General features: G+C 69.7%; 54 protein-coding genes and 1 tRNA gene (1 of these 55 cut by a window edge). 28 read left to right on the forward strand and 27 right to left on the reverse strand.

Features of this window, described 5'->3' with window-relative positions; translation table 11 throughout:
• Window positions 1–79 precede the first annotated feature (79 nt).
• The gene (locus IF188_RS13185; protein ID WP_191172256.1) at window positions 80–418 is read right to left on the reverse strand and encodes a helix-turn-helix domain-containing protein; all 339 of its coding nucleotides are present in this window, start codon (window positions 416–418) and stop codon (window positions 80–82) included.
• 120 nt (window positions 419–538) lie between these two features.
• Window positions 539–1,462, reverse strand: coding sequence for a Bax inhibitor-1/YccA family protein (locus IF188_RS13190; protein ID WP_191172257.1), 924 nt, complete (start codon window positions 1,460–1,462; stop codon window positions 539–541).
• A gap of 155 nt (window positions 1,463–1,617) precedes the next feature.
• Here IF188_RS13190 and IF188_RS13195 point away from each other — a divergent pair, with 155 nt between their 5' ends.
• The gene (locus IF188_RS13195; protein ID WP_191172258.1) at window positions 1,618–2,628 is read left to right on the forward strand and encodes a glycerophosphodiester phosphodiesterase family protein; all 1,011 of its coding nucleotides are present in this window, start codon (window positions 1,618–1,620) and stop codon (window positions 2,626–2,628) included.
• A gap of 17 nt (window positions 2,629–2,645) precedes the next feature.
• Here IF188_RS13195 and IF188_RS13200 read toward each other — a convergent pair whose 3' ends face one another.
• From IF188_RS13200 to IF188_RS13215, 4 genes are read right to left on the reverse strand one after another with little or no spacing between them, the layout of a single operon-like run.
• Window positions 2,646–4,115: a sodium/solute symporter gene (locus tag IF188_RS13200; protein ID WP_191172260.1), complete on the reverse strand. Its 1,470-nt coding sequence runs from the start codon at window positions 4,113–4,115 to the stop codon at window positions 2,646–2,648.
• On the reverse strand, window positions 4,112–4,516 hold the full coding sequence (locus IF188_RS13205; protein WP_191172261.1) for a DUF485 domain-containing protein: 405 nt from the start codon (window positions 4,514–4,516) through the stop codon (window positions 4,112–4,114). Before IF188_RS13205 ends, IF188_RS13200 begins: the two co-directional genes overlap by 4 nt.
• Window positions 4,513–5,247 carry a LytR/AlgR family response regulator transcription factor gene (locus IF188_RS13210; protein ID WP_191172263.1) on the reverse strand — a complete coding sequence of 245 codons (735 nt, stop codon included), beginning with the start codon at window positions 5,245–5,247 and terminating at the stop codon, window positions 4,513–4,515. The genes IF188_RS13205 and IF188_RS13210 overlap by 4 nt, the downstream gene beginning before the upstream one ends.
• Window positions 5,244–6,476, reverse strand: a complete 1,233-nt coding sequence (locus IF188_RS13215; RefSeq protein WP_191172264.1) for a sensor histidine kinase — start codon at window positions 6,474–6,476, stop codon at window positions 5,244–5,246. Before IF188_RS13215 ends, IF188_RS13210 begins: the two co-directional genes overlap by 4 nt.
• A 169-nt stretch (window positions 6,477–6,645) precedes the next feature.
• Between IF188_RS13215 and IF188_RS13220 the strand changes: the two genes are divergently transcribed.
• Window positions 6,646–7,014, forward strand: coding sequence for a DUF485 domain-containing protein (locus IF188_RS13220; protein ID WP_191172266.1), 369 nt, complete (start codon window positions 6,646–6,648; stop codon window positions 7,012–7,014).
• Window positions 7,011–8,636 carry a solute symporter family protein gene (locus IF188_RS13225; protein WP_191172268.1) on the forward strand — a complete coding sequence of 542 codons (1,626 nt, stop codon included), beginning with the start codon at window positions 7,011–7,013 and terminating at the stop codon, window positions 8,634–8,636. The genes IF188_RS13220 and IF188_RS13225 overlap by 4 nt, the downstream gene beginning before the upstream one ends.
• Window positions 8,637–8,903: 267 nt before the next feature.
• On the opposite strand, the gene IF188_RS13230 is transcribed toward IF188_RS13225, so the two are convergent.
• Both IF188_RS13230 and IF188_RS20670 read right to left on the reverse strand, forming a co-directional pair.
• On the reverse strand, window positions 8,904–9,680 hold the full coding sequence (locus IF188_RS13230) for an alpha/beta fold hydrolase (protein WP_191172270.1): 777 nt from the start codon (window positions 9,678–9,680) through the stop codon (window positions 8,904–8,906).
• Window positions 9,681–9,712: 32 nt separating this feature from the next.
• Window positions 9,713–9,856: a hypothetical protein gene (locus tag IF188_RS20670; RefSeq protein WP_396652786.1), complete on the reverse strand. Its 144-nt coding sequence runs from the start codon at window positions 9,854–9,856 to the stop codon at window positions 9,713–9,715.
• 157 nt (window positions 9,857–10,013) lie between these two features.
• Between IF188_RS20670 and IF188_RS20675 the strand changes: the two genes are divergently transcribed.
• Window positions 10,014–10,289: an alpha/beta fold hydrolase gene (locus IF188_RS20675; RefSeq protein ID WP_396652789.1), complete on the forward strand. Its 276-nt coding sequence runs from the start codon at window positions 10,014–10,016 to the stop codon at window positions 10,287–10,289.
• Window positions 10,290–10,368: 79 nt separating this feature from the next.
• Here IF188_RS20675 and IF188_RS13245 read toward each other — a convergent pair whose 3' ends face one another.
• Window positions 10,369–11,010 (reverse strand): hypothetical protein, encoded by a 642-nt coding sequence (locus IF188_RS13245; protein ID WP_191172272.1) that lies wholly within the window; start codon window positions 11,008–11,010, stop codon window positions 10,369–10,371.
• Window positions 11,011–11,190: 180 nt separating this feature from the next.
• Between IF188_RS13245 and IF188_RS13250 the strand changes: the two genes are divergently transcribed.
• From IF188_RS13250 to IF188_RS13265, 4 genes are all read left to right on the forward strand, one after another.
• Window positions 11,191–13,815: a S8 family peptidase gene (locus IF188_RS13250; RefSeq protein ID WP_191172273.1), complete on the forward strand. Its 2,625-nt coding sequence runs from the start codon at window positions 11,191–11,193 to the stop codon at window positions 13,813–13,815.
• 328 nt (window positions 13,816–14,143) lie between these two features.
• Entirely contained in the window at window positions 14,144–14,308 is a 165-nt protein-coding gene (locus IF188_RS13255; protein WP_191172339.1) for a hypothetical protein, read from the forward strand.
• 82 nt (window positions 14,309–14,390) lie between these two features.
• Complete coding sequence (locus tag IF188_RS13260) at window positions 14,391–14,705, forward strand: TraR/DksA family transcriptional regulator (protein ID WP_191172275.1); 315 nt, start codon at window positions 14,391–14,393, stop codon at window positions 14,703–14,705.
• Between the two features lie 83 nt (window positions 14,706–14,788).
• On the forward strand, window positions 14,789–15,814 hold the full coding sequence (locus tag IF188_RS13265; protein WP_191172277.1) for an NADPH:quinone reductase: 1,026 nt from the start codon (window positions 14,789–14,791) through the stop codon (window positions 15,812–15,814).
• A gap of 17 nt (window positions 15,815–15,831) precedes the next feature.
• On the opposite strand, the gene IF188_RS13270 is transcribed toward IF188_RS13265, so the two are convergent.
• From IF188_RS13270 to IF188_RS13280, 3 genes are all read right to left on the reverse strand, one after another.
• Window positions 15,832–16,038 (reverse strand): hypothetical protein, encoded by a 207-nt coding sequence (locus IF188_RS13270; RefSeq protein WP_396652787.1) that lies wholly within the window; start codon window positions 16,036–16,038, stop codon window positions 15,832–15,834.
• Window positions 16,039–16,107: 69 nt separating this feature from the next.
• Window positions 16,108–17,391 (reverse strand): MFS transporter, encoded by a 1,284-nt coding sequence (locus IF188_RS13275; RefSeq protein ID WP_396652788.1) that lies wholly within the window; start codon window positions 17,389–17,391, stop codon window positions 16,108–16,110.
• Window positions 17,392–17,477: 86 nt separating this feature from the next.
• The gene (locus IF188_RS13280) at window positions 17,478–18,908 is read right to left on the reverse strand and encodes an MDR family MFS transporter (RefSeq protein WP_191172278.1); all 1,431 of its coding nucleotides are present in this window, start codon (window positions 18,906–18,908) and stop codon (window positions 17,478–17,480) included.
• Between the two features lie 73 nt (window positions 18,909–18,981).
• Here IF188_RS13280 and IF188_RS13285 point away from each other — a divergent pair, with 73 nt between their 5' ends.
• A complete protein-coding gene (locus IF188_RS13285) occupies window positions 18,982–19,581 on the forward strand; it encodes a TetR/AcrR family transcriptional regulator (RefSeq protein WP_191172279.1) in 600 nt (199 codons plus the stop codon).
• A 464-nt stretch (window positions 19,582–20,045) separates the two neighbouring features.
• On the opposite strand, the gene IF188_RS13290 is transcribed toward IF188_RS13285, so the two are convergent.
• The 6 genes from IF188_RS13290 to IF188_RS13315 form a co-directional block, all read right to left on the reverse strand.
• Window positions 20,046–20,843: an SDR family NAD(P)-dependent oxidoreductase gene (locus tag IF188_RS13290; RefSeq protein ID WP_191172280.1), complete on the reverse strand. Its 798-nt coding sequence runs from the start codon at window positions 20,841–20,843 to the stop codon at window positions 20,046–20,048.
• Entirely contained in the window at window positions 20,840–21,790 is a 951-nt protein-coding gene (locus IF188_RS13295; protein ID WP_191172281.1) for an aldo/keto reductase, read from the reverse strand. Before IF188_RS13295 ends, IF188_RS13290 begins: the two co-directional genes overlap by 4 nt.
• 70 nt (window positions 21,791–21,860) lie before the next feature.
• Complete coding sequence (locus tag IF188_RS13300; RefSeq protein WP_191172282.1) at window positions 21,861–24,449, reverse strand: exo-alpha-sialidase; 2,589 nt, start codon at window positions 24,447–24,449, stop codon at window positions 21,861–21,863.
• Window positions 24,450–24,564: 115 nt separating this feature from the next.
• Entirely contained in the window at window positions 24,565–25,416 is an 852-nt protein-coding gene (locus IF188_RS13305) for a PIG-L deacetylase family protein (protein ID WP_191172283.1), read from the reverse strand.
• Window positions 25,413–26,543, reverse strand: coding sequence for an alcohol dehydrogenase catalytic domain-containing protein (locus tag IF188_RS13310; RefSeq protein WP_191172284.1), 1,131 nt, complete (start codon window positions 26,541–26,543; stop codon window positions 25,413–25,415). The genes IF188_RS13305 and IF188_RS13310 overlap by 4 nt, the downstream gene beginning before the upstream one ends.
• Before the next feature lie 37 nt (window positions 26,544–26,580).
• A complete protein-coding gene (locus IF188_RS13315; RefSeq protein WP_191172285.1) occupies window positions 26,581–29,763 on the reverse strand; it encodes a sialidase family protein in 3,183 nt (1,060 codons plus the stop codon).
• A 180-nt stretch (window positions 29,764–29,943) separates the two neighbouring features.
• Here IF188_RS13315 and IF188_RS13320 point away from each other — a divergent pair, with 180 nt between their 5' ends.
• From IF188_RS13320 to IF188_RS13385, 14 genes are read left to right on the forward strand one after another with little or no spacing between them, the layout of a single operon-like run.
• A complete protein-coding gene (locus IF188_RS13320; protein ID WP_191172286.1) occupies window positions 29,944–30,750 on the forward strand; it encodes an IclR family transcriptional regulator in 807 nt (268 codons plus the stop codon).
• Entirely contained in the window at window positions 30,747–31,598 is an 852-nt protein-coding gene (locus tag IF188_RS13325) for an amidohydrolase family protein (protein WP_191172287.1), read from the forward strand. Before IF188_RS13320 ends, IF188_RS13325 begins: the two co-directional genes overlap by 4 nt.
• Before the next feature lie 43 nt (window positions 31,599–31,641).
• The gene (locus IF188_RS13330; protein WP_318152878.1) at window positions 31,642–32,967 is read left to right on the forward strand and encodes an aspartate aminotransferase family protein; all 1,326 of its coding nucleotides are present in this window, start codon (window positions 31,642–31,644) and stop codon (window positions 32,965–32,967) included.
• Window positions 32,968–32,969: 2 nt separating this feature from the next.
• Window positions 32,970–34,538 (forward strand): N-acyl-D-amino-acid deacylase family protein, encoded by a 1,569-nt coding sequence (locus tag IF188_RS13335; protein WP_191172289.1) that lies wholly within the window; start codon window positions 32,970–32,972, stop codon window positions 34,536–34,538.
• On the forward strand, window positions 34,531–35,547 hold the full coding sequence (locus IF188_RS13340; protein ID WP_191172290.1) for a Gfo/Idh/MocA family protein: 1,017 nt from the start codon (window positions 34,531–34,533) through the stop codon (window positions 35,545–35,547). The genes IF188_RS13335 and IF188_RS13340 overlap by 8 nt, the downstream gene beginning before the upstream one ends.
• On the forward strand, window positions 35,544–36,503 hold the full coding sequence (locus IF188_RS13345) for a Gfo/Idh/MocA family oxidoreductase (protein WP_191172291.1): 960 nt from the start codon (window positions 35,544–35,546) through the stop codon (window positions 36,501–36,503). Before IF188_RS13340 ends, IF188_RS13345 begins: the two co-directional genes overlap by 4 nt.
• Window positions 36,504–36,522: 19 nt before the next feature.
• Window positions 36,523–37,368: a fumarylacetoacetate hydrolase family protein gene (locus IF188_RS13350; RefSeq protein WP_191172292.1), complete on the forward strand. Its 846-nt coding sequence runs from the start codon at window positions 36,523–36,525 to the stop codon at window positions 37,366–37,368.
• Between the two features lie 50 nt (window positions 37,369–37,418).
• Complete coding sequence (locus tag IF188_RS13355; protein ID WP_191172293.1) at window positions 37,419–39,017, forward strand: ABC transporter substrate-binding protein; 1,599 nt, start codon at window positions 37,419–37,421, stop codon at window positions 39,015–39,017.
• 3 nt (window positions 39,018–39,020) lie between these two features.
• Entirely contained in the window at window positions 39,021–39,980 is a 960-nt protein-coding gene (locus IF188_RS13360; RefSeq protein ID WP_191172294.1) for an ABC transporter permease, read from the forward strand.
• On the forward strand, window positions 39,977–40,888 hold the full coding sequence (gene opp4C / locus IF188_RS13365) for an oligopeptide ABC transporter permease (protein WP_191172295.1): 912 nt from the start codon (window positions 39,977–39,979) through the stop codon (window positions 40,886–40,888). The genes IF188_RS13360 and opp4C overlap by 4 nt, the downstream gene beginning before the upstream one ends.
• A 5-nt stretch (window positions 40,889–40,893) precedes the next feature.
• Entirely contained in the window at window positions 40,894–41,904 is a 1,011-nt protein-coding gene (locus IF188_RS13370; protein WP_191172296.1) for an ABC transporter ATP-binding protein, read from the forward strand.
• Window positions 41,901–42,944, forward strand: a complete 1,044-nt coding sequence (locus tag IF188_RS13375) for an ABC transporter ATP-binding protein (protein WP_191172297.1) — start codon at window positions 41,901–41,903, stop codon at window positions 42,942–42,944. Before IF188_RS13370 ends, IF188_RS13375 begins: the two co-directional genes overlap by 4 nt.
• Window positions 42,941–44,068: an alanine racemase gene (locus IF188_RS13380; RefSeq protein WP_191172298.1), complete on the forward strand. Its 1,128-nt coding sequence runs from the start codon at window positions 42,941–42,943 to the stop codon at window positions 44,066–44,068. Before IF188_RS13375 ends, IF188_RS13380 begins: the two co-directional genes overlap by 4 nt.
• A gap of 14 nt (window positions 44,069–44,082) precedes the next feature.
• Window positions 44,083–44,463, forward strand: coding sequence for a RidA family protein (locus tag IF188_RS13385; RefSeq protein ID WP_191172299.1), 381 nt, complete (start codon window positions 44,083–44,085; stop codon window positions 44,461–44,463).
• 192 nt (window positions 44,464–44,655) lie between these two features.
• On the opposite strand, the gene IF188_RS13390 is transcribed toward IF188_RS13385, so the two are convergent.
• Window positions 44,656–44,728, reverse strand: a tRNA-Met gene (locus IF188_RS13390).
• Window positions 44,729–44,834: 106 nt separating this feature from the next.
• On the opposite strand from IF188_RS13390, the gene IF188_RS13395 reads away from it, so the two are divergent.
• Both IF188_RS13395 and IF188_RS13400 read left to right on the forward strand, forming a co-directional pair.
• Window positions 44,835–45,341, forward strand: a complete 507-nt coding sequence (locus IF188_RS13395; RefSeq protein ID WP_191172300.1) for a DinB family protein — start codon at window positions 44,835–44,837, stop codon at window positions 45,339–45,341.
• A gap of 97 nt (window positions 45,342–45,438) precedes the next feature.
• On the forward strand, window positions 45,439–46,332 hold the full coding sequence (locus IF188_RS13400; protein WP_191172301.1) for an aldo/keto reductase: 894 nt from the start codon (window positions 45,439–45,441) through the stop codon (window positions 46,330–46,332).
• Window positions 46,333–46,406: 74 nt separating this feature from the next.
• Here IF188_RS13400 and IF188_RS13405 read toward each other — a convergent pair whose 3' ends face one another.
• From IF188_RS13405 to IF188_RS13430, 6 genes are all read right to left on the reverse strand, one after another.
• Window positions 46,407–47,165, reverse strand: a complete 759-nt coding sequence (locus IF188_RS13405; RefSeq protein ID WP_191172302.1) for a patatin-like phospholipase family protein — start codon at window positions 47,163–47,165, stop codon at window positions 46,407–46,409.
• An 83-nt stretch (window positions 47,166–47,248) separates the two neighbouring features.
• Window positions 47,249–47,626: a nuclear transport factor 2 family protein gene (locus IF188_RS13410; protein ID WP_191172303.1), complete on the reverse strand. Its 378-nt coding sequence runs from the start codon at window positions 47,624–47,626 to the stop codon at window positions 47,249–47,251.
• Between the two features lie 69 nt (window positions 47,627–47,695).
• Window positions 47,696–48,538, reverse strand: coding sequence for an O-acetyl-ADP-ribose deacetylase (locus IF188_RS13415; RefSeq protein ID WP_191172304.1), 843 nt, complete (start codon window positions 48,536–48,538; stop codon window positions 47,696–47,698).
• A gap of 180 nt (window positions 48,539–48,718) precedes the next feature.
• Window positions 48,719–49,159 (reverse strand): MarR family winged helix-turn-helix transcriptional regulator, encoded by a 441-nt coding sequence (locus tag IF188_RS13420; protein ID WP_191172305.1) that lies wholly within the window; start codon window positions 49,157–49,159, stop codon window positions 48,719–48,721.
• Between the two features lie 10 nt (window positions 49,160–49,169).
• Window positions 49,170–50,894, reverse strand: a complete 1,725-nt coding sequence (locus tag IF188_RS13425) for an MDR family MFS transporter (protein WP_191172306.1) — start codon at window positions 50,892–50,894, stop codon at window positions 49,170–49,172.
• Between the two features lie 115 nt (window positions 50,895–51,009).
• Window positions 51,010–51,972 carry a helix-turn-helix transcriptional regulator gene (locus IF188_RS13430; RefSeq protein ID WP_191172307.1) on the reverse strand — a complete coding sequence of 321 codons (963 nt, stop codon included), beginning with the start codon at window positions 51,970–51,972 and terminating at the stop codon, window positions 51,010–51,012.
• 61 nt (window positions 51,973–52,033) lie between these two features.
• Here IF188_RS13430 and IF188_RS13435 point away from each other — a divergent pair, with 61 nt between their 5' ends.
• Window positions 52,034–53,092, forward strand: coding sequence for an ATP-binding cassette domain-containing protein (locus tag IF188_RS13435; RefSeq protein ID WP_191172308.1), 1,059 nt, complete (start codon window positions 52,034–52,036; stop codon window positions 53,090–53,092).
• Window positions 53,089–53,883: an ABC transporter permease gene (locus IF188_RS13440; protein WP_191172309.1), complete on the forward strand. Its 795-nt coding sequence runs from the start codon at window positions 53,089–53,091 to the stop codon at window positions 53,881–53,883. The genes IF188_RS13435 and IF188_RS13440 overlap by 4 nt, the downstream gene beginning before the upstream one ends.
• 129 nt (window positions 53,884–54,012) lie before the next feature.
• Here IF188_RS13440 and IF188_RS13445 read toward each other — a convergent pair whose 3' ends face one another.
• Entirely contained in the window at window positions 54,013–55,392 is a 1,380-nt protein-coding gene (locus IF188_RS13445; RefSeq protein WP_191172310.1) for a sensor domain-containing diguanylate cyclase, read from the reverse strand.
• A 194-nt stretch (window positions 55,393–55,586) separates the two neighbouring features.
• On the opposite strand from IF188_RS13445, the gene IF188_RS13450 reads away from it, so the two are divergent.
• Window positions 55,587–56,027 carry a MarR family winged helix-turn-helix transcriptional regulator gene (locus tag IF188_RS13450; RefSeq protein WP_191172311.1) on the forward strand — a complete coding sequence of 147 codons (441 nt, stop codon included), beginning with the start codon at window positions 55,587–55,589 and terminating at the stop codon, window positions 56,025–56,027.
• Between the two features lie 5 nt (window positions 56,028–56,032).
• Here the strand turns inward: IF188_RS13450 and IF188_RS13455 are convergent, their stop codons facing one another.
• Window positions 56,033–56,269, reverse strand: partial view of a protein-L-isoaspartate carboxylmethyltransferase gene (locus IF188_RS13455; RefSeq protein WP_191172312.1) — the 3' portion only. 108 nt of this gene lie beyond the right edge of the window; the window shows 237 of its 345 coding nt (coding positions 109–345); its start codon lies off the right edge, out of view; the stop codon is at window positions 56,033–56,035.

Consider the following 56,269-nt stretch of genomic DNA (forward strand, 5'->3'; position numbering starts at 1 on the left):
CATAAAGTGACTGCGGAACAGATGAGGACTCCGGATGCAGCGGCAGCGGCGTCCGTCGGCCCGATGCAGGCTGCGCAGATCAGGCGGCGAGGGCGAATGCAGCCCGGCAGCCGACGGCGGCGCGCTCGGTCTCGCGAGACCGCAGGTCGTCGGCGACAGCGGCCGTGAGCTCGATGAGCGTCACGTCCAGCGCGCCGGCGACGGCGGCGATCATCTCGCTCGAGGGCTCTTTGAGGCCTCGCTCCATCTCAGAGAGGTACTGCGGCGAGACGCCCGCCCGGTCTGCGGTGTCGGCGAGCCGTTCGCCGCGCTCGTGCCGCAGGCGTCGCAGCTGCTCGCCGAGGGCGTCGCGCCAGAGCGGCTCGACATCATGCGGGGTGGGGCGGGGCGAACGCGGCAGCGGGATGATCTCGGCCATGGCGTCACGATAGAACGGGATGCCGCCGCCCGGCGAGCCGTTCCGCCCACAGCAGAACGGCCACAGCCCAACGCGAAGAGGCCGCCCGGATGACCGGGCGGCCTCTTCAGGAACGAGGCGTCAGTTGTTGCCGCGAGCGATCGCGAGGATGCGCAGGATCTCGACGTACAGCCACACGACGGTGACCATGATGCCGAAGCCGCCGAGCCAGCCGTACTGGCGCGGGGCGCCGTTGCGCACACCCTGCTGGATGTTGTCGAAGTCGAGCACCAGCGAGTACGCGGCCATGATGACGACGAAGATGCCGATCAGGACGCCCCACGGAATGCCGAACAGCGGGCTCTGGTTGCTCAGCATGCCGAAGGCGCCGCCGGCGATCGGCACGTTGAAGATCATGAGGCCGATGTTGATGAGCGAGAACACCAGGTAGCCGAGCATCGCGATCAGGAAGATCTTGGTGGCGCGCTTGGACGCGCGCACCTTGCCGCTGGCGAACAGGGCGAGGGTCACACCGACGACCGCGAGCGTCGCGAGCGTCGCCTGCAGGACGATGCCGTGGTAGATGAACTCGAAGAACGCCGAGATGCCGCCGACGAACAGGCCCTCGAACGCGGCATACGCGAAGATCAGGGCGGGGCGGATCTTCTTGCGCGACGTGAAGATGACGACCATCGACAGGACGAAGCCGCCGAGTGCGCCGATGATCCACGGCAGCGCGTTGATCTGCGGGTTCGCCGCGGTCACGCCCGCCATCGTCCAGATCCAGCCGGCGACCGCACCGATCAGAAGGACGGCGAACAGACCGACCGTCTTCCAGATGGTGTCTTCGTACGACATGCGGCCGGTCTCGACAGCACCGGCCGACGGGGCGGCGTACATGCCCTCGAGCTGCGCCTGGCTTGCGGCATCCACACCCGCATGCTGCGCGGTGGCGTACTGCGTGGGCGCGCCCAGGTTCGCTGCCTGCGCACCCCCCGGGTAGGTCTTGACGGCCTTCGGGTCCTGGAAGGCCGGGTTGTTGAACGCGGGGTTGTTGAGGGCCACTGCTCTCACACTCCAATGTCAAGGGAATCCCAGCACGGTGCTGTTGATCAACACTAACCGAACAGGGGCGTCCGGGGTCGGGCGGGCCCTGTGAGAGGACTATGAACGGATGCCGGCGGCCGCGGTCCCGCCGGCCCTCGGGCTAGCCTGGTGCGATGCCGCGCCGGACCCCGCTCGTCATCGGTCATCGCGGAGCGCCCGGGTATCGCCCCGAGCACTCCCGCTCGTCGTACGCCCTCGCGTTCGAGCTGGGGGTGGACGCGGTCGAGCCGGATGTCGTGGTCTCGCGCGACGGCGTGCTGATCGTGCGCCACGAGAACGAGATCTCGGGCACCACCGACGTCGCCGAGCGCCCCGAGTTCGCCGATCGGCGCACCACGAAGACCGTGGACGGCAACGCGCTGACCGGCTGGTTCACCGAGGACTTCACCTGGGACGAGCTGTCGACGCTGCACTGCCGCGAGCGGATCGCCGACCTGCGGCCTTCGAGTGCGACCTTCGACGGCGAGCAGACCGTGCTGCGCCTGCGCGACGTGCTCGATGCCGCACGGACCGCGTCGCTGGCGCAGGGCCGCGAGATCGGCGTCGTGCTCGAGATCAAGCACGCCACGTACTTCGCCTCGCTCGGCTGGGACGTCGCCGCCCTCGTCGAGGCCGAACTGCGCGAGGCGGGCTGGGGTGCGGGGCAGTGGCCGCTCGTCGTCGAGTCCTTCGAGTCGACGGTGCTGCTCGCGCTCAAGGAGCGCGGCGTCCCCGCCTCGTACGTGTACCTGCTCGAGGCGGCGGGGCGTCCGTTCGATCTCGTGACCGCGCAGGGCAAGGGGGCGCCGACCTACCCCTCGCTCGCGACGCCCGCGGGCTTGGACGCGCTGGTCGGCAAGGTCGACGGCATCAGCGTCGACAAGCGCATGATCCTCGCTCCTGACCGGCTGGGGCGCACCGGCGGACCGTCGGCGATCGTCGCCGACGCCCACGAGCGCGGCCTGCGGGTCTTCACGTGGACGTGCCGGCCCGAGAACCGCTTCCTGATCGCGCAGTTCCGCGGCTCGGGCGGCCCGTCGGCGTTCGGCGACTGGGAGGGCGAGTGGGGCGTCATCCGGGATGCCGGCATCGACGGCGTCTTCGTCGACCACCCGGATCTCGGGGTCGGGTTCTTCCGCCGCTGAGCCCGCGGCCGGAGCCGTCACGCCTCGGGGGTGTGCAGGCGCGCCAGGAAGGCGTCGGCTCCCCGCGGGGTGCCGCGACGATCGGTGCGCGAGACGACGACGATCACGGCGACCGCGATCGGGACGGTCCAGGCGGCCGGCTGTTCGAGCAGCGGACGGATGCCGGGCGCCCAGGCCGCCGGCATCCCTCCGCCGAAGATCGCCGCCGCAGACAGCGAGCCGCCGACGAGCATGCCGGCAACCGCACCCCGTGCCGTGAGACCGCGCCACCAGATGCCCAGCAGCAGCACGGGGCACAGCGTCGAGGCCGTGAACGCGAAGACGAGGCCGACGCTGCCGGCGAGCCCCGACGACTCCGTGGCGAGCGCGACGACGAGCGGCACGATCGTCGCCAGCACGGCGGCGATGCGGAAGCCGCGCACGCTGCCCCCGAGCATGTCCTGGCTGATGACGCCCGCGAGCGAGACGACGAGGCCCGACGTCGTCGACAGGAACGCCGCGAACGCCCCGGCGATGACGAGCGCCGTCAGCAGCACGCCGGCGGGGCCGGGCACGAGCCGCCCCGGCAGCATCAGGACGAGTGCGTCGGCCTGCCCGCTCTCGGCGAGGTCGGGCGCGAACACGCGGCCGAGCAGCCCGAACACCGTCGGGAAGCAGTAGAACGCCGACAGCAGCGCCAGCACGATGACCGTCGTGCGCCGGGCGGCGACACCGTCGGGGCTCGTGTAGAAGCGCACCAGCACGTGCGGCAGACCGAGGGTCCCGAGCAGCAGGGCGACCATGAGCGACACGGTGCGATAGACGTCGAGTCCCGCCGGTCCCGCCTCGACGGGGAAGGGATCGATGGATGCCGCGTGCGCGACGATCCCAGGCACGCCTCCTGCCACGACGATCAGGATGACCACGGCGGGCACCGCGAGCGCGGTGAGCTTCAGCCAGAACTGGAAGGCCTGCACGAACGTGATCGACCGCATGCCGCCGGCCATCACGACCGCCGCGACGATGACCGCGACGGCGAGCGAGCCCGCCCAGGCCGGCATGCCGGTCGTGATCCGCACCGTGAGCGCCGCGCCCTGCAGCTGCGGCACGATGTAGAACCAGCCGATGACGATCACGAGGACGCTCGTGACGCGGCGCACGCCGGTCGATTCGAGACGCGCCTGCGTGAAATCGGGGATCGTGTACGCGCCCGAGCGGCGCAGCGGCGCGGCGACGAACAGCAGCAGCATCAGGTAGCCCGCGGTGTAGCCGATCGGGAACCACAGGCCCGGCGACCCCGTGAGCAGAACGAGCCCGGCGACCCCGAGGAACGACGCCGCCGACAGGTATTCGCCGCCGATGGCGGACGCGTTCCACCATGGCCGCACCGTGCGGCTTGCGACGTAGAAGTCGCTCGTGGTGCGCGAGACGCGCAGACCGTAGAAGCCGATCAGCGTGGATGCCGCCGCGACCGCGGCGATGCTCACATAGCCGACCCACGGGTTCATTCGTCCACCGTCAGCGCGCGGTAGCGGGCCTCGTTGCGTGCCGCCGCGCGCACGTAGAGCACGGCGACGGTGATGGCGAGCGGATAGAGCCCGAACCCGAGCAGGAGCCAGGACGCCGGCACTCCGAACACGACGGCGGCGCTGAGATCCGGCACCAGCGCCAGGATCAGCACGAAGGCGACAGTCGCGACGACGAAGCCCGTCGCTGCGACGATGCCCAGGCGCAGCTGCGAGCGGATGAGCGAGCGCACGTACACGGCGGCGGGCTCGGTCGCCCGTTCGCCCGGCGCCGGGGAGCGCAGGTCGAACGCGGGGCGCGCCGGCGTCCCGAGGCCCGCGGCCGTGATGCGCACGCGCTGCGGGCGGTCGGGCGCGGCCTGTTCGCTGCGGTCGTCGGTCACGACTCGGCCCGCACCGTCGACTGCGCGAGCCGGTCGCGCAGGCCGGGCAGCATCCGCCGGCTGACGGGCAGCGCCGCATCGCCGACGAGCACCGTGGGGTGCTCCGAGCCGAGGCGGATCTGCGCGACGTGCGCCAGGGCGACGAGGTACGAGCGGTGCACGCGGACGAAGCCCGCGTCCGCCCATTGGCGCTCCAGGTCCGAGATCGGCACGCGCACCAGGAACCCGCCCTCGGCGGTGCACAGCCGTGTGTAGTCGCCCTGCGCCTGCACGTAGCGGACGTCGTCGCGGCGGATCATCCGCGTCGTGCCGCCGAGCGTCACGGCGATGAGCTCGGGCGCCGGCGGAGCGGAGGCCTCCGGCGTCTGGCGGAGGGACTCCACCACGCGCGCGATGGATCGCTCCAGCCGTACGCCCCGAACGGGCTTGAGCAGGTAGTCGACCGCTTCGAGGTCGAACGCCTCGAGGGCGCCGTCCTCGTCGGCGGTGACGAAGACGAGGGCGGGACGGTGCTCGAACCGCTGCAGCGCCCGCGCGAGATCGAACCCCGACAGCCCCGGCATGTGGATGTCGAGGAACACCGCGTCGATGCGCTCGCGGGTGAGCAGGCGGATCGCGTCGGCCCCCGTCGAGACCTGGTGCACCCGGCCGATCCGCGCGTCCTGCTCGAGCAGGTACGCGAGAGCGGCGAGGGCCGGCTCTTCGTCGTCGGCGATGAGGACGTCGATCATGCGTCGGCGCTCGCAGGGATGGGGCCCGTCGTCGAGGCGGCCTTGGGCAGGGCCTTGGGGATCCGCATGCGCACCAGGGTTCCGGCGCCGATCTGCGTCTCGACGACCAGGCCGTTCTCGTCGCCGTACACCTGACGCAGCCGCGCGTCGACGTTGCGCAGGCCGACGTTGTCGCGCGGCCGCGCAGCGCCGGCGCCTGCGCCGAGCGGTCCCGGTGCGAGCACCTCGCGTATCTGCTCCGGGTCGAAGCCGACGCCGTCGTCCTCGACCGTGATCTCGGCGAACGCGCCGGAGTCGGACGCCTCGATCGTGATGCGGCCGCCGCCCTCCTTCGCCTCCAGCCCGTGTCGCACCGCGTTCTCGACGAGCGGCTGGATCGACAGGAACGGGATGACGGTGCCGAGCACCTCGGGCGCGATCTGCAGGGTCACCTGCAGCCGGTCGCCGAAGCGTGCGCGCTCCAGGCGCAGGTAGCTGTCGATCGAGTGCAGCTCTTCGGCGATCGTCGTGAACTCGCCGTGCCGGCGGAACGAGTACCGCGTGAAGTCGGCGAACTCCAGGACGAGCTCCCGCGCACGCTGCGGGTCGGTGAGGATGAACGACGCGATCGCGTTCAGAGCGTTGTAGATGAAGTGCGGGCTGATCTGGGCGCGCAGCGCCCTCACCTCGGCCTCCGCGAGTGCCGTGCGGGAGGCATCCAGTTCTCCGAGCTCGATCTGGGCGGCGACCCAGTCCGCGACCTCGGCCGTCGCGCGCACCAGGCCCGCACGCACGGGGCTGGAGAACGCGACGATCGCCCCAGCCGGGCGCTTGCCGATGACGATCGGAGCGGCCACGGCGTCGACGTCGGCGGCGAGCCCGACGCCGCGGCGCACCTGCGCCTTGCCCGCGGCCTGCACGGCGGCGGCGAGCTCGGCGGCGACCTCGCGCAGTCGCTCGTCGCCGTCGAGCGCGACGACGCCGTGCGGATCCACGATGGCGAACGTGTCGCAGCCGAGGAGCGACTTCAGATGCCTGCCGGCCTTCAGCGCGTCCTGCTCGCTGACGCCGCCTCGCAGGTGCTTCGCCGCGCGGGCGGCCAAATGCAGCGTCTGGTATGTCGCCTGCTCGGCGTCGGTGCCGAGCTCGCGCGACGACACCAGCACGCGCCGCAGAAGGACGACGAGACCCACCGCGGCGGCCCCGGCGACGGCGCCGGCGCCCGCGAACAGCAGCAGCGGATCGGGCATTCTCAGGCCAGCGTAATCCGTCGCCCGTCGCGGTCGGGCTCCGTTCGTCGCACGATCGGCGCCGTTCGGCGACGACGAGTGGCGCCGCCCGCCCGCGGGGTCCCGGACGCGGGAGCATCGTCACGCGCAGCGCGTGCTGCGAGTTCCATCCCCCTTCGAAGGAGAAGCCATGGGCAACGACGCCCCGGGCGCGGCGACGACACCTGACGTCGACTACCGCGCGGTACAGCAATCCGAACCGTTCGTGCAGCTGAAGAAGCGCCATCGCAGCTTCGTGTTCCCCGTGCTGGCAGCCTGCCTCGTCTGGTATTTCGCGTACGTGCTGCTGGCCATGTACGCACACGACTTCATGTCGACGCCGGTGTTCGGGCACGTCAACGTGGCGATGCTGCTGGGCTTCGCGCAGATCGTCACCACGTTCGCCGTCACGACCTGGTACGTGAGCTTCGCCAACCGCCGTCTCGACCCGATCGCGAGCGAGATCCGCGAATCCGTCTCCGTCGACCCCGCTTCGACCCCTGAGGAGGTCTCGCGATGAGCATCGTCATCGCGGCGGAAGCCGCCCCCGTCTCGTCGCCGGGAAACCCCTGGCTCAACATCGGCATCTTCGCGCTGTTCGTCGCGATCACGATGGTGATCGTCTTCCGCGCGAGCCGCAACAACAAGACCGCCTCCGACTACTACGCGGCGGGCCGCTCGTTCACCGGCGGACAGAACGGCTCTGCGATCGCGGGCGACTACCTGTCGGCGGCGTCGTTCCTCGGCATCGTCGGCGCGATCGCGATCACGGGCTACGACGGCTTCATGTACTCGATCGGCTTCCTGGTGGCGTGGCTGGTCGCCCTGCTGCTCGTTGCCGAGCTGCTGCGCAACACCGGCCGGTTCACGATGGCCGACGTGCTGTCGTTCCGCCTCAAGCAGACGCCGGTGCGGGTCGCCGCGGCCATCACGACGCTCGTCGTGTGCTTCTTCTACCTGCTCGCGCAGATGGCCGGCGCGGGAGGCCTCGTCTCACTGCTGCTGGGCATCGGCGACACCCTCGGACAGTCGCTCGTCATCACGGTGGTCGGTGCGCTCATGATCCTCTATGTGCTCATCGGAGGCATGAAGGGCACCACGTGGGTGCAGATCATCAAGGCCGTGCTGCTCATCGCGGGCGCCGCCGTCATGACCGTGTGGGTGCTGGCGCTGAACGGCTTCGACCTGTCGGCGCTGCTCGACAAGGCCGCCGCCGTCGCCGAGAACCCCGCGATCCTCGACCCGGGCCTGAAGTACGGCGCCAGCGACATCACCAAGGTGGACTTCATCTCGCTGGGGCTGGCCCTCGTGCTCGGCACCGCGGCGCTGCCGCACGTGCTGATGCGCTTCTACACCGTTCCCACGGCCAAAGAGGCACGCAAGTCCGTCGTCTGGGCGATCTGGCTGATCGGCATCTTCTACGTCTTCACCCTGGTGCTCGGCTACGGCGCGGCTGCCCTCGTCGGCCCGGCCGTCATCGCCGCGGCGCCGGGCGGCGCGAATTCCGCGGCACCGCTGCTGGCGAACGCCCTCGGCGGGCCGCTGCTGCTCGGCCTGATCTCGGCGATCGCGTTCGCCACGATCCTCGCGGTGGTCGCCGGTCTCACCATCACCGCCGCGGCGTCGTTCGCGCACGACATCTACGCCTCGGTGGTCAAGAAGGGCAAGCCGGCCGCCGGCGCCGAGGTCAAGGTGGCACGTCGCACCGTCGTCGTGATCGGCGTCATCGCGATCATCGGCGGCATCGGGGCGAACGGTCAGAACGTCGCGTTCCTCGTGGCACTCGCGTTCGCGGTGGCGGCCTCGGCCAACCTGCCGACCATCGTGTACTCGCTGTACTGGAAGCGGTTCACGACCAAGGGTGCGCTGTGGAGCATGTACGGCGGGCTCGCCTCGGCGATCATCCTCATCGCGTTCTCGCCGGTGGTGTCGGGATCCGAGACGTCGATGCTCAAGACCGAGGCGATCGACTTCGCCTGGTTCCCGCTGTCGAACCCGGGCATCGTGTCGATCCCGCTCGCGTTCTTCCTCGGCTGGCTCGGCACGGTGCTCGACAAGGGCACCGAGGATCCGGCGAAGGAGGCCGAGATGGAGGTGCGGGCGCTCACGGGCATCGGAGCCGAGGGAGCCACCCAGCACTAGCGGAACGAGCGGCGCCGCCCCCGGGGGGAGGCGCGCCGCCGGCCACGCGGAGGACCGTCCGGCACGTCCGGGCGGTCCTCCACCGTGTGTCGCCGGAGTCTGGCGGAGCACCGCATGGGCGTCCCCGTCAGGCGTAGAAGCCGTCGCGCAGGTTGATCCCGTGCTCGACCCACGCCTTGAGCGCGGCAAGCATTCCCGTCCAGCCCTCGCAGTCGCCGCACGCGCGCTTGGCGCCCGCGGGCGAGGCCTGCCATGCGGACAGAGCCGCTAGCCGAGGCGCTCCGAGACGACACGGACCGTCGCCACCGGGTCGGGGCGGTGCATGACCGACTCGGGCACGATGACGAGCTCGGCGCCGGCCATCTCGTCGGCCAGACGGTCTGCGGCGGTGATGAGCATGGGGAACGTCTGTTCGCCGCGCAGGATGGTGACCGGAACAGGCACCGACAGCATCTCGGCGCTCGGCACCGACGAGGCGTTCACGAGGTTGGTGTCGTACACGGTCGACTGCGCCAGCGGCAGCACCGCGGCGAACTGATTGCTCTGGCGGAACGCCTCGACCATCTGTTCGGGCAGTCCCACGCCTTCGAGCTGGAAAGTCACGATCGCGTCGTCGGGCCGGCCCTCGTCCACGAAGCGCTGCAGACGCTCGGCGAGATCGGACGGCGGCTCATCGATGCCGAACCGCAGCGGTGGCTCGGAGAGGAACAGGGCGCCCGTGTCGACGCCGCGCGCGGCCGCGTACAGCGCGAGCACGGCGCCGGAGGAATGACCCAGCACCGCGGTCGTGCCGCCCACCGCGTCGATCACCGCGGCGAGGTCTTCGGCCTCGCGTTCCGGAGTGGACCCGGGCGCGTCGCCGCTGGAGCCGCGGGCGCGGCGATCATAGGCGACGCCGCGGAAGCCGGCGTCCGCGAGCGCCTGGGCGAGACCTGTGGCGTCGGAGGCCTGAGAGAGCGCGCCGTTCACGATGACGACGGCAGGCCCGTCGCCGAAGACCTCATAGGCGATGGGAGTGCCGTCCGCAGAGTCGGTGGTGTGCATGCCGTCAGCAAACCACGGGCCACCGACACGCGCTATCGGCGGACGGCTGTGACGAACCCTCCGCGCTGCTCGGGCGCGGAGTCGGTGCGGTCGCCCGTCACGAGCGGGCGGTCGTAGCGACGCTCGAGCTCGGCGACCGACACCTGGTCGACGGTCCAGCCGGCCGCGACGAGCACCGCGGCCGGGTCGGGCGGATCGGTGCGGGCGAGCAGTTCGTCGAAGGGGATGCCGGTGGCCTGGGCGAACGTGCGCAGACGCTCGCGGGTCTCGGGGGTGTCGGTCAGCGCCGGGGCGCGCTCGATGACGGCGCGCGAACCTGTCGCCGAGAGGTCGATGACGTCGTCGAGGAGCGCCGCCTGGATCGCGACGCAGCGCCCGGCATCCTTCGTCGCGAACGTGACGCCGTCCGGCCCGCCGGCGTGGAAGACGATCCCGAGCTGGGCGGTGCTCGGCACGGATGACCTGGTGATCCCGATCGACGTGCAGCGCCGCATGGCCGAACGCGCCGGCGCGACGATCACCGAGGTCGACGCGTCGCACGTGTCGATGGTGTCGCAGCCCGAGCCGACGCTCGCGGCGATCCGCGCGGCCGCGGCCACGATCGGCTGACGCGAACGTGAGCGGATCCCCGGGGATCGCGGTCGAGGCGCCGCGGACCCGGGGATCCGTCGTGTCAGGCGAAGGCGCGTCAGGCGAAGGCCTGCAGGGCGCGTCGGTAAGCGGCGCTGTCGGCGCGTGTCGTCGCGGTCATGAGCATCGCCGTGGGCGAGAGGCGCCGTTGGAACTCGCCGACGCACGGGATCGTCACGATCTTCGTGAGGCCTGCCTGCCATGCGGCGATGAGGTCGGCGAGGTCGCGGTGCTCGGGGCTGTCTACCAGGCGATGCCCGATACCGGACCGGTGCCGCTCGTCGCCGTGATCCCTCCACTCCCGGTACGAGTCGTCGTCGAACGCGTCATCTCCGAACTCGTCCCGCCACGACGGGCCGACGAGCTCCTGCAGCAGAGCCAGCCGCTCCGGCGAGCCGTTCGCGGTCGTCTGCAGCCGCCCCATCAGTTCTGCCGTATCGTCGCGCCCCGCGTGCGCGGCCGCGGCGCGCCACACGCGCGGCCACGTCTCTTGCCACCTCGCTCGGGTCGCCTCGTCGACGGGCGCGGCCGGCCCCGGTGTGTCCGTGAGCATCGGGGGAAGGTCGTCGTCGCCCTCGATGCGCAGCCCGTGCGCCTCCCGCACCCACAGCAGCTCCAGCAGGGTGTGCGGCCGATCCTCCACGGTGATGGCCATGTCGTGCGGCCACGGATTGCCGGGGATGGGGCTCGTCGATCGCATGCGCTCATCATGGCCGGTCAGACCGACATCGTGGATGCCGTCACGCCGGCGTGACGGCATCCACTCGTCTTTGCGTCCGGGGTATCACCTCGGGCTGACGACTCTCTTTGCGGGTGGTGGAAGTACCACCGGGTGCGGGGCCCGGAGTGCGCCGCACCGAGTGATGGGGGGAGAACCATCATGAAGTCCAGAGTCGTCTCGGTGCTCGCCGCCTGTGCGGTGGCGCTGGGGATGGTGGCCGTCGCGCCGCCTGCGTACGCGGCCCCGCCGGAGAGGGTGCGGGTCATCGTGCAGCTCGACCACAAGGCGTCGGGCGCCGACGTCGTGAAGGCCGTGGCCGGGGGAGCGACCAAGGTGAAGAAGACCTCGACCATGCCGTACGTGATCATGGAGGTGCCCGAGCCCGCGGTGAAGGGGCTGAAGCACAATCCGCACGTCGTCGGGGTCGTCGAGGACTTCGCCGACCCGCCCGCGCTGTCGAACGCGGTGCCGGTCGTGAACGGCGACGACGTGCAGGCGCTCGGCTTCACGGGCAGCGGTGCGACGGTCGCGATCCTTGACACGGGCATCGACGCCGATCACCCGTTCTTCGGCTCGCGCATTGTCGCGCAGCACTGCTTCTCGGATCCGACCGACGACGACGGCGACGGCGACGAGGCGAGCCTCTGCCCCGACGGCACGACCGAAGACACGTCGGCCGACATCGACAGCGACAACAACGCGAGCTGTGTCGATTCGGGCAGCAACATCTGCGACCACGGCACCCATGTCGCGGGCATCGCGGCGGGCCGTGCGGCCGACGACACCGCCGGGTCGCCTCCGGGCAACGGCATGGCACCGGGTGCGCAGATCATCGCCGTGCAGGTGTTCACGCGGGTCAACACGACCGCGGGATGCTCGCCGAACCCTGCCCCGTGCGTGCTGTCGTACGCGTCCGATCAGATCGAGGCGCTCGACTGGGTGCGCGGCCAGGCCGCGGCCAACCCGGGGTGGAACGTCGTGGCCAGCAACATGAGCCTCGGCGGCGGCAACAACGCCTCGGCGTGCGACGGCGACACCCGCAAGGCCGCGATCGACAGCAACCTCGCTGCCGGGATCGCCACGGTGATCGCGTCGGGCAACAGCTCGTTCCTCAACGCCGTGGGCGCGCCGGGCTGCATCTCGACCGCGTTCACCGTCGGCCGCACGAACAACGACGACACCACGACGAACTCGGGCAACCGCGGTCCACTGCTGGACGTCATGGCGCCGGGATCGTCGATCGTCTCGTCGATCGACGACGACGTGTACGGCTCCAAGAGCGGCACCTCGATGTCGACGCCGATGGTCACCGGCGCGCTCGCCGTGCTGCGGTCGGCGTATCCGGCGCGATCCGTCGCGAACCTGATGAGCGACATCACCTCGACCGGTGTGCCGATCACCTACACGACCAACGCGGCCGGGACGACGACGAACACCACGCCGCGCCTCGACCTGCTGGCGGCCCTGCAGGCGGCGAACGACCCGCCCGTGGTGACCGTCGACGACGCGTCGGTGACGGTCGACGAGGGTTCGCTCGCGACGAACACCGGTTCGGCGACGGATGCCGACGGCACGGTCACCTCGGTGACCGCGAGCATCGGCACCGTGACGCCGTCGGGAACGTCGTGGACGTGGTCGTACACGCCGCCGGACGGTCCTGCCGACACCACGGTCACGATCACCGCGACCGACGACAAGGGCGAGACGGCTCAGTCGACCTTCGACCTGCACGTCTCGAACGTGGCGCCCGCCGTGGTGGTGGATGCCGTCACGCCGGCGAACGAGAACAGCTCGGTGACCCTCACCGCGCACTTCTCCGACCCGGGTCTGGTCGACACGCACACTGCGAGCGTGGACTGGGGTGACGGAGTCGTGACCGCTGCCGCGGTGGTGGGGACGACGGTCTCGGCATCGCACGTGTACGGTGACGACGGCGCCTTCACCGCGACCCTGACCGTCACCGACAAGGACGGCGGTGCGGGCTCCGACACCGGTTCGGCGGTCGTGGCGAACGTCGCCCCGACGGCCGAGATCACCGGTCCGCCCACGACCTCGTGGAACGGGCAGGACATCGTGTTCGGCACCGAGGGCGTCCCGGTGGCGTTCGAAGCGCGGGGCACCGACCCGGGCAGCGACGACCTCGCCTTCGCCTGGGACTACGGCGACGGCGCGACCGCCGGTCACACCAGCCTGGTGAACCCGCCGGTGACCGATCCGGACCCGAGTCCCAGCATCCAGCCGAGGGATGTGGTGGATGCTGCACCCCACGCCTACGCGATGGCCTGTGCCGCGACGACCGGGGTGACCGTGTCGGACGACGACGCAGGTTCGGCGTCCGATGCCGTGCAGGTCGTGATCCTCGGCACCAGCACGGATGCCGGAACCCTCGGCGTCTGGCAGACCGACTACCGCGACAAGCGCTCGAACGTCCACACGACGGACGAGAAGCTGTGCCTGCTGTCGGTCGTGCGGGTGCTGAGCGCGGTGTTCGACGAGAAGGTGCCGCTGACGACGATCCCGCAGGGAGTGTCGGCGCTGTGGCCGAAGAACACCAAGAACCCGGCCGACCAGTTCGACGCGCACCTGCTGTCGCTGTGGCTGAACGTCGCCGACGGATCGATCGCCCTGGGCGACCCCGTCGACACGAACGGCGACGGTGTGGCGGACTCGACGGTCGGGGCTGTCATCCAGGCCGGTGAGGCGGCTCGGGTCGCTCCGGGCACGCCGGCGAGCGTGCTCACCTCGTTCAAGAACCTCTACGAGGCGATCAACGCCGCGGCGTGACCGTCGTTGCGAGGTGCGGAGGGTCCGGCCTGTGAGCCGGGCCCTCCGTCGTTCATCAACCGGACGCGCCCTTGCGTGGTTTGATGAACGCTCGTGTCTCCTGGCTCGCGCGCTTCTCGGCGCGCTTCTCCTTCAGTGACGATTGAGCGACCTTCTTGGCGCCCTTGGCTCGCGGTGATCTGTCCGACATGGATGACTCGCTTCCCCTGGTCGGCTGGCGGGTGAACCATCGACCATAGCCGGTTCCCCAGCGAAGTCAACTCCGCTCAGGTTTGGTGAAAATTTCCGCTGACTTGCCTTTTTCTAGAACCGGGCTATGGTGATGGCCATGATCACCCTGGCCCATCCGCACCGCGCAGAGCGTCTGTCCGACGCCTCCGTGGTGCCCGGTGCGGCCGAGCTCGCCGGTGCGCGCCACGAGGTGCTCCCGCCGCGGCGAGCCACCGCAGACGGAGCATTCCCGTGGGGTTCTTTCCGCGCCGAGCCTCCGTGAACCGGCGTCTCCCCGACCCGGTCCAACCGGACACACCTGGCGCGCCGCAGCTGCGGCGCGTTCTCGTATCCAAGGAGCAGATATGCCCAGCCCAACTGTTGACACCGTCGCCCTCGCCGACGCGCAGCGCGAACTCGAAAGGCAGCTCGAAGAGCGTCTGGCCGTGATCCAGGAGCTTGCGCCCTTCGCGCTGCCGAGCGTGGATCCGGTCACCTGCCAGACGGCGGCATCCCATCGCCTTGCGGTCGAGCAGATCACCGCGGCGCTGAACAGGATCGCTCAGGGCACCTACGGCCGCTGCAGCCGGTGCGGACGCCAGATCCCGCCCGCGCGGCTCGAGGTGCTGCCGCACGCCGACACCTGCATCGAATGTCAGAGCCATGCTGAAGCCGCGTAGTCGCAAGCCCGTCGAGATCCCTTCCTTGCCGCCCGTCGGGCGAGGTGGGAAGACTCGACCCGTTTCGGGCGTTGCCCTTTCGCATGCGCTCGATCGTGTACTCCCGCACCGGTACCTCGTCCGTCCTCTCGCTCGCGGAGCGTGAGCCCGCCGCTCCCGGTCCGGGGGAGGTGCGCGTGAGAGTCGCCGTGTCGGGGGTGAACCCGACCGACTGGAAGTCTCGTGCGGGCACCGCGAAGCCGGCATTCGACGAGGTCGTGCCCAACCAGGACGGCGCCGGTGTGATCGACGCCGTGGGTGAGGGGGTCACGCAGCTCGAAGTCGGAGACCGCGTGTGGCTGTATCTCGCGCAGCACCAGCGCCCGACCGGCACGGCGCAGGAGTACACGGTGGTCCCCGCCGAGCGGGCGGTGAAGCTGCCGGACGGCATCGGCTTCGATGTCGCGGCGAGCCTCGGGGTGCCGGCCATGACCGCTCATCGCGCGCTCACCGTGCACGAGTCCGGACCCGCGCGGCTCTCGCCGGGATCGCTCGACGGCCGCGTCGTGCTGGTGGCCGGGGGAGCGGGCGCTGTCGGCCACGCCGCGATCCAGCTCGCGGTCTGGGCGGGGGCGACCGTGATCGCCACGATCTCGAGCGACGAGAAGGCTGCGCTCGCGACCGCGGCAGGCGCGCACCATGTCGTGAACTACCGCGACGGTGACGCCGCCGCGCAGATCGCCGCGTTCGCGCCCGACGGAGTCGACCACATCGTCGAGGTGTCGCTCGTGCAGAACGCAGGCCTCGACGCGCAGGTGATCGCCAACCACGGTTCGATCGCGTACTACGCCGACAACGGCGACGACCAGGCATTGCTTCCGGTGCGGTCGACCTTCGCGAAGAACGTGCGCATCCAGGGGCTGCTGCTGTACACGGTGGGAGAGGCGGCGCTTGCCGCTGCTGTGGAAGACATCTCCGCCGCGCTGCGCGACGGTGCGCTCCCCGTCGGCGAGGCGGCCGGGCTGCCGCTGACGTGGTTCGCGCTGGAAGAGACCGCCGCCGCCCACGACGCCGTCGAGCAGGGCGCCGTCGGCAAGGTGCTCATCGACGTCACCGGCGACAACCGCTGACGCGGGTCGCGGGTGCGTCAGCCCGCCTTGCGCCGGCGCGCGACGACGATCGCGATCACGATCAGCACGACACCGGCGATGAGCACCATCGGCCCGATCGTCGCCCACAGCGGCGACCCGCTCATCGCCGATCCGCCGAGGACGTTGAGGCCCTGCAGGGTCCACACCGCGCCGACCAGCACCAGGAGGATGCCCAGCGCGAGCCACGGCCACATTCGCTTCATGGCGCGAACATACTCCCGGATGATGGATGCCGTCACGCCCCGGGTTCCGCCGGTCAGAACCGCCGCCGCTCAGGCCTCCGGCCCGCCCGTGACCTGCCGGGCGGTGTCGGCCGGTGCGCGCTGCGCCCGGCTCAGCAGGACGAACGGGACGGCGACGGCCGTGATCACGCCGCTCCAGATCATCGACGTGCCGTAGCCGCCGACATCAGCGGCGCGTCCCAGGGTGGGCTGGAAGACGACACCGCCGGCGGAGCCCATCAGCGAGTCGAACGACAGCACGGTCGCCCGCTGCTTCGACGGGATCATGTCGTTGAGGTAGGCGCGATGCACCGGGTCGTCGAGCGCCGACGCGATTCCCCACAGCGCCACCAGCGCGACGGCGACCCAGAAGTCACGAACGAGTCCGAGCCCGATCAGCACGGCAGCGCTCGCCACCGTGGCGAGCAGGATCACCGACGTGCGCCGGCGGAACAGCGCGCGCACCTTGGGGGCGAGCGCGCCGCCCACGATGGCCGCACCCGAGAGCAGGGCGGCCGCGAGACCGGCGATCGAGTACGCCTCCTCGTCGCCCCACAGCTCAAGCAGGTACGGCTGCAGCGCGTAGAACACATAGATGCCGACGCCCGCGGTGAAGGGGCTCGTGAGCATGAACCACCGCACCGGCGGGTCGCCGAGCCCGTACCGGATGGAGGCGCGCAGCACCGTCCGCGTGGCGCGCAGCGGACCCTCGCTGCGATCGGGCGTGAAGCCGAGGTCGTGCATGAGCAGGACCGCGACGATCACCATCAGCACGAAGATGCCGCCGCGAATGAGGAACGGCACGCCGAGGTCGGTGGCCTGCGCGATGACACCGCCGAGCACCGAGCCCGACAGCATCGCGATGCCGCCGACGATCTGCGCGCGGCCGAACACGGTCTCCAGGCTGCCTTCGTACCCCGTGGCCTTGAGAGCATCGACGAGCCACGCGTCGACCGCGCCCGAGAAGAAGGTGAACCCCAGCCCGAGCAGCACCGAGACCACCGCCCACGCCCAGAACGGGGAGTGCCAGAGCCACAGCATCCAATACAGAACCGTCGTCGTCGCGAGCGTGACCGTGCCGAGCAGGTAGGACGCGCGTCGTCCGACGGTGTCGGCGACGACGCCCGTCGGAATCTCGAAGACGAGCATGCCGGCGGTGAAGAACGCGTTCGCCGAGAACGCTTCGAGGTTCGTCAGTCCGGCATCGAGCAGGAACAGCGTGTTGATGCCCCAGATGAACGACGCCGCGACCGTGTTGCCGAGCATCAGCGCGTAGTACGTGCCCTGCACGCGCCGCGGCGTCGGCACCGAGCGCACGGCGTTGTTCCTCGACACGGCGGAACCGTCTCTTCCCGGCGGGAACGTCGACGACACCGCGACAGTAGCCCGGTGCGCCGCCGGCGTCTACGGCATCCGCTGTCTTATTTGAGGGTGGTGGATGCCGCCACCGCAGGTTGCTTGACGGTCGCGGGCAGTGCGAAGCAGACGCCGATCGCCACGACCGTGAAGCCGACCGCCCACCAGAACGCCACGTCGAACCCGGTCGCGAGGCCGGCGATACCGGTCGCGCCGCGCGTGGTGGCCTCGAGGATCACCGCGAGGATCGCCGTGCCGAACGCGCCGCCGATCTGCTGCGCGAGGCGTGTGATGATGCTGGCGTGCGGCACCTCGTCGCGTTCCAGACCGACGAACGCGACCGACATCACCGGGATCATGACGGCGCCCATGCCGAAGCCGCGCACGAGCAGCGTGATCATCAGCCAGATCTCGTTCGTCGTGCCGTCCGACAGCGCGAACGGGATCGTCGCGAGACCCATGACGATGAACCCCGCGATCGCCACCGCCCGCGCTCCGAGCGAGTCCGTCAGGCGGCCGGCGAGCGTGCGGCTGAGCAGCGCGCCGACGCCCTGCGGGATCAGCAGGAGCGCGGCGGTGAGCACGTCGGTGTCTCGCACGATCTGGAAGTACAGCGGCAGCAGCAGCATCGATCCGTACAGTGAGGCGCCCGAGAGGAAGAGAACGGCGGAGGATGCTGCCACCGGCCGCCGCCGGAGCAGTCCGACGTCGATGAGGGCGGTCTTCGGTCGTCGGACCTGCGTGAAGGCGAACGCCGCCATCAGGACGAGACCGGCGACGAGGGGGAGCCACACGTCGGCGCGGGCGAAGCCGCCGTCCTGGCTGACGTTCGAGAGGCCGTAGAGGACGCCGACGAGCGCCGGGGAGACGAGCACCAGCCCGACCCAGTCCAGCACGGGGCGGCCGCGCGGCGGGTCGTCGGGAAGGAACCGCCAGGCGAGCGCGAGGCCGATGAGGCAGAACGGGACGTTGATCCAGAAGATCCAGTGCCAGTCGAGCCAGTTGAGGATGAGGCCCCCCAGGACCGGGCCGAGGATGGGGCCGAGCGCGGCCGGGAGGCTGACCATCGCCATGAGGCGTCCGAGGCCGGCGCCGGCGGGAACCTGCTGGATCGCGAGGGTCGCCATCAGCGGCATCATGAGTCCGCCGCCGATGCCCTGGATCACGCGGAAGGTGATGAGGCTCGGGGCATCCCACGCGAGACTGCACGCGATCGAGGCGAGCAGGAAGATCGTGAGCGCGATCATCCAGAGCCGCTTGCCGCCCAGGCGCGCCTGCGCCCAGCCGACGATCGGGATGGCGACGCCGAGGGCGAGCAGGTAGGCCGTCGTGACCCACTGGATCGTGCTCACCGGGACGTTGAGGTCGGTGGCGAGCGTCGCCAGCGCGATGCTCATGATCGTGCTGTCGAAGATGACGGCGAGGCCGCCGGCGACGAGCACGAGCGCCGAGATGACGGCGCTGCGCGGCACGGCGGGTGCGGTGGTGGTGGTCATGCGGACTCCTCGAAATAAGATACAGATGTGTATCTTCGTGGCCGAGTGTACGCCGCTCGGATAAGATACACAAATGGATCTTGAGCAGCCGGCGAAGCGACGTCGAGGGCAGGAGCTCGAAGAGGCGATCCTCGCTGCCGGCTGGGGGCAGCTGGTCGACGGTGGCTATCACGCGTTCACGATCGACGCGGTCGCCGAGAAGGCCGAGACGAGTCGGTCGGTGATCTATCGCCGCTGGCCCGACCGCGATTCACTGCTCGACGCGACGCTCACGTACGGCCTGAACCGCGACCGCATGGACCCGCCCGACACGGGAAGCCTGCGCGGCGACATGATCGAGTCGCTGCGGCACTCGAACCTGTCACGCGCAGAGCTGGCGCCGCTGATGAGCGTGTTCATGGGCGCGTACTACGCCGACTCCGGCCGCACGTTCGCCGACGTGCGCGAGCGTGCACTGGGCGCACGGGCAGGGGGAGCGCTCGACACGATCCTCGCCCGGGCGGTGGAACGGGGCGAGGCCGACCCCGCGAAGCTGACGCGTCGAGTTCGGTCGGTCGCGGTGGACCTGTACCGGCACGATCTGCTGATGAACGCGGTGCCATTGTCGGACGAGGCGATCGTCGAGATCGTGGATGAGGTGTTCCTGCCGCTGGTGAGGCCTGACGCCCTATGACGCATGCTGCCCGGCGATGAACGGTTGCTCGGTAGCCACTCCTCGATGGATACGATGACACCGGGGTCGGTGGGCAGCACCTTGGGGGGCGAATCGGTTGACTTCACCGGTGGGCTGATCACGAACTTCTCGAAGCTCCAGTTGATGCGCCTGGCCTTGCCGTCGACGCCGTCGCTAACGCCACGGCTCGGGCGGCCAGAGCTGCGAGATCGATCGGGTCGGGGGCTTCTGCCAGACGCGAACCCACACCGAGTGTGGGTGTGTCCTATCGCACGTGCTCTCGTCCGGTCGCGGTGTCGGCCCCGCGGGCCGGGATGAGCGGCACGTCCGGGGCGAGGGCGCGATAGCCCGTATCGATGAGTGTGCGGTAGTGGTCGCGCAGCCTGCGGGCACCGTGCCCACGGCATCCGGCTCGAAGGCGGTCACTAACGCGCTTCCGGACTGCTGCCCTACTGCGTCTGGGCCTACCAGGCGGTCCAGCCGCCGTCGATCGGCAGCTGAATTCCGGTGACGAAGCTCGCTGAGGGCGAAGAGAGGAAGACGACCGCGCTGGCGATCTCGCTCGGGTTGCCTACTCGGCCAAGCGGGACACGGGAGGCGAGGCGTTCGACGAAGTGCGCCTGGGCTCCCTGCCCCTCAGGGTTGGGGAACGGGCCCGGGATGATGGCGTTGACCGTGATGCCGTGCTTCGCGAGGCGGACCGCTTGATAGCGAACCAGCTGGCCCACCCCGGCCTTGGCCATGCCGTACTCCACCGGGTTGATTGGGATTTCGGTGGGATAGTTCGACGGGTCTGGGCTCACGACGCCGTACATCGAGCCGAACTGGATGATCCGGCCGCCGTGGCCCGCCGGCAGGGAGAGCATCGCCCGCTCTGCCGCGCGGCCGAACCAGAAGGCTCCCTGGAGGGTGATCGCCAGCCCGGCGGTCAGGCCCGGGCCGTCGAGCTCCTCGTACGTTAAGCCGGAATGCGTCGCGCACAGGTTCACGGCGATATCGAGCCTGCCGTGCCGCTGCACGATGTCGGCGGCCCGTCGGTCCGGACCGTCGGGATCGGCCACATCGAGCTCGGCGGCTTCCGCGAGCAGTCCGTCGGCGACCAGACTGTCGGCGACGCGCTCGGCCTCGGCGAGCCTCCGGTCGGCGACAATCACGTGCGCGCCGTGCTCGGCGAGCGCCCGCGCGACCTCCGTGCCGAGCAGCCCGCCACCGCCGGCGACCCAGGCCACGCGATCTGTCAGATCGAAGCGATGGGGATTCATGTCGTCTCCTTCGACATCTGCGGCCAGAGGGCCGGGTTGATCAGGTTCGGCGATCCGCCAGGCAGGGCGCGGATCACCTGCTCGCATTCATCGCAGCTCAGGGGCGGCCTCGCGCACTCGTCCACAACGTCGGTCAATTGCTGCGCGGAGCGGATGCCGACGACGACGGCGTCGATCCACGGCTGGGCGAGCGCGTAGCCGATGCAGAGACCGGCGGGCATCCGGCCTGTCTCCGCCGAGAGGATCGAGAGAGCGACGGACACGGCGGTCGCCGTCGGCTCGGTTCCGTCCGGCCACATGCCTGGCTCCGGATGGAGCAGCAGCCCCTGCAGGAACACCGATCGCGCGACGATCGTGACGTCCGGCCGGGCCGCGAGCGCCGCCTGTACGTCGGGGCGCAGCCAGCGCCTGTCGAGCAGGTTGAAGGGGAGTTGGACGTGGCCGAGGTCGGGTACGGCCAGTGCGGCGATCAGTTCATCGGGGTCCGACGCGGAGACGCCCCACATCCCGATGAGGCCGCTCTCGTGTGCGGCACGCAACGTGCCGACGGCAGCGCCGTCGGCACGTGTGAGATCCTCCGCGCGGTGCAGCAGGACGACCTCGACGCGCTCCGCGCGCAACGCCGCCAGGGATTCTGCCAGGCTCAGACGAGTGGATGCCGCGACTCGGCCGGGTTCGTCGCCCGCGAGCGGTCGGATCTTGGTGACGATCGGCAGGTCACGCGCGACGCCGGCTTTGCGGGCCGCCCCGACGCTCGCCTCACTGTCGCCGTATGCGCGGGCGGTGTCGACCGCAGCGCAGCGCGACCCGACGGCCCTCGTGAGGATCTCTTGCACCTCGGACTCCGTCGGGGCTGGCCTGCCGCTGCGTCCGTAACTCTGACCGAGCTGGGCGGCGCCGACGACGAGGCGCGATGCCGGACGAGAAGCCCCACCGGCTCCGGCCATGATGCGTGTTCCGTTCTCTCTCGGCAGCGGGGCCAGCGGTGACGATGAACGCCGGGCCCGTCGAGTCCGCTCAGTGGATGACGGTGACCGTGAGGGGCGTGCTCTCGGTCGCGCCGGCCGCGTTGCGGAACTCCACCGTGTAGACGTACGTTCCCGGCTGCTTGCCGGTGACGTCGAACGTGGCGACTTGGGGCGAGGGGCTGGCGGCCGTGAGGTCGCCGGATGCGACATCGATCCCGTTCTCGCGGAATACGTAGGAGGTGGCATTCGTGCCCCACCAGAGGTTCGCGGTGACGGTGTACGTGCCGTCGCCGTCCTTGTTGGGCGCGCTGAGCACAGGGCGTGCCGGGTTCGCGTCCGAGACCTCGACGGTGACGGGAGTGAGCTTGGAGGATCCCTTCGAGTTGATGAGCTCCCCCGTGAACTCGTAGCGGCCGTTCGGCAGGCCGGTGACGTCGACGATCGCCTCCTGCGCCGACGGAGATCCGGGCTCGAGCTCCTTCACTGCCACGAGGTTGCCGTTCCGGTACAGACGCCAGAGGCTCGCGTTCTCGCCCCACCACAGGTGCATCGAGATCTGGAAGGTCCCGTCGCTGAGCCCGGTGTCCCACCCCTCGTTCGACTGGAGCACACCGGCCGCCGGCGGTGCCGACGCGTGGTCGTCAGGCCGGTAGTCGCTCGCGGACGTGAACACGGCCGTGAGCGTGCGCGCCGTCACGTTGTAGCCCAGCGTGATGAACTTCCCCGGCTCGATCTCGACGCTCGACGGGTTGCCCTGATCGCCATTGCCGGAATCGTAGATCGGCAGTGCATCCGCTGCGTAGCCGTCCCAATCGAAATCAGGGTTCTCGATGAGCACGCCCTGCGTCGGGCGCCCCGCCAGTTCGGGATTGCCGTACGTCAGAAGCACCTGGCCGGCCTGCGTGAGCAGCTGGTGGTGAGACTGAGCGGGCAGGTCGGTGACGACGGCTCCGGTCCACGTGTGTCCGTCGTCGAAGGATCTCGTGAGGTAGGCCCGGATCGGTGAGGATGTCGACCGGATCAGCGCGACGATCTCCCCCGACGGCAACACCGTGAGGTTCGGCTCCTGGAAGGCGATGCGCGTGTCCTGCGCGAGGACGACGGTGTGGGGGTCCCAGGTGAGCCCGCCGTCCGTGCTGCGCACGATCGCCGCATGCTCCGGGGTGCGGTCGGCCGTCCCGTAGATCGGCGCGAGCAGGTCGCCGTTCGCCAGCTCCACGATGGGTCCGTGGCTCGCCGCCCACCCCTCGGCGCGGCTACTCGCGCTGCTCAGGTCGTTCGAGACGAAGATCGGGTCCGACCAGGTTGCGCCGCCGTCTGTGGATCGCACGAGGAAGGGCTGCACGACGGTCGGCGCCGTCCAGTTGTAGTCGAAGTAGGTGAGCAGGATGGTGCCGTCCCGCAGTTGTACGAGCTTCGGGTCGCGCGCGTCGTCGGCGACATCCACCACGACGGTCGAGGTCGACCACGTCTCACCGTCGTCGCCCGACGTCGTGATCAGGATGTCGCCGCTGGGCGCCGTGTGCCCGGAGGCCTGATAGTACGCGACGAGCAGCCGTCCGTCCTCGAGCCTGATGACGTCGGGGAAGCGGATCTGCAGGTTCTGCGGTGCGGTCGCGACGGTCACCTCACGATGTGCCCGGACGGAGACATACTGCTCGACCGCCGAGGCGGTTCCGGCCGCATCTGTGACGACCGTGCGGAGAACTCCGCTGACCGTGTCGGGGAAGATGTACGTGATGGATGCCGTCACCCACCCGACGCCGTCGGGCGCGCTCAAGGTCACCGGAAGCTGCGAGCCCATCCAGGTTGTCACCACCGAATAGTCGGCGGCGTCCGCTCCCTCCGCGACGCGGAATCGCGCGATCGGAGCATCCACGACCTCGATGCCCTTCACGGCGCCGGTGAACAGCGGCTCGACAGGAACGCCGGCGAAGGCGTCGTCGGACAGCGTGCCCGCGACCGCCAGGTCGTCCACATAAAAGTCGACGCCCACTGCGGCCGTGCCGGCGGAGGCGAAGTAGACGTCCCCCATCGCGGTCGGTGCCGCGACTCGGACCGTCGTCTGGAAGCGCATCCCGTTCACGATGAGCTCGGCGTGGTCGAGCGTGGCATTGATGGTCACGTCTTGCCACACGCCGAGATCAGCCCCGCCGGGAACGGAGGCGAAAGTCACCCAGGCGGAGCCGTTGTAGGCCTGAACGCGCAGGTTCGGTCCGTCTTTGGCGAAGACGAAGCGCCACGCGCCGTTGCCGTTTCCTCCGGGCCCGGCCATGAGGGCGACGATCATGCTGTTCGCCAGCTGCGCGGGCGCGATCCTGAACGACACCGAGCGCTCGGTGGCCGTCGGGTACGTGCATTGGGTGCGCGTCTGAGCGGTCGTGGTCTGGTCGTTCAGACGCAGTGCCCGGTTCGACTCGGCGGCTCCGCCGAAGGAGGCGTCGGCGATCGTGACGTCGCCGACGCTCACGCAGCCTGTCGGCGGCGCGCCGAGTGTCTCCGTGTCGAAGCTGCGGACCAGCTCGGCTGCGGGTGCGGCGGCAGCGAGCGTCGCCGGTGCGGCTGCGAGCGCGAGGCCGATCGCGGCTGCCGCCGCGACGGTTCGCAGCCGCCAGGTGCGTGCGGTCTGGGGTTCCATCGACTGCTCCTTCTCTTCAAGCGGCGGCCGGCATCGCTGCGCGGTCGAGGTGTCTGTCTGCGACGAGTGGCGTCAATGCCGGCCGAGGTCCGTCCACGGCCGGCACTCATCGGGGTCAGTCGGTGCGCACCGGGAAGGCCGCGCGCAGATCCAGTTGTGAGTACGTGACGTGCCGGGTGAGCGGGTCGGCGGCACGAGCCGCTTCGGTGACGGTCAGCAGAGCGTGGGTCTCGCTGTTGAGCCGCACGAAGCCCTCCGCGAAGTTCACGCCGGCCGAGCGGCCGAACTCGCCGTTCGCCGACTCGATGAGCTTGCGTGCGAACAGGCCGGAGTAGCCCTGGCTGTCGAAGCAGTCCATCGCGGCGACCTTGCGGCCGACGACGGGCGTGATGTCGACGAAGTAGTCGTTCCGCACGCCGTAGTGGGTGAGCGCGTCGTTGGCCGTCGCCTGCAGGGCCGTGAAGAAGACCTGCTTGATGGTGGTCTCGGCGCGGCCGTCGAGGTTCTGCAGGTAGCTGCCCGCCCGCGCGATCGCCGCCAGCGCCATCGTGCTGATCACGGTGTGCGGGTCGGTGGCCATGACCGGGTTCTTCGGGTAGTCGCAGACGATGACATCCGGCTGCTCGCGGGCGATCTGCTCCGCGATCTCTTCGACGATGTCTTCGTTCACCGCCGCCAGGGTGTCGTCATGGTCGAGGGTGACGAGCTTCTGGATGCCGATGTACTCGGCGGCACGCTCCAGCTCGTGCTTCTTGTGGTCGACGATCTCGGTGAGGCCCGCGTCGACGATCTCCTGCGCCCGGTCCGCCTTGCGCCACTCCTCCGCGTAGCGGTTGGCGTGGATACGACCGCCGTGCGTCACCAGCAATGCGGTGATCTCGTCGCCGGCGTCCGCGTGCCGGGCGAGAGTGCCGCCGCAATTGGTGATCGTGTCGGCGGGATGGGCGTAGATCGTGAGGATCTTCATGCAGGGTCTCTCCTTGTCGATGGTGAGGGAACGAGGATCTGGCGGAGCGCGCGCCCGTCGGCGAGCGCATCCATCGCAGCATTGAGGTCGTCGAAGCCGACACGGCCCGAGATGAGCCGTTCGACGGGAAGGTTGCCGTTGCGCCACAGGTCCGCGTAGCGCGGGATGTCGCGAGCGGGGACCGAGGAGCCGAGGTAGCTGCCGACGATCCGCCGCGCCTCGGTGGTGACGGCGAGGGGTGAGATCTCGGAGCGCGCGGACGGCGCAGGCAGCCCGACCGTCACGGTGGTGCCACCCGGTGCCGTCGCCGCGAAGGCGGTCTCGAACGCACGGGGATGCCCCGCTGCCTCGATGACGACGGGGGCACGCTGGCCGCTCTCGGCGAGCTGGGCGGGGGTGAGCACTTGTTGGGCACCGAGTTCGCGCGCGACGGCCAGCTTCGATTCCAGCGCGTCGACGGCGATCACAGGATGCCGCTCCGCGAGCGCGACGAGCACTGCGGCAAGTCCCACGCCGCCGAGGCCGACGACCATGACCGTCTCACCCGGCTCGGGCCGGCCGGCGTTGATGACGGCTCCACCGCCGGTCAGCACTGCGCAGCCGAGCAGCGCCGCCACTTCGGCAGGCACGTCCGGGGCGACGCGCACCGCGGAGCTGCGGTGGACGACGGCGTGCGTCGAGAAGCCCGAGACGCCGAGATGGTGGTGCACCGGCGTGCCGTTGCGGCGGAGGCGACGCCCGCCGCCCATCAGTGCACCCGCGCCGTTGGCCTCCGCGCCCCGTTCGCACGGCAGTCGGCCGTGGGAGCGGCATCCGTCGCACTCCCCGCAGAGCGGCAGGAACGTGAGCACGACCCGATCGCCGATGTGGAGGTCGTCGACATTGTCGCCGAGACCCTCCACGATCCCGGCGGCTTCGTGGCCCAGGAGCATCGGCGTGGGACGCACGCGGTTGCCGTCGGCGACCGACAGGTCGGAGTGGCAGATCCCGGCCGCTTCGATCCGCACCAGGATCTCGTCTGGTCCGGGCGGATCGAGGGTCAGTTCCGACACCGTGAGAGGCCTTGAGGTGGAGAACGGACGAGGGCGCCCGACTTCTTCGAGAACGGCTCCCGTGATGGTGAGCACCCGATCACGCTCCCGCTTCTGCCTGTAACCGCATTCGTCAGCCCCGGCTCAGGTCCGCGCACTGGCCGGTGCGGGGCCCGACGACCGTGGCCGCCGCTCCCGCATCGGTCGGCGCTACGGCGTTGCCGGAGCAGGCGAGAGGCCCGCGAAGGTCGACACCGGCCAGCACACTCGCGAGCGCGCTGTGGTTGTCGGTGAGCGACACGGCGCCGGTGATCTTCGCGCGGTCGACGACGACCGACCCGCCGCTGCCGGTGATGCGCACCGGTCCGGCGATGGTCGTGCTGCGGCATCCGCTCGTCGTGTCGCCGATGGCGACGGTCCCAGTCGTGCCTGTCACGGTGACCGGGCCGGTGATGGTCGAGGCGCACAGCGATACGGTGGAGGCGTCGGTCGCGTGCACGGGGCCCGTGATGGTCGAGTTCTGCGTGATCAGCCTGCCGCCGTCGGTCACGGTGATCGCACCCGTGACCGTGGCATCCACCAGGCACAGACCGCCGGTGCCCGCGTTGAGCGGCCCGTCGTGAGCCCCGGTGACGACCGTCTCGCACGGCGGTTCGATGGTCACGTGGCGCGACCACACGCGCGCGGGCAGCACCCGGCCGCGGTCGCCCGTCACCGCGAGAGTGAAGGGATCAAGGACATTGAAGGCGCCGTTCTCGGAGTTGGCGTAGTCGACACCGACCGGGACGGTCCAGTCGTTGCCGAGTCCGGTTCGCGAGACCGTCAGGACGAGGCCTGGGCGGCCGACCATCAGCAGCAGCTCGCCGGTAGGCAGAAGCTCCAGTGTGGGCTGGATCGCATAGAGGTCCTGCTGGGACGGGCCCACCTTCACCTTCTCCAGCGGCGTCCACGTCGCGCCGTTGTCAAACGAGCGCGACATCATCATCGGCACCTTCGGGCCCATGCGCATCACCATCAGGAGAGAGCCGTCGGCGAGGCGCTCGAGTGCCCCTTCGCAGGGGCCGGAGGTGTCCGGGATGGATGCGTCGAAGACGCCGACCGTGCCGCGGACCGACCAGTTCACGCCTCCGTCTTCGGACACGAGCACGATCTGCCGATACTTCGTGTCGACCGCATAGAAACCATACGCCGACATGTAGAGCGTCCCGTCGGGATCCTCCAGGAGGGTATGCAGCGCCAAGAAACCACCGAGGGTGGTGCCCGGCCGTTCGGACGCGGCGAGAGGCCGCATGGGTTCGGGCGCTGTCATGAGCCCCGCGCGCTGTGTCCACGTTGCCCCGTTATCGTGCGAGACCGCCGTCTCCACCGTGGCCTTGTGTGTGTCGGCCGTCATGTAAGTGTGGTGGTTGACCGCGATGACATCGCCGTTGCGCAGCTGCGTGAGCTGGAAGCCGGACGTGTGCGGCATCGGATTCGTTTCGAGCGTCTTCGTCCACGTCGCGCCGCCGTCGTCCGACATGGCGAGTCCGGATCCACTCGCGCTCGTGGTGTCGGGGTGCTCCGAGTACGACAGCAAGAGGCGCGAGCCGTTGCCGTGCGGAACGACTGCGCCAGGGTTGGGGAATCCTACGAGACCCTCGTTGTCGACGACGACCTCGTCGCCAATCCGGAACGGCGACGTGCCCACTTCGGACTGGGGAGTGAGGTCGGGCGTGCCGAACACGACGTCATCGACGAAGACGTCGTCAAGGTTGCCGGCCGCACCGCTTCCACTCGTCGTGAACGCGATGCCGGTGATCGCGGCGACCTCGTTGTATCGGGCGGCGTTGTTGCCGATCGTGGATCCGGCGGAACCGACGTATACGCCGTCGACGCTGACTCGTGCGGCAGCGTGGTCGGTGGGCACCGCCACCGTGACGCGGCTCCACTGCCCGCCCGGCAGTGTTCCAGCGGGCGCGAGCTCCCGATAGGACGATGTGGCGGTCTCGTACCACAGGATGCCGCCGTCGGCGCGAGCCGCGAAGCGGAACAACGAGTTCGCGGGTTGCCCGGTGGGCTGCAGCGATCGCCCGATGACGTCGAATGTGAAGCCCTGGAGGCTCAGTGGGTTCAACTGGAAGGACAAGTAGACGCCTTGCTGGCCGAGGTTTGTGCAGGTGACCCCGACCGAAGCGGTCGTGCTCGTGTCGTGAAGTCGCAGCGACCGGGCACCTTCGTGCGCGGCCTCATCGCTCACACCCGCCGCCGTGTACCCGCCAAGAGTCGAGCAGTCAGGCGGCAATGCGCCGACCGGGTCCGACTCGAAGGTGAGCGTCGACAGGTCCCCGGCGACGGAGATCTCCTGCGTGCTGACGGAGGTGATCCCCTCGGCATCTGTCACGGTGGTGCGCAGCGTTCCGGCACCGGCCTGGGTGAAGGTGTGGGTGATGGATGCCGTGACCCAGCCGTCGGCGTCGGGTTCGCTGAGGGTGGTGGGGATGGTCTCCCCGCGCCAGTCGGCGACGACCGTGTAATCCGCGACGCTGGCGCCCTCGGGCAGTTGGAAACGGACGAGCGGGGCGTCGACGATCTGTTCGCCTCGGGCGACGGCGCCCTCGAAGAGGGGTTCGACGGGGATGCCGGCGAAGGCGTCGTCGGCGAGTTCGCCCGACACGGCGAGGTCGTCTATGTAGTAGTGGACGCCCACGGCGCTGGCGCCGGCCGAGCCGAAGTAGATGTCGCCGAGGGTGGGGGATGAGGCGTTGCGACGGTCGGTCTCGAAGCGGACGCCGTTGAGGATGAGTTCGGCGCGGTCCAGGGTGGCGTTGATGGTGACGTCGACCCATTGGTTCAGGGCGGCGCCGCCGGTGATGCGGGCGACGTCGGCGAAGCTGGAGCCGTTGTAGGCGGCGACGCGGATGTCGTTGCCGTCGCGGTTGAACGTGAATCGCCAGACGCCGTTGGCGCTGGTGCCGGGGGCGCCTTGGATGGCGACGTAGGGACCGGCGTTGAATTGGGTGGGTGAGAACCGGTAGGTGACGGAGCGTTCGGCGGTCTGGGGGTAGTGGCACCAGGTGCGGGTGTAGACGGTGTTGCTCTGGTCGACCAGCCGCATGGCTTTGTTGGTGGTGGGGGCGCCGCCGAAGCCGGCGTCGGCGATGGTGACGTCGCCGATGATGTCGCAGTCCGCCGGGGGCGCGCCGACCGGTTCGGTTTCGAAGGTGCGCACGGTGCCATCGGCCGGTGCCGCGGCGGCGACCTGACCGGGCACCACCGCAAGAACCAGCGCGGCGACGGCCGCGTAAACAAGGCCGCGGCGGATTCGGCGGGAAGACATCGTCAGTCGCTCCTTCGCGTGGGGACAAGCGCTGAGCGTGAGTATCTGCACGGATCCGCGTTCCATGTCCAGACGTTCCATGTCGAGGGCCCGAATCGTGATGTTCGTTCCATGTCTTCTTACGAATTCGTTACATGGAATGGGGTTCCATTTCAGGCTCGGGGGTGAAAGCATGCCGACGTGGAACAGCGTGCCATGTCGTATCACTCCCAGGGTCTCAGCCGCGGACTCGCTATGCTCAGGCTGCTGGGCGAGGCCGACGGGCCGCTGACCCTCGCCCAATTCGCCCGTATGCTCGACCTGCCGAAGTCGACGCTGGTCCGCATCCTCGCGGTCATGGAAGAAGAAGGATTCGTGCGGAGGTTCGGTGCCCCGCCGGCGTACTCGATCGGGCACACCGTGCACGAAATCGCCGAACGCTACCGGCCGCCGAGCGTCGCCGAGGTGGCCGCCCCGGTGCTTCGACGGCTCGCGGAAGAAGTGGGGTTCACGACCAACATCGGCGTGCTCGACGGGCGGTTCGTTCTGCACCTGCATGTCGAGGAACCGCAGCGAGCGCTGCGGTTCGCGACCAGCGGCACCCTCGAGTTCGCATACTGCACCGGCCTGGGCAAGATGCTGCTGTCGACCCTCCCCGAGGACGAGGTCGACGCGCACCTGCCCGAGCAGGAGATCTACACGGGGTGGACGCCGACGACCATCACGTCCAAGTCTGATCTCGTCGCCGCCCTCCAGCGCATCCGCAAGACCGGTTACAGCATCGACGACGAAGAGCGTAATCGTGGTGTGACCTGCATGGCCGTGCTGCTGCCCTCCGCGGGCCCGCCGGTGATGTCGCTGTCGGTCTCGGCCCCTACCGGTGAGCTCCAGCCCGCCGATCAGAAACGCATCCTTCCCGTCCTGAACGCGGCGGCCGCTGAACTCGTGGCGGAGCCCCGATTCGAAAGCGCGCTCGGCGCGCTCCGCACCCGAATGGCCATCTCGTGATCGTCGACGTCCACAGCCACTGTCATCAGCCCGGCCACTGGGGCCACGAGCACGAGGACCACTGGCAGGGTGCGTACGGCGGCGATCCGTATCCGGTGGTGACTCCGGAGTCCGTCGATGAGGTGATGGGCGAGGCCGGCATCGATGTGGCCATCGTGTTCGGCCTGGCCGCGTCGCAGGCGGGCGTGCGCACGCCGAACGCCTTCACGGCGGACTTCATCCAGCGCATGAAAACGCCCGCGATCGGCTTCTGCGCACTCGACCCGCTCGACGCGAACTGGCGCGAGCAGGTCGAGGAGGCCATCGAACTGGGGATGCGCGGAGTGAAGCTCTACCCCGTGCTGTCGCTGTTCGACCCGCTGGATCCCGAATTCGACGACTTCTACAGGATGCTGTCAGCCAACGGGATGGTGGCGCTCTGGCACATGGGCGCCACCCCGAGCCCGATCGGGCGTCTCGCGGTCAGCCAGCCGCTGGTCATCGACGAAGTCGCGCGGCGGCATCCCGATCTGACGCAGGTGATGGCGCACATGGGTCACCCGTGGCAGCGAGACACCAACGTCGTCCTGCGCAAGAACCGTCGCGTGTTCGCGGATGTCTCCGGGGTTCCCTCCCGGCAGATGGATGCCTACCTGGCTCTCGTCAACGCGCAGGAGTGGAACACGGTGCCCAAGCTCCTCTTCGGCTCCGACTACCCGCTCTGGACCCCGGCGGAGGCGATCAGCCGGTTGCGCGGGATCGCGCGGCTGCGCGCCGGCGACCTCCCGCACGTACGGGAGGAGACCGTCGAAAGCATCATCCAGCAGGATGCGCTGGCGCTGCTGGAACTCGAAGACCCCCGCGCGTGAGCGCGTCTCGTCAGACCTGAACGAAACGACCAAGGAGATCCACGTGACATCGGCCTCCCGCAGCCTCGCCGAGGCGGCAGAGCGCATCATCCCCGGCGGAGTCAACTCCGCCACGCGCAGCATCGGCGCCCCCTGGGCGTTCGCATCCGCGCACGGCGCGACGCTCACCGACCTCGACGGCAACCGCTACACCGACTACCACGCGGCGTTCGGGGCGATCCTGCTCGGCCACGGCGACGAGCGCGTCAACAGCGCGATCACCGCCGCGATCCAGGACCTCGATCTCGTGGGTCTCGGCACGACGGAGCTGGAGGTGCGCACTGCGGAGCTGGTGATCGACGCGATCCCGTCGGCCGACATGGTCATCTCCACGATGAGCGGATCCGAGGCGGTGTTGCAGGCGATCCGTCTCGCGCGCGGCGCGACGAACCGACCGTACGTCGTCAAGTTCCAGGGCTGTTTCCACGGCTCGTACGACGCGATCGCCCGCAACGTGATCTCGAGCCCCGATCTCGCATGGCGCCGCGACCCGAACTCGAGCGGCATCCTCGACGACGCCCTGGATCACACCCTCATCGCGGAGTTCAACGACCTCGCCTCGGTCGAGGAGCTGTTCGCCGCGCACCCTGACGAGATCGCGGCGGTCATCCTGGAACCCGTCCCGCACAACGTCGGCGCGCTGCTGCCCGAGCTCGCCTTCCTGCAGGGGCTGCGCGACCTCACGACGAAGCACGGCAGCGTGCTGATCTTCGACGAGGTGATCACGGGGTTCCGGCATGCGCGAGGCGGCTACCAGGAGATCTGCGGCGTGATCCCGGACCTCACCACATTCGGCAAGTCCATGGGCAACGGCTACCCCGTGGCGGGTCTGGCGGGGGCCGCCGAGATCATGCGCAACTTCACGCCTACCGGCGGCAAGGTCATGCTCGCCGGCACCTTCAACGGCAACTCGGTGTCGATGGCGGCCGCGATCGCGACGCTCACCGTGCTGAACGACCCGGAGGTCGACTTCTACGGTCACGTCTACCGGCTCGGCGATCGGATGCGCGACGGGCTGCGCCGCATCACGAACGGTCACGGCATCCCCGCGGTGATCACCGGCATCGGCTCGGTCTTCATCGCCTACTTCCTCGACGGCGAGGTGCGCGGCTACCGCGATCTGCTGCGCAACGACGACGAGGCGTACGCGACGTTCCACCGCCGCATGATCGACAAGGGCTCGCTCATGTACCCGATGTCGCTCAAGCGCAACCACATCTCGCTGGCGCACACCGACGCCGACATCGACCGCACCCTCGAGCAGGCCGACGAGGTGCTGGGAGCCATGGCGCGCGCCGGTGAGTTCTCGCTGCTGCGGGAGAGTGCCTGAGCATGTCGAGTACCCCCGTTCGCACGGCCTTGGTCGGCGGCCTCGTCGCCGACGGCTCGGGCGATGATCCGCGCGCAGCCGACGTGCTGCTCGCAGACGGGCGCGTCGAAGCGATCGTGCCCGCCGGCGAGCGTCCGCGTGCCGGCTACGACGCCAGGATCGTCGACTGCGCGGGCCGGGTCGTGGCGCCGGGGTTCGTCGACATTCACTGCCATTCCGACCTCAGCCGGTTCGCCTACCCCGGCAACGCGAGCCGCGTGACGCAGGGTGTGACCACCGAGGTCGTCGGCAATTGCGGGATGTCTCCTGCGCCCGGTAACTCCGATCGTGCGGGCCTTGCGCGGATCATCAGCACGATCGACGTAACGCCTGACTTCGAGTGGACGTGGAGCGACCTCGACGGCTGGCTCCGCGCGCTCGATGACGCCCAGGCCGCCACGAACGTCGCGGCGCAGGTGGGCCACGGGTCTGCGCGGTTCACTGTCGCCGGGGGCGCCGCCCGCCGCCTCGACGACGACGAGCTCGACGCTCTCGAGAACGAACTGCATGCCGCCCTCCATGCCGGATGCCTCGGCGTGAGCGTCGGGCTGATGTACGCGCCCGGGGAAGCGGCCACGGCACGTGAGCTCGAACTGGTCGGTCGTGTCGTCGCCTCTCATGACGCCGTGCTATCGGCCCACCTGCGGAACTACGGCACCCGTGCGCTCGGCACGGCGGTCGACGAGCTCGCCGCGCCGGCGGCCAAGGCGGGAGCGCGGCTCCAGATCTCGCACCTGCGCGGGGTCGGCGACGCGGACGGATACGCCGACGTGGTCGCTCAGCTCGACGATCTGCGCGCCGCTGGCGTCGACGTCGCCGCGGATGCCTACCCCTACGTGCACGGGCACACGACCCTGCTGCAGCTGCTGCCGAGCGCGCTTCGGGCGGCGGGACCGGACGCCGCGGTGGATGCGACGAAGGCTGATCTCCCCGCCGTCGCGCGACAGCTCGCCGCCACCGGATACGCGCCTGAGCAGCTCATCGTGATGAAGGCGTCCCGGACGCCCGAGGCCGTCGGTCCTGTCGCCGAGCGCTTCGACGGCGACCCGTGGCTTTGGCTCGCGGGGCTCATCGTCGCGAACGACGGACTCGTCGACGTCGCCGTCGAAAGCGGTCGCTGGGCCGACGTCGACCTCGCGTACCGCACGCCATGGATCTCGGTCGCGTCCGACGGCACCGCCCTCGACGAGAACCACACCGCCTCGGCCGCGCACCCGCGTTCGTGGGGCGCCTTCTCGGCCGGCTACCGCCGGATGCGCGATCTAGGGGCCTCGGTCGGGGAAGCGGTGCGGCGCATGTCGACCGCGCCGGCCGCGCGGGTCGGACTCGTCAGCGGCATCGCGCCCGGACTGCGTGCGGACGTCGTCGTGTTCGACGACGTCCGATTCGACTCGGCGGCGACCTTCGACCGCCCGGCGACGCCGTCGTCGGGGATAGACCACGTGTTCGTCAACGGCGTCGCGGTGATGGAGAGCGGGCGACAGACCCCCCATCGTCCTGGCGTCCTCCTTCGAAAGGGAAGCAATGAGTGAGGCATCCGAGCCTCTCGGAATCGGGATCGTCGGGGTCGGCGGCATCGCCGTGTCGCACATGGCGGCGCTGCGGACCATGCCCGAGGCGCGACTGGTCGCAGTATGCGACGTCGATGCCGCGCGGGCGGCGGAGGCGGCGTACGCAGGGCGCTGCACGGCGTACGACGACGTCGACGCACTGCTGGCAGACCCCTCGGTCGACGCCGTCATCGTGTGCACCCCGAACATGACGCACGAGAGCCTCGGACGCGCGGTGCTCGCGGCGGACAGGCATCTCCTCATGGAGAAGCCGCTCGCCATGACCGGCGACGGCGCGCGCGCACTGCAGAGAGAGGCCGCCGAGCGTGGCCTCGCTCTCGCCGTCGGCCACAGTCACCGGTTCTCGGACCAGGGATTGGCGATCCGCGACGCCATCGACTCCGGCGCGATCGGAACGCCGCGGTTCGTGCGCGTGGCCATGAACGGCGGATGGATCTGGCCGGGATGGCAGTCGTGGGTGCTGAACCCGGAGCTCTCGGGCGGGCACTCACTCCACAACGGCGTTCACCTGGTCGACCTCGCCTCGTGGTGGATCGGCGAGCCCGCCGCCAGTGTGTTCGCGACGGGGCAGAAGACCACCAGCGCCGCACTGGGCATCTACGACTACCTCGTCATGGAGCTCGGGTTCGCCTCGGGTGCTGCCGCGGTCTGCGAGATCAGTCGCGGCGAACGGCCTCGGTCGGCGTCGTACCTCGAGCTCACGGTCGTCGGCACCGAAGGGGTGCTCACGCGGGAGTGGGATGCCGAGGGTCTGCTCGCCTGGACCGACACCGGCCTGGCGGCCTGGGGCGTGGACGGAGGCGGCGCGCGCACGTTCCGCCGCGAGCTCGAAGGATTCGTGGATGCCGCGCGTGGGCGTCGCCCGGTCGCGCCGCCCGTGGCAGCCGCCGTGCATGCGGTCGACCTCGCCGTGGCATCGGAGCGGTCGTTGGCCACCGGTGAGACCGTGCGGATCGAGGTGGCGGCATGAGCGGCATCTCCGTCCTCCTTGCGGGCGCCGTCGGAACGGGCCGCCAGCACCACCAGGCCGACATGTGGGCGCCGCGGCTCGAGGCTGCGGGACTCGCGCCGGTCGCCGTGTGGACGCCGCCGACCGTCCGAGACGAGGCGATCGCGCGTGCGACGGACCTCGCAAACGGCCTCGGCGTCGAACTCGAGGTGTCTGCGCAGCCCAGGGTCGCGGCATCCGGTGCCGTAGTGTGCCTGCGCGGCGCCGAGCGGATCGCGTTCGCGAGATTCGCGACGGATGCCGGTCTCCCGATCCTGCTGGACAAGCCGACGCTCGACGACACCGCTGAGCTCGAGGCGTTCGCCGAGGCCGCCGGCGCGGTCGTTCCCGGGCACCACCTCGGCGTCCACCCCGGATTCACGCGCGCACTGTCCGCGGTGCGGGGTGCCGAGATCGGACTGCTGCGCGCCGTGAACGCCGACCTGGTCGTCGCCGCCGGTGACGGGCTCAGCCCGGTCGGCGAGCTCCGTAATCACGGGGTCTACCTGGTCGACCTCCTGCGACAGGCGACCGGCCCGGCTCAAGTGCGGCTCCAGGCCCATGGCACGCCGAAGGCCGACGCCTTCACGCTCCTCGGACAGACCGAACGCGATGTCGTCGTCAGCATGCACGTCTCGCGGACCGCCGAGAGCGCCGGGGGCAGCGGCATCCTGCGCGCTGTCGTGCGTCTTCTGGGCACCGACGGCTCGCTTCTCGTGGACCTCGCCCGCCCGTCGATCGATGTCCGCACTCCCCGAGGTCGCGACGTGCTGCCCTTCGGCGAGGATTCGGTGACCGCGCTGCTCGCGCGGTTCGCCGCAACGATCGCCGGCCGGCATCGCCCGGCTCCGGCATCCGACCTCGTCACACTTTCTCGCGCGCTCGACGGGATCGCCGAATCGGCGTCGAGCGGCAACCCGACCACTCTCACCTGGTGATCCCGGAGGAAACTGAAACATGAAATGGCTGGCATTCGACGATCACGGCACGCTGCGCCACGGCCGCATCGACGGCGACGAGGTCGTCATTACCGGTGACGGCGACCTCACCGAGGTCGTCGCCGGCGCTGTCGACGAGCCGGAGCGGGCTCGCGTGCCGCTCGCGGATCTGCGGATCGTCGCCCCTCTGCGGGCACCCGGCAAGGTGATCGCGGTCGCCGCAAACTATCAGGCGCACGTGGAGGAGAGCGGCGCGAACGCCCGCGATGTGCGCACAGCCTCGCCGCGGCTGTTTCTCAAGCCTGACACCAGCATCGTCGGACCCGACGCGCCCGTCGCCGTCGATCCGATCACGCGCGAGTTCGACTGGGAGGTCGAGCTCGCCGTCGTGATCGGACGCACCGCCAAGCGCGTCACCGAAGACGCCGCGCTGGACCACGTGTTCGGCTACGCGACCAGCAACGACCTGTCCGCCCGCAGCCTGGACCTCGGATCCGAGCGCGACGGCGAGGCGTGGACAGGGTTCTTCGACTGGCTCGAAGGCAAATGGCTCGACGGCTCCGCGCCCTTCGGGCCCTGGATCGTGACCGCCGACGAGGTCGGCGATCCGCAGGTGCTGCCGCTCTCGCTGTACGTCAACGGCGACCTGAAGCAGTCGGGCACGACTGCCGACATGGTGCACAGCGTCGCCGAGCTCGTGTCGTTCAGCTCGAGGCTGATGACGCTCAACCCGGGCGACATCATCCTCACGGGAACGCCCGCGGGCGTCGGTGCCACCACCGGCACCTTCCTCAATCCCGGCGACACGGTCGTCGCCGAGGTGCAGGGGCTCGGGTCCCTCACCACCCCGATCGTGGCGGCCTGATCACCCGTCCCGGCGCACCATCACATCGAACACCTGAAAAGGAGCAAGCCATGCAATCCCGGTTCCTCACCGGCGCGCTCGCGCTCGCTGCAACCGCAGCGCTCGCGGTGGGCTGCAGTGCGTCCTCCGCGCCGCCCGCGGAGTCAGACGAGCCCACCTCGGCGAACGTCTACCTGTACCAGAAGCCCGTCACGTTCAACCCCCTCGTCGCAGGCCTGGGCGCCGAGGCGCTCACCATGTCGCTCGTCTACGACACGCTCTACACGACGGACCCTGAATTCGCCTACCAGCCGCGGCTCGCTGAGTCGTGGGACGTCTCGGACGACGCCACCGAGTACACGTTCCATCTGAGGGATGGACTCGAGTGGAGCGATGGCGAGCCGCTGACGGCCGACGATATCGTCTACTCGTTCAACCTCTACGCGAACCCCGCCACCGCGAGCATCTACGCGTCGAGGCTCGCGGGAGTCGAGGGCTACGACGAGTTCAAGGCCGGCACGGCCGACAGCCTGTCGGGCGTCGAGGCCGTGGACGACCAGACGGTGAAGATCACCCTCAAGGCGCCCAACGCCGGGTTCATGTCGTTGCTGGTCGGCAGCTTCTTCATCCTTCCTGAGCACGTGCTCGGCGATGTCGAGCCGGCGGCGCTCCCCGACGACGAGTACTTCACGCTTCCCGACGTGGGTGCCGGACCTTACACGATGAAGGAGTTCAACGTCGATCAGGACGTCGTACTCGAGAAGAACGACAACTACCGCACCGACGTGGGCATCGACACGCTCTACCTCAAGATGCTCACGAGCGACGTCGCGACCGCGCAGCTGGCCACCGGCGAGATGGATCTCGTCCAGCTGTCGGCGCTCGACCTGGGCGCCGTCGAGGGATTGCCGGGCGTCACGGTCTCGTCCAAGCCGTCGGCCGGTTTCCTGCGGTTGCTCGTGAACTTCGAGAAGTTCCCCGACGAGCTCGTGCGGCAGGCGTTCCTCACCGCCATCGACCGCGAGGGCATCATCGACGGTGTCCTAAGCGGCTACGGTCAGCCGATCAACAGCACGATCATGACGCCGTGGGCGCTTCCCGACGACCTGGACACGTACGACTACGATCCGGACCGTGCGAAGGAGCTGCTCGAGGAGGCCGGATGGGACTTCTCGCAGGAGGTCAAGCTCACGTGGATCCCCGGCACGCGTGACCGCGATCAGAGTGTGGAGGTGATCCTCGAAAACCTCAAGGCCATCGGCGTCAACGCGGTCGCGAACCAGATCGAGTCGGCCGCCCAGCTGCCGATGATCGAGAACGCGGAGTACGACCTCATGGTCTCGGGCGGCGGCACGTACACGACGGATCCGGCCGCCTCGGTGGCCCCGCTCTCGTGCGCTACCGTGTACCCCGCCGGCGGCAACACCTCGCTGTTCTGCAACCCGGAACTCGACGCGTTGATGGCTGAGGGCCAGCAGATCGCCGACCCCGACGAGCGCGCCGAGGTGTACCAGGAGGCTGCACGCGTGGACAACGAGAACGTCCCGTACCTGTGGCTCTACGTGCCGGACACGATCTGGGCGACGAGTGAGCGTCTGAAGGGCTTCGAGCCCCACGGCGACTTCACCAACGGCTTCTGGAACGCAGCCGACTGGACGATCTCCGAGTAGAAGATGCTGAGATCCCTCACCACACGGCTCTCTTCGAGCGTCCTCGTCTTCCTGCTGGTCGCAGTCGGGCTCTTCACGCTCGTCCGCCTCGCACCCGGCGACCCCATCGACATGATGGTGCCGCCGGAGGTAGACGGGGCCGACCGTGAGGCCTATACCACCGCGCTCCGGGAGAAGTACGGCCTCGATCAGCCGATCTTCGTGCAGTTCTTCCGGTGGTTTGGCGGGCTCATGGTGGGGGATCTCGGCTACTCGTACTCCAACGGACAGCCGGTCGGCCAGCTGCTGGCCGACCGGCTGGGCCCCACGATCCTGCTCATGGGCAGCGCGCTGCTCCTGGGTCTTCTTATCGCGATCCCCGGCGGCGTCCTCGCCGCCGTCAAGCGCAACTCCATCGCGGACTACACCATCAGCACCGTGAGCGTGGTCGCGATTGCGGTGCCCAGCTTCTTCCTCGGCATGCTGTCGATCTACATCTTCGCGGTGCGGCTCCGCGTGCTGCCCTCCGCGGGGATGCACGGATCGGGCAGAACCGATGTCGGCGACCTGCTCTACCACATGGTGCTGCCGGTGTGCCTGCTCGGCCTGGCGATCGCGGCATCCCTCATCCGCTACGTACGCAGCGGCATGATGGAGGAGCTCAGCAAGGACTACGTCCGGGCCGTGGTCGCGAAGGGGGCCGGCCCGGCGCGCGTGCTGTCGCACGCGCTGCGCAACAGCCTCATCCCGCTCGTCACGGTGATCGCGCTGTCAATCCCCGGCGTGCTCGCCGGCGCCGTGGTGCTCGAGCAGATCTTCGCGTGGCCGGGCATGGGCCAGCTCGCCATCGCCTCTCTCACGAATCGCGACTACCCGGTGCTGATCGGCTTCGGTCTGTACATCGCCGTGGTCGTGCTCGCCTGCAACCTCATCGCGGACCTGCTGTACGCGGTGGTCGACCCGAGGGTGAGGACCGCCAAATGAGCCTGACCGAGACCGCCACCCAGGTCGTGGTCGACGAAGAGGCGAAGCGCCTGCCGAAGGAGCTCTCGCCCGACCAACTGGCGCGCCGCCGGTTCTATCGCAACCCGACCGCCGTCATCGGCGTCATCGTGCTTGCGATCATCGTGCTCGCGAGCGTGCTCGCGCCGCTGATCAGTCCGTATGATCCCAGCGCGATCGACCTCGAGAGCATCCGCCAGCCGCCCTCCCCCGAACACCTTCTCGGAACCGACTCCACGGGCCGGGACGTCTTCAGCCGACTGCTCGCGGGCGGGCAGGTCTCGCTGTCGGTCGGCTTCCTCGCGGCGATCATCGCGGTGACGCTCGGCACCCTCGCCGGAGTCCTCGCGGGGTGGTTCGGCGGGATCACCGACACCGTCATCAGCCGCATCGTCGACATCATGCTGTCGGTCCCGGCGGTGCTGGTGATCATCGTGCTCGCGGGCGTCATCGGCCCCAGCGTGCCGCTGCTCATCGGGATCATCGCGCTGCTGTCGTGGCCGTCGTCGGCACGCATCGCGAGAGGCGTCGTGCTGAGCCTGCGCGAAGAAGAGTTCGTGCAGGCCGCGCGCGTGCTCGGCTCGCGCAGCGGCTACATCATCCGCCGTCATCTCGTGCCCGGAGTGCTGCCGCCGGTCGTCGTCTCGGCCACGATCCTCGTGGCCGAGGCAGTTCTGCTCGAATCGTCACTGTCGTTCCTCGGCGCGGGCGTTCAACCGCCCCAGTCGAGCTGGGGCAACATGCTCAACGAGGCGCAGTCGCTGACGGTGCTGTCGTCCATGCCGTGGCTCTGGGTGCCGGCGGGCCTGCTGATCGCCGCCACGGTGCTCTCGGCGATGGCGATCGGCGACGGCATCCGCGACGCCATCGACCCGAGGAAGAACAAGTGAACCGGATGCCTCTTTCGACCACCCGATCCGATGCTGCACTCTCGTTGCGGGGTGTGACCCTCGACCTGCAGACTCCTTCCGGGCCGGTGCGGATCCTCCATGACATCTCCTTCGACGTCGCCCCCGGCGAGGTCATCGGCATCGTGGGCGAGTCGGGCTCGGGCAAGTCCATGACCGCGCTCACCGTGCTGCGCCTTCTGCCCCCGGGTGCCGAGCTCTCCGGAAGCATCCAGTTCAGCGGCCGTGACCTCGCGAGCCTGTCGTCGCGAGAGCTGCGCGAAGTGCGGGGAAAGCACATCGGCATGGTCTTCCAGGACCCGATGACGACGCTCGATCCGGTCGTGCGCGTCGGTGCGCAGATCGACGAGGCGTACCGCATCCATCATCGGCGCGCCTCTCATGCCGAGGTGCGCCGCCGCACGATCGAGATGCTCGAGCTCGTCGGCGTGCCCGACGCGGCGCAGCGAGCCCAGCAGTATCCGCACCAGTGGTCGGGCGGCATGCGCCAGCGTGCCGCGATCGCGATGGCGCTCGTCAACGACCCCGCCGTGATCATCGCCGACGAGCCGACCACGGCGCTCGATGCGACGATCCAGGCCCAGGTCCTCGACGTGCTCATGCGTGCTCGCGACGAGCTCGGGGTGGCGGTGGTGCTCATCACGCACGACCTTGGGGTGATCGCGCAGACCGCATCGCGGGTGGTGGTGATGTACGCCGGACGCATCGTCGAGGTCGCCTCCACGCACGAGCTGTTCGCCGACAGCCGGCATCCGTACTCGAACGCACTCATGCGCAGCCAACCGGGAGCGCACGAGCGAGGTGAGCCGCTCGTCGCCATCCCCGGCCGCCCACCCAGCATGACGGACCTGCCGCTGGGATGCGCGTTCGCGCCGCGCTGCGCGTCGCCGTACAAGAATGACCGCTGCTTCGCCGAGCGCCCAGAGCTCGAGCTCAGCATCGACGGCCGGCTGAGCGCCTGCCATTACCGCGACGTGCGACAGGAGGTGATCGCATGACGACCGTGAACCACACGGCGACCGCGGCCGGCGACGCGCCCGCGGTGCTGCGGGTCGAAGATCTCAAGGTGCACTTCACCAGCGCTGCCATCAACGGGCGCAAGCGCACGGTGTACGCAGTCGACGGCGTCAGCTTCACTGTGCGTGAGAACGAGACACTCGGCATCATCGGCGAGTCTGGCTGCGGCAAGAGCACGACCGGCCGAGCGCTCGTGCACCTCAACGACCCCACCTCGGGCCGCATCGCCTTCCGCGGTCACGACATCACCCGTCCCGGACGCGCCGAGCAGCACGAGCTGCGCCAGAAGATGCAGTTCGTCTTCCAGGATCCGCAGTCGTCCCTCAACCCCCGCATGACGATCCAGGAGATCCTTGCGGAACCCCTGCGCGCCTTCGGCCGCTGGAAGGGCAACAGCGGTCCGGCGAAGGCCGCCGAGCTGCTCGATCGCGTCGGGCTGCCGGCCACGGCGCGCAACCGCTACCCGCATGAGTTCTCCGGCGGCCAGCGCCAGCGCATCGGCATCGCGCGCGCGCTGGCGCTCGACCCGGAGCTCCTGATCCTCGATGAGCCCGTGTCGGCGCTCGACGTGTCGGTGCAGGCGCAGGTGCTCAATCTCCTGATGGATCTGCGCGCATCGAGCTCGTTGTCGTCCGTGATGATCTCGCACGACCTCGATGTCATCCGCCACGTGTCGGACCGGATCGTGGTGATGTACCTCGGCGTGATCGTCGAATCGGGCCCGGCGGACCAGGTGCTCGACCAGCCGGCGCACCCGTACACCGCCGCCCTCGCCTCGGCGACGCCGCCGTCGTCGCCCGACGAGGTGCGGCAGCGCATCGTTCTGCAGGGCGAGCTGCCGTCGGCCTCGAACCCGCCGTCGGGATGCCGCTTCCACACGCGCTGCTGGCGCGCCGACGAGGTCTGCGAGACCGTTGTCCCGGTCCTCTCACCGATCGACGGCGCCGGAGTGCGCAGCGTCGCATGTCACCACCCGCTCCTGCTCGGCATGCCTGCGATGCGGCGGGAGGGGGCGGCGTGAGCCCGACTGCGCCGCAGGCTCTCCGGTGGGACGAGCTGGTCGGCGCGCCGATCCAGCAGCTTCCCACGCCCACGGTGATCATCGACCTGCCCACCCTGCGCCGGAACGTCGCCCAGATGGCCGCTTACGCAGATTCCCTCGGCGTCACCCTGCGGCCGCATTGGAAGACGAGCAAATGCGCCCAGGTCGGGGCGCTCCAGCTCGAGGCCGGCGCCGTAGGGCTCACCGCCGCGACGGCGGGCGAGGTGGAAGCGCTCGCCGCAGCGGGCTTTACCGACGTCTTCTGGGCATATCCGCCCGTCGGCGCCGCCCGCGTCGCCACGGCGCTGTGGGCGGCGGCGCGCACTCGCCTCATCGTCGGGGTCGACTCCCTCGCGTCCGCCGAGCCCCTCGCAGAAGCCGCCGCGGCGGCGGGGACGCCGATCGAGATCCGCCTCGAAGTCGACACGGGCCTCGGGCGCACCGGCGTGGATCCCCGCCGCGCCGTCGAGGTCGCGCAGGCCCTCGTCGCGCTGCCCGGCGTGCGACTCGAGGGGGTCTTCACGCACGAGGGGCACGTGCAAGGCGTCGGAGCGGACCCGGCCCGGCGCCTCGCCACCGGAGTGGCTGCCGGAGAGCTGTTGGTCGAAGTTGCCGAGGCGATCCGTGCCGATGGGATGCCGCTGACGAGCGTGTCAGTCGGGTCCACCGCCGGTGCGCGCTCCGCGCCGACGGTCACCGGGGTCACCGAGGCGCGGCCCGGCACGTATGTCTACGGGGACGAGAATCAGGTTGCCATCGGAACCGTCGCGCCCGAAGACACTGCGGTGACGGTGCTCAGCCGCGTCATCAGCGTCGAACGCGGTGACCCGGCGCTGATCGACGCCGGCATCAAGGCGATGAGCGCCGACGGCAGCATGCACGGCGACGGACGCATCGGCACCGTCGTCTCGGACGGCGGCGGTGTCGTGGCGACCGGTCACGAGGAGCACGGGTTCCTACGGGGGGCGACGGGGCTTCGCGTCGGCGACCTCGTGCGCATCCGCCCGAACCATGCCTGCGGGCTCTCGAACATGCACTCCCACGTCGTCGCCGTCGAGGACGGCGTTGTCGTGGACATCTGGCCCGTCCTGGGCCGTCACTGACGAAAGGGAACACTGTGATCGAATCCGTCTCCTCTCCGCACGCCCCTGCTCCGGCGGGCACCTACTCCTCAGGGATCGTCAGCGGAGGACTCCTGTTCGTCGCCGGCCAGGGCCCGTTCGACGCCGCCGGGGAGCGCGTCGGCGAGAGCTTCGCCGAGCAGCTGCGGCAGACCTTCCGCAACGTGCAGGTGATCGCCGAGGCGGCGGGCACGTCGCTCGAGCACGCGGTACGGATCGGTGTCTACCTGAAGCGCATCGAGGACTGGGCTGAGCTGAACGAGCTGTCGAAGGGGTTCCTCACCCATCCGTACCCTGCGCGCACGACGGTTCAGGCAGACCTGAATGGCTTCGACATCGAAGTCGACGCGGTCATCGCTCTGCCCACGCGGGCGTGACGCCCGTGGAGTTGCCTCGGATCGGTCCTGCCGATGCCGAGCGTCCCGTCGTTCGTGTCGGGGCGCCGTATGCCGCTCTCGGCGTTCTGCGAGCGACATCGACGGTGCCTTCCCCGCTGGTGGCGACTGCTCCAAAAGTGCTTCGAACACTTCCTCGCCGCCAGGATTGGCTCACTCCCTCGTGTGGAATCGACGCGACGGCGGGAGTCGAACCCGCAACGCTCCCGGGTATGAACCGGTGCCCGGGACCGCCCGGATCGCCGCGATGACCCCACGCTAACCCGACCGGCCCAAGTAGGCCATGAGCGTGAACCATGGTTTCGCTATGCGTCCCGATGTGACGGGACCGCGACGCGCGTAGCGTGACGAACATGACCGTCCAAGACTTCGCGCGGTACAGCGAGGTGCTGCACGACATGACTCAGGAGTTCGCCCGCGCCGTCCCGGACGACGCTTGGGACTTCACGCCCGTCCCGGCAAGAACCACGACTGAGCCGCCGACCCAGGATCGCCCCACCGCCCAGTTCGCACCGTTCTCGAAACAGCTGCGGCACGTCGTGTGCGTGCGCGGCGTCTACAACGCGGCCCTCACCACCAGCGCCGTCGACTGGTCGCGCAAGCACGAGCACTACACCGGACCGCTGACCCGCGATGCACTCATCGCCGGGCTCGCAGACCAGCAGCGCCGGCTGATCGCTCTGCTCGACGGCATCCATCCCGACATCGTGCTCGACTGGGACGGATCTCCGTTCACCTTCGGTCTGTTCGCCGGCGAGTTCGTGCAGCACGAAGCCCTGCACCACGGGCAGTGGAGCGTCTACGCCGCGCTCGCCGGCTTCGACACTCCGACCGGCTGGCGCGAGTCGTGGGGCCTCTGACGAGGAGTGGATGCCGGCGGCCAGGGCCGACCGTCGGTCGACGCGTTTCGTCTCGCTGCGTGCACCCGACGACCACGGTGCCTGGCAGGCTGGGACGATGAAGCAGCGCACGTTGGCAGGACGACAGGTGTCGGCGATCGGGCTCGGGGCGATGCCTCTGTCGATGAACAACGACAAGGCGTATCCGTCTTTCGAAGACGCGGTGGCCACCGTGCACGCGGCGCTCGATGCCGGGGTCACGCTCATCGACACCGCCGACATCTACGCACCCGATGGCGAGCCGATGGGGCACAACGAGCGCATCGTCGCGGAGGCACTGCGGACGTGGAGCGGCGACGCATCGGGCATCTTCGTCGCGACGAAGGGCGGCATCACGCTCCTGCCCGACGGCTCCAAGGGGCGCGACGGCTCGGAGACGTACCTGCGCTCGGCGGTCGAGAACTCGCTCGACGCCCTGGGCATCGACCGGATCGAGCTCTACCAGTACCACCGCCCCGACCGCTGGCGCGTCTACGGCGACATCATGGCCGGCCTGAAGGCCCTGCAGGACGACGGCCTCGTCCGGGCCGTCGGAATCTCCAACGCGAGCGTCGAAGAGATCCAGATCGCGATCGAGGTGCTGGGCGAAGGCAATCTCGCCAGCGTGCAGAACGAGTTCTCGCCGAAGCATCCCGGGAGCATCGATGAGCTGCGCTTCTGCGGGGCGCACGGCATCGCCTTCCTGCCGTGGAGTCCGCTCGGCGGCACCGGCGGGGGAGCGCGTCGAGTCGGCGACCGGTACGCGGCGTTCCGTGAGGTGGGCGAGGCGCACGGCGTCAGCCCCCAGCAGGCGGTGCTCGCGTGGGAGCTGGCCCTCGGCCCGCACGTCATCCCGATCCCGGGTGCTCGGCGGGCGGCATCCATCACCGACTCGGCTCAGGCGGCCGACCTGGAGCTCACCGCCGACGAGGTGACCCGCCTCTCGGAGTCTGTGGGGATCTTCGACGACTGATCCGGAGATGGATGCCGGCGGCCGCTGCCGACCGGCGGCACGGGCGACTCGTCCTCGCTCGTCCCGCGCTCCGCTCAACGACGGGGCGCGCCGTCCAGGGCCGCCTCCGCAGCCCGTCGTCCCTCGGCGATCAGCCGCGGCACATCGCGCATCGTCCACTGGGCCATGCGCTCCATCTCGGGCTGGATCAGCACGACCGTCGGGTCGGCCACGAGCGCGCTGATCTTGGTGGTCGTGCGCATCATCCGCACGTTCTCCCACTTGGCGTGCAGGTGCACGACGATCACCCGCTCGGCGCCCAGTTCGCGCGCCGCGGCGTGCGGCACGTTGTCGACCATGCCGCCGTCGGCGAGCACACGGCCGTCGAGTCGCACAGGCGGAAGGATCCCCGGCACGGCCACCGACGCGCGCAGCGCGGCGCTCAGCGGCCCTTTGTCGATCGTCACGGCACGACGTGTGCGCAGGTCGGTGGCGACGGCGCCGAAGTGGCGCGGCAGATCCTCGATGCGCGGATCCTCACCGAGCAGCCTGCGGATCGAATCCGTCACCACCCGCGTGTCGAGCAGCCCCCACCGCGGCTTCCAGCTCCAGTTGCCGATCCGCGTCCACCGGAAGCGCAGCGCGATCCGCTCGATCGCCGCGCCGTCGAGCCCGGCCGCGTACGCGGACCCGACGAGCGCCCCCGAACTCGTGCCCGTCACGATGCCGGGCCGGATGCCCCGCTCTTCGAGTACCTGCAGTACGCCCACGTGCGCGGCGCCGAACGCTCCGCCGCCGCTGAGCGTCAGCCCGAGGGCCGGGTCATCGCCCGGCAGCGGATCCTCACGTGGCATGCCGCGAAGGTACCACCGGCGAGTGGATGCCGGCGGCCCAGGCAGGCCGTGTGCTCGGGGCGTTTCGCCGGGCGGGAACCCGCTCAGCGGTCGGCGGACGGTTCGGGCACCGGCGTCTGCTGATAGAGCGCGAGTCGCCAGTCGCCGTCCTGTCGCACGTAGACGCTCGACATGAGCGCGGTGAACGCGGCTTCATCGCCATCGCGGGTGGCGCGGCCGGTGTAGACGAGGATCGCGTGGTCGTCGCCGAGCGGGATCAGGCGCTCATCGTGGATCTCGTAGGTGCGCCACGGCGGGGCGTCGTTGAGCGAATCGACGGCGGCGTCGCGGTCGAGCACCATTCCGTGCGCCAGCACCATGGCGCCGTCGGCGGTCATGAGTCGTCCGTAGAACTCGGAGCCGGTGCCGTCGCACAGCGACTTCCAGCCCTGGTGTTCGAGTTCGAGCAGTTCGTCGAGCACGGCATCTCCTTCGATCGCCCGTTGTCGGCCTAAGCATCTCGAGCGTTTCGTCTACCCCTCCGCGCGTGCTCACCCGGTGGACTCGCGCGACCCCTCGAACCGGTCGATGAGCAGCGGGAAGCCGGTGCTGTTCCACCATGATGCCGAGATGTGGCCGGCCGACATCCCATGCCCGGGGTTGAACTCGGCGACGTAGATCGCGTCGTCCCGGTCGGCGACGGGCGCACCCGCGATCGCCTCGGCCGCCGACGTGATCGTGCGCTGCAGCTCCCGCCGGTCGGAGGGCAGCGGCGTCCCCGCGAACTGCGCGCGCAGGGCGCGCCACAGGTATGGATCGCCCCGCAGTCCCCAGACCGGCGGCTCCTCGTCGAACAGCCGGCCGATCGACCCCGGCTCGGTCGGCGGCGGAAACGATCGGATCACCTGGGCCTGCACGCGCCGGTGCGTCGGCTCGCTGAACGAGACCAGCCGGACGTGCTCGACGCGCGTCGACGTGCGGGCGATCGTCTCGATCGCGGCGGCGATCGCGTCGTCGAGCGGCCAGGCGTACACGCCGGCGCTGATCAGCGGGAAGGCGATGGATGCGACATCCAGCTCGTCGGCGACCTCGAGCGCGCGCCGATAGCAGGACTCGAGCAGCGCGCGGTCGCGCTCGCCGGCCGCGTGGTTCGGCCCCACGGTGTGGATCACCCAGGCCGCGGGCAGATCGCCGGCAGTGGTCCAGCCGGCGTCGCCGGTCGCGAGACCGGACGGAAAGCGGGCGATGCAGTCCGCGAGGATGGCGGGACCGCCCGCGCGATGGATGGCGCCGTCCACGCCGCCACCGCCCCGCATCCGGCGATTGGCCGCGTTGACGATCGCATCCACCTGTTGCGCGGTGATGTCGCCGTGCACGGCCGTGACGCTGGGCATGGGTCCAGTATCGCGCTGCGCGGCGATGGATGCCGGGGGACTACGCCGACCGTGCGGCCGGGGCGTTTCGACGTCGCTCGTTCCTCGCTCCGCGGGGCGAGCGGGGGCGAAGGCCTCGACCGGGGGAGCGGGCAACGCAAGAAGGGCCGCCCCGGGGCGGCCCTTCCGGCATGCACTTCTCTACGCGGCAGAGATCTCGGAGAGGATCTCGGCGAACAGTCGCAGGTCGTCCGCAGACCGCGTCGAGAGTGCACCGCGCAGACGCGACTTGTTGCTCTCGCGCACGGCCAGGGCCTTCTCGAGCCCGGCGGCGGTCGGCACGAGCACGCGGGCGCGCCCGTCCGTGGCATCGGGCAGGCTCTCCACGAGCCCGAACTCCTCGAGCACGCGCACCTGGCGGCTCACGGCGCTCTTGTCCATGTCGAACAGCTGGGCCAGTGCGTGGGCGTTCGTCTCGCCGAGGCGGACGATCGTGCCGAAGAGCTTGTAGCCCGCGGGCTGCAGTTCGGGGTGCACCTGCTCGGCGGCCTCTTTCCACACGGCACGCGACCGGTTGAAGAGGACGGACAGCTGTTGTTCCACGTCGAGGATCGCGTCGTCTACGGCGGAGTCCGGGCTCATGACGGCCATGCTACGAGCGGTCCTTGCGCAGGGCCGCGCGCGTGACCGGCACGGTGCCCGTCAGCACGCGATCGGCCTCTTCGACCTGCTCGGCGACCATCGGCAGCGCGGCGCCCACCTCGGCCTCTGCGAGCTCGATGGCGACGTTCTCGGCCTCTTCCTGCAGCTCCTGCGACGCCGACTTGGTCGACAGTCGCTTGTTCGGCAGGAACGCGATCGCGATGAGCGCCAGCACTGCGAGCGGCACGGCGATCCAGAACACGTGGGCGATGCCGTCGGCATACGCGGCCTCGATGATCACGCGGATCGTCTCGGGCAGCTCGTCGACCTTCGGCACGGTGCCGCCGGCCAGCGTCTGCAGCGCGGTGACCTCATCCGGCGACGTGGGCACGAAGCCCTTGAAGCCGTCGGTGATGTTGTTGGTGACCTGCGTGGCCAGGAGCGACCCCATGATCGTCACGCCGATGGTGCCGGCGATCGAACGGAAGAAGTTCACGTTCGACGACGCGGCGCCCAGCTGCGAGGCGGGGGTGTCGTTCTGCACGATGAGTGTCAGGTTCTGCATGACCATGCCCAGGCCCGCGCCGAGCACGAAGATGAACACGGCCACCCACACGAACGGGGTGTCGTAGTGCAGCGTCGTGAGCAGGTACGTGCCCGCGATCGTGAGCACCGAGCCGACGAGCATGAAGCCCTTCCAGCGGCCGAACTTGCTGATCAGCGCGCCGACGGTGATCGAGGCGCCCATCTGGCCGATGATCATCGGGATCGTCATGAGACCCGACTCGGTCGGTGTGGCGCCGCGCGCCAGCTGGAAGTACTGCGCCAGGAACACACTGGTCGCGAACATCGAGACGCCGATCGCGAGCGACGCGATCACCGACAGCGTGAACGTGCGGTTCTTGAACAGCGTCATCGGAACGATGGGCTCGGGCACGAAGAACTCGACGATGATGAACGCGACGATGGATGCCGCCGCGACGCCGATCATGACGAAGCTGGTGATCGAGTCCCACTCGAAGCCGCCCGCGTCAGGCTTGCCGCCGAGGGTGATCCACACGAGCGTGAGCGCCACGCCCACGGCCATCAGCACCGCGCCGATGTAGTCGATCTTGACCGGACGCTTCGGAGTCTTCGGCAGGTGCAGCGTGAACTGCAGCAGCACGAGCGCGATGACGGCGAGCGGAACCGGAAGGAAGAAGTTGGCGCGCCAGCCCCACGCGTCGGTGATGACACCGCCGAGCAGCGGGCCGCCGATCGTGGCGACGGCCATGATGCCGCCGACGACGCCCATGTACTTCCCGCGCTCACGCGGCGAGATGATCAGGGCGACGATGATCATGACGAGCGACATGAGACCGCCCGTGCCGATGCCCTGGATCACGCGGACGGCGATCAGCGTGCCGGCATCCTGCGCGAAGCCCGAGATCGCGCTGCCCACGACGAACAGCACGATCGAGATCTGCAGCAGCACCTTGCGGTTGACGAGGTCGGCGAGCTTGCCCCAGATGGGCGTGGTGACGGCCGTGGCCAGCAGGCTCGACGTGATGACCCACGTGTAGGCCGACTGGTCGCCGCCGAGGTCGGCGACGATGAGCGGCATCGAGGTCGAGATCACGGTGCCCGAGAGCACGGCGACGAACATCGTGACGATGAGTCCCGAAAGCGCGATGAACACCTCGCGCGGAGTGCGCTCGGCGGTCGCCGGCGAATGCGTGTCGGAGAGTGTCGACATAGGTTTCCTCCGATTAGAAAGTTGATGACGGTCAACTATATAGCAAGTAGTTGACGTGAGTCAACTGTGGATCGAGATCAACCAGTTTCGGAGGAGTGGATGCCGGCGGCCAGGCCTACTCCAGGGCCGCCAGCATCCGCATCAGCGCCTCGCGCATCGCTGTCCTCGCCGCATCCGGCAGCTCAAGCGTGTACGGGACGCCCTCGGGGATCCAGGCGAGGGCGTACATGACCTCGCGGAAGTCGCTGCCGCCCACCGGCCAGCTCGTGCGGCCCTCGCCGGCGGCGGTCGCGCCCTGGCCCCACTGGCCGAAGAACACGCGCATGTCGTCCAGGCCGAGGTCCATGACGGCGGCGCCCGCCACGGCCTGCGGACTCCACGACCGGGCGACGGCGATGAACTCGTCGACCTGCTCGGGCGTCAGTTCGCGCGGCGTGAACAGCACGCGCGTGTGCTCGAGGTCCGACAGGCGGTCGACGCGGAAGGTGCGCCAGTCGTCGCGCTCCAGATCCCAGCAGAGCAGGTACCAGTGCCGTTCGGCGGGCGCGAGCGCGTGCGGCTCGACGCGGCGCTTCATGACTTCGCCCGACACGGTCGTATAGGTGAAGCGCACGCGCTCGTGGTCGCGGGTGGCGAGGGCGAGCTCGCCGAGCAGTTCGCTCGACACCGCCGCGCCGGAGCGGATGCCGGTCGGCTGGACGGTCTCGGCCAGCGCGTTGACGCGGCGCCGCAGCGGCGCGGGCAGCACCTGCTCGAGCTTCGCGAGCGCGGTCACGGTGGTCTCGGCACCGCTCAGGAGTCGCTGGGATGCCGCCACCCGCAGTCCGATCGCCATCGCGACGGCCTCGTCGTCGGTGAGCAGCAGGGGCGGCACGGCGCTGCCGGCCTCCAGCCGGTAGCCGCCCGCTGCGCCGGGCGTGGACTCGATGCGATAGCCGAGCTCGCGCAGGCGCTCCACGTCGCGTCGCACGGTGCGCTCGGTCACGCCCAGTCGGCCGGCCAGCTCGGTCCCCGGCCAGTGCCGATGGGTCTGCAGCAGATTCAGCAGCGAGAGGGCGCGGGTGGTCGTGTCGGACATGCGAAAAGAATCTCATGCATCCAGGACAGGATCCGTCCGCATTTGTTTCTAGCGTGTGGGCATGGACACCGAACCGATCATCCAAGCGCACGGCCTCACCAAGCGCTTCACCGTCAAGGGCAAGACCGTCGAGGCGGTCCAAGGCCTCACGTTCCGGGTGCAGCGCGGCGAGCTCGTCGCGTTCCTGGGCCCCAATGGCGCGGGCAAGTCCACCAGCCTGCGCATGCTCACCACCCTCATCCCGCCGACCTCGGGCACGGCGACGGTCGCGGGTTTCGACATCCTGACCCGGCCCGCCGACGTGCGGGCCCGCATCGGCTACGTCGGACAGCTCACGAGCGGCAGCTTCTCGCAGCGCGCCCGCGACGAGCTGCTGAGCCAGGGCGCCTTCTACGGCATGTCGAAAGCCGCGGCCCGGCAGCGGGCCGACGAGCTCATCGAATCGCTCGACCTCTCGGGCTTCGCGACCCGCACCGTGCAGCAGCTGTCGGGCGGGCAGAAGCGCCGGCTCGACATCGCGCTCGGCCTCATGCACGCGCCGCCGCTGCTGTTCCTCGACGAGCCGTCGACGGGCCTGGACCCTCAGAGCCGGGCGAACTTGTGGCAGCACATCCAGGAGCTGCGTCGCAGCCACGGCACGACCGTCTTCCTCACGACGCACTACCTCGAAGAGGCCGACCGCTACGCCGAACGCGTCATGGTCATGGACCGCGGCCGGGTCATCGCCGACGACACCGCCGCGCGGCTGAAGGCCGACCTCGCGGGCGACGTGCTCACCTTCGGCTTCGACAGCGAAGAGGATGCCGCAGCCGCCGTTCCGGTGGTGCAGCGGCTCGCGGCGCGCGAGATCGTGCGGGAGGCGGCATCCCTCACGCTCATCGCGTCGGAAGGTGATGCGCTGCTGCCGGCGGCCGTGCGCGCGCTCGACGCCGCGGGACTCACGGTGCGCACCGCGACGGGCGTGCCTCCGACGCTCGACGACGTGTTCCTCGCCCTCACGGGGCGGACGCTGCGCGAGGCCGGGGAGGGACAGGCCGAAGACACCCCGGAGGACGAGGATGCCGGGCGCCCGGCATCCCGAATCGAGAACGAAGCGATCACGACAGGAGCAGACCGATGAGCGTGCAGACCGAGACCCGACCCGATACCGCGGTGCGACCGAATGCGGCGCGCGACACCTGGAATGTGCTCACGCGCGAGCTGAAGCCGGTGGTCCGCGACCCGTTCACGCTGATCTTCAGCCTGGTCCAGCCGCTCGTCTTCCTGGGGCTGTTCGCGCCGCTGCTGGTCGGCTCGTCAGGGGCGCCGGTGGGCGAGACGCTGCAGTGGTTCGTGCCGGGCGTGCTCGTCATGATCGTGCTGTTCGGCACCGGGGCGACCGGGTCGAACCTGCAGTACGAGATGATGACGGGCTCGCACGAGCGCACGCTCGTCGCACCGCTCGGTCGCTCGTCGCTGCTCGTCGGCCGGGCGCTGAAAGAGATCGCGCCGATCGTGGTTCAGGCGCTCGTGATCGTGCTGATCGCGTGGCCCTTCGGCTTCACGATCGACGTGCCGGGGCTCGTCATCGGGCTCGCGCTGCTGGCCGTCTTCGGCATTGGGCTCGGGGCGCTTTCGTACACGCTCGCGCTCAAGACGAAGGACCGCGAGTGGCTGTTCTGGGGCGTGCAGCAGACGCTGATCTTTCCGCTGCTGATCCTGTCGGGCATGCTGCTGCCGCTGGACGAAGGACCGGCGTGGATGCGCGCGGTCTCGACCGTGAACCCCGTCAACTGGGTCGTGCAGGCCGAGCGCGCGCTGTTCGCCGGCGACCTCGGCGACATCACTGTGCTGTGGGGCTGGATCGCCGCTGTCGCGCTGGCGGTGGTGGGGCTGGCGGTCGGCATTCGCGCGATGCGCAAGAGCAGCTGAGCCCCTGGTCGTTGAGCGGAGGGCGCTCTCGCGCCCGAAGACGGAACGCCTCGAGCGCACGGCGCTGTCCGTGCGGTCGAGGCTTTCGTCTCACTCGTACCCGGCTCGCTCGACGACCGGGCGCGGAGGTCACATCACGGGCGCGGGCGTGGACTGGGCGACGACCACGCGGTCGCCGCCGGCCAGCTTGGCCTCGTACATGGCGTGGTCTGCCGCACGGATGAGCTGGTCCATGACGGGTGCGCCGTTGTTGCCGACGGTGATGAGGCCGATGCTCGCCGTGATCGACAGGTCGGGCGGCAGCTGGTCGTACGGCTCGGCGATGGCGGCGCGGATGCGGTCGGCCAGCGCGGCGCCGTCGACGCCGTCGACCGCGGCGACCGCGATGAACTCGTCGCCGCCGAAGCGGCCGAGCACGTCCGTCTCGCGGATGGTGCGGCGCAGTCGCAGGCCGATCTCTCGCAGCAGCGCGTCTCCGGCGGTGTGACCCAGCAGGTCGTTCACGGACTTGAAGCCGTCGAGATCGATGAAGATCACGCTCAGGGCAGAGAATCCCTGCACCAGGGTGCGCGTGACGTCCTCTTCGATCAGACGGCGGGTCGGCAGCCCTGTCACCTCATCGTGCATGGCGGCGCGGCGCAGCGTGTCTTCCAGTCGGATGCGGGCGATCGCCTGGGCGGCCTGGTTCGAGAGCGCCTCGGCGAGTGGCACGGCCTCTTCGTCGAACTCGCGCCGGTGGTCGAAGTAGCAGACCATCGACCCCACGGCGTCGCCGTGCGAGCGCATCGGCGAGGCGATCGCCGCGTGCACACCGCCCGCACGATAGGCGTCGCCCATGCCGACGCCGGGCACGAACGCCTCCGCCTCCTCGGGGGACCGGATGATCACGACCTGTCCGCCCAGCATCGTCGCCGTGCCGGTGGGCGGCAGGGTGGCCGGCCAGTGGTCCGCGAGCGGGTTCACGCCGGCGCTCTGGCACAGGCCGTCGGGTCCACCGAGGTGCACGCTCACCGCGCTGGCGGCGAACGCGCGCTGCGCGACGTCCACGAGCAGTTCGGCCGCGTCGAGCTCCGACCTGACGTTGCCGAAGCCGACGGCGGAGTTGAGCAGGATCTGCAGTCGCTGCCGGCCTCGCTCGGTCTTCGCCTCGGCGCCCTGGAACCCGAGGTTGAACGCGGATCGCGTCGACACGTCGTACACGGCGATGCGTTCCACGCCCCTCTCGTCCAGGCCGAAGGAGCCGACGACCACGGGTCGCACCACGCCCGAGACGCCGTGCAGGGTGGCGTCGGTGGGGCGCTCGCCGTCCGCATCCGCCACCGGCATCCGCAGTGTCAGGAGCGCTTCGAGCGGCCGGCCGACCACGTCGTCACGATCGCAGTTGAGCCATTCCAGCAGCTGCGCGTTGGCGTCCAGGATGGTGGAATCGCGGTCGACCGCAAGCAATCCGCATGTCGCAAGTCCTAGCATGGGGTGCTCACGGGATGCGGGGTCGTCAGGAAGCGACATCCGATCGGAGCCTTTCCGTTGGTCACGATTGCCTCCTGGCGTCTGCGCCAATGTCCGGGGGTGGTGGGCGGCGTGATGCGCCGCGTCGGCGCGTAACCTCCACTGTACCCCGATATTTAGACAATTTAGATAAATCTACTAAATACTCGCGATCTGAGATATTCTGCTGGCGAGTGACTTGGGAGAATGACGGGATGGCGAACCACGCACCGGCGCTGACTCTCGGGCAGGCGCTGCGCCAGTACCTCGACGCGCGCAATGCTGCGATGGCGACAGCGCGCGCCAGCCTCGGCATCAGCGAGATCGATGCCCGGGCCCTCCTCTTCGTCGTCGGCAATCCGGGAACCCGTCCCACGGCGCTGCGCGAGTACCTCGGGATCACCTCCGCGGGCGTGACGACGCTCATCGACCGGCTTGTCGGTCGTTCGCTCGTGCGACGCGACGTCGATCCGAACGACCGCCGGGTGAACCGCATCACCGCGACGATCGACATCGCCGAGGACCCGTGGTCTGCTTTGAACCGGTTCGACGACGACTTCGACGTCGCCGTCGGGGCGGCCGATCAATCGCTTGTCGGACACACCGCAGCTCTGCTGGCGTCTCTCACTGCCACCACTGTCGGCGTGCGGCGCTGACGTGCTCAGGCGACGGTGTCGCCCTGAGATGTCCGCGACTTCTCTTCGAGGAACGCGCAGAGCTCTGATACGGCTGCCAACTCGGCCGACAGCTCGAGCAGACCGGGGGCGTCCAGGACGACGGCTTCTTCTCGCGGCTCCATCGTCGCGACCCATCCGGAGGCGTCCCGCGTGGCGGGCTGGATGAAGACGGCGGTCGAAGCATGGTCGAGCCGGAACACCACCAGCCCCGTGTCCGCACC

The sequence above is a fragment of the Microbacterium helvum genome (assembly GCF_014779795.1).
Taxonomy (GTDB): domain Bacteria; phylum Actinomycetota; class Actinomycetes; order Actinomycetales; family Microbacteriaceae; genus Microbacterium; species Microbacterium helvum.

What these genes read in the sequence shown, in the direction of transcription:
- IF188_RS13280 (WP_191172278.1), bottom strand. Translation starts at nt 18,908, where the DNA reads ATGACCACCACCACCGCACCCGCCGTGCCGCGCAGCGCCGTCATCTCG.
- IF188_RS13360 (WP_191172294.1), top strand. Translation starts at nt 39,021, where the DNA reads ATGCTGAGATCCCTCACCACACGGCTCTCTTCGAGCGTCCTCGTCTTC.
- IF188_RS13265 (WP_191172277.1), top strand. Translation starts at nt 14,789, where the DNA reads ATGCGCTCGATCGTGTACTCCCGCACCGGTACCTCGTCCGTCCTCTCG.
- IF188_RS13435 (WP_191172308.1), top strand. Translation starts at nt 52,034, where the DNA reads ATGGACACCGAACCGATCATCCAAGCGCACGGCCTCACCAAGCGCTTC.
- IF188_RS13270 (WP_396652787.1), bottom strand. Translation starts at nt 16,038, where the DNA reads ATGAAGCGAATGTGGCCGTGGCTCGCGCTGGGCATCCTCCTGGTGCTG.
- IF188_RS13195 (WP_191172258.1), top strand. Translation starts at nt 1,618, where the DNA reads ATGCCGCGCCGGACCCCGCTCGTCATCGGTCATCGCGGAGCGCCCGGG.
- IF188_RS13415 (WP_191172304.1), bottom strand. Translation starts at nt 48,538, where the DNA reads ATGCCCAGCGTCACGGCCGTGCACGGCGACATCACCGCGCAACAGGTG.
- IF188_RS13255 (WP_191172339.1), top strand. Translation starts at nt 14,144, where the DNA reads ATGATCACCCTGGCCCATCCGCACCGCGCAGAGCGTCTGTCCGACGCC.
- IF188_RS13305 (WP_191172283.1), bottom strand. Translation starts at nt 25,416, where the DNA reads ATGAAGATCCTCACGATCTACGCCCATCCCGCCGACACGATCACCAAT.
- IF188_RS13295 (WP_191172281.1), bottom strand. Translation starts at nt 21,790, where the DNA reads ATGGCCGGAGCCGGTGGGGCTTCTCGTCCGGCATCGCGCCTCGTCGTC.
- IF188_RS13285 (WP_191172279.1), top strand. Translation starts at nt 18,982, where the DNA reads ATGGATCTTGAGCAGCCGGCGAAGCGACGTCGAGGGCAGGAGCTCGAA.
- IF188_RS13430 (WP_191172307.1), bottom strand. Translation starts at nt 51,972, where the DNA reads ATGTCCGACACGACCACCCGCGCCCTCTCGCTGCTGAATCTGCTGCAG.
- IF188_RS13450 (WP_191172311.1), top strand. Translation starts at nt 55,587, where the DNA reads ATGGCGAACCACGCACCGGCGCTGACTCTCGGGCAGGCGCTGCGCCAG.
- IF188_RS13290 (WP_191172280.1), bottom strand. Translation starts at nt 20,843, where the DNA reads ATGAATCCCCATCGCTTCGATCTGACAGATCGCGTGGCCTGGGTCGCC.
- IF188_RS13425 (WP_191172306.1), bottom strand. Translation starts at nt 50,894, where the DNA reads ATGTCGACACTCTCCGACACGCATTCGCCGGCGACCGCCGAGCGCACT.
- IF188_RS13315 (WP_191172285.1), bottom strand. Translation starts at nt 29,763, where the DNA reads ATGTCTTCCCGCCGAATCCGCCGCGGCCTTGTTTACGCGGCCGTCGCC.
- IF188_RS13210 (WP_191172263.1), bottom strand. Translation starts at nt 5,247, where the DNA reads ATGATCGACGTCCTCATCGCCGACGACGAAGAGCCGGCCCTCGCCGCT.
- IF188_RS13395 (WP_191172300.1), top strand. Translation starts at nt 44,835, where the DNA reads ATGACCGTCCAAGACTTCGCGCGGTACAGCGAGGTGCTGCACGACATG.
- IF188_RS13340 (WP_191172290.1), top strand. Translation starts at nt 34,531, where the DNA reads ATGAGTGAGGCATCCGAGCCTCTCGGAATCGGGATCGTCGGGGTCGGC.
- IF188_RS13350 (WP_191172292.1), top strand. Translation starts at nt 36,523, where the DNA reads ATGAAATGGCTGGCATTCGACGATCACGGCACGCTGCGCCACGGCCGC.
- IF188_RS13200 (WP_191172260.1), bottom strand. Translation starts at nt 4,115, where the DNA reads ATGAACCCGTGGGTCGGCTATGTGAGCATCGCCGCGGTCGCGGCGGCA.
- IF188_RS13445 (WP_191172310.1), bottom strand. Translation starts at nt 55,392, where the DNA reads ATGTCGCTTCCTGACGACCCCGCATCCCGTGAGCACCCCATGCTAGGA.
- opp4C (WP_191172295.1), top strand. Translation starts at nt 39,977, where the DNA reads ATGAGCCTGACCGAGACCGCCACCCAGGTCGTGGTCGACGAAGAGGCG.
- IF188_RS13400 (WP_191172301.1), top strand. Translation starts at nt 45,439, where the DNA reads ATGAAGCAGCGCACGTTGGCAGGACGACAGGTGTCGGCGATCGGGCTC.
- IF188_RS20675 (WP_396652789.1), top strand. Translation starts at nt 10,014, where the DNA reads ATGACGTCGTCGAGGAGCGCCGCCTGGATCGCGACGCAGCGCCCGGCA.
- IF188_RS13405 (WP_191172302.1), bottom strand. Translation starts at nt 47,165, where the DNA reads ATGCCACGTGAGGATCCGCTGCCGGGCGATGACCCGGCCCTCGGGCTG.
- IF188_RS13245 (WP_191172272.1), bottom strand. Translation starts at nt 11,010, where the DNA reads ATGCGATCGACGAGCCCCATCCCCGGCAATCCGTGGCCGCACGACATG.
- IF188_RS13335 (WP_191172289.1), top strand. Translation starts at nt 32,970, where the DNA reads ATGTCGAGTACCCCCGTTCGCACGGCCTTGGTCGGCGGCCTCGTCGCC.
- IF188_RS13215 (WP_191172264.1), bottom strand. Translation starts at nt 6,476, where the DNA reads ATGCCCGATCCGCTGCTGCTGTTCGCGGGCGCCGGCGCCGTCGCCGGG.
- IF188_RS13220 (WP_191172266.1), top strand. Translation starts at nt 6,646, where the DNA reads ATGGGCAACGACGCCCCGGGCGCGGCGACGACACCTGACGTCGACTAC.
- IF188_RS13440 (WP_191172309.1), top strand. Translation starts at nt 53,089, where the DNA reads ATGAGCGTGCAGACCGAGACCCGACCCGATACCGCGGTGCGACCGAAT.
- IF188_RS13420 (WP_191172305.1), bottom strand. Translation starts at nt 49,159, where the DNA reads ATGAGCCCGGACTCCGCCGTAGACGACGCGATCCTCGACGTGGAACAA.
- IF188_RS13375 (WP_191172297.1), top strand. Translation starts at nt 41,901, where the DNA reads ATGACGACCGTGAACCACACGGCGACCGCGGCCGGCGACGCGCCCGCG.
- IF188_RS13230 (WP_191172270.1), bottom strand. Translation starts at nt 9,680, where the DNA reads ATGCACACCACCGACTCTGCGGACGGCACTCCCATCGCCTATGAGGTC.
- IF188_RS13185 (WP_191172256.1), bottom strand. Translation starts at nt 418, where the DNA reads ATGGCCGAGATCATCCCGCTGCCGCGTTCGCCCCGCCCCACCCCGCAT.
- IF188_RS13355 (WP_191172293.1), top strand. Translation starts at nt 37,419, where the DNA reads ATGCAATCCCGGTTCCTCACCGGCGCGCTCGCGCTCGCTGCAACCGCA.
- IF188_RS13260 (WP_191172275.1), top strand. Translation starts at nt 14,391, where the DNA reads ATGCCCAGCCCAACTGTTGACACCGTCGCCCTCGCCGACGCGCAGCGC.
- IF188_RS13300 (WP_191172282.1), bottom strand. Translation starts at nt 24,449, where the DNA reads ATGGAACCCCAGACCGCACGCACCTGGCGGCTGCGAACCGTCGCGGCG.
- IF188_RS13370 (WP_191172296.1), top strand. Translation starts at nt 40,894, where the DNA reads ATGCCTCTTTCGACCACCCGATCCGATGCTGCACTCTCGTTGCGGGGT.
- IF188_RS13225 (WP_191172268.1), top strand. Translation starts at nt 7,011, where the DNA reads ATGAGCATCGTCATCGCGGCGGAAGCCGCCCCCGTCTCGTCGCCGGGA.
- IF188_RS13250 (WP_191172273.1), top strand. Translation starts at nt 11,191, where the DNA reads ATGAAGTCCAGAGTCGTCTCGGTGCTCGCCGCCTGTGCGGTGGCGCTG.
- IF188_RS13345 (WP_191172291.1), top strand. Translation starts at nt 35,544, where the DNA reads ATGAGCGGCATCTCCGTCCTCCTTGCGGGCGCCGTCGGAACGGGCCGC.